At 72.1% G+C, this 50,782-nt stretch carries 47 protein-coding genes, 1 pseudogene and 1 riboswitch (1 of these 49 running past the window's edge); of the genes and pseudogenes, 39 read left to right on the top strand and 9 right to left on the bottom strand.

All coding sequences use genetic code 11. From position 1 onward, the window contains the following. Positions 1-213, bottom strand: the start of a protein-coding gene (locus G569_RS51315; protein ID WP_084285525.1) for a YceI family protein. 462 nt of this gene lie to the left of the window's left edge; the window shows 213 of its 675 coding nt (coding positions 1-213); the start codon lies at positions 211-213; its stop codon lies off the left edge, out of view. 46 nt (positions 214-259) lie between these two features. Beyond that, positions 260-745, bottom strand: coding sequence for a hypothetical protein (locus tag G569_RS51320; protein WP_157592288.1), 486 nt, complete (start codon positions 743-745; stop codon positions 260-262). Between the two features lie 199 nt (positions 746-944). Between G569_RS51320 and G569_RS0124845 the strand changes: the two genes are divergently transcribed. The 9 genes from G569_RS0124845 (at position 945) to G569_RS0124885 (ending at position 18,386) form a co-directional block, all read left to right on the top strand. Beyond that, positions 945-1,853, top strand: a complete 909-nt coding sequence (locus G569_RS0124845; protein WP_028065428.1) for a hypothetical protein — start codon at positions 945-947, stop codon at positions 1,851-1,853. 34 nt (positions 1,854-1,887) lie between these two features. Continuing rightward, entirely contained in the window at positions 1,888-3,357 is a 1,470-nt protein-coding gene (locus G569_RS51325; RefSeq protein WP_037498908.1) for a TIGR02677 family protein, read from the top strand. Further along, a complete protein-coding gene (locus tag G569_RS0124855; protein ID WP_028065429.1) occupies positions 3,354-4,511 on the top strand; it encodes a TIGR02678 family protein in 1,158 nt (385 codons plus the stop codon). Before G569_RS51325 ends, G569_RS0124855 begins: the two co-directional genes overlap by 4 nt. Beyond that, on the top strand, positions 4,508-8,467 hold the full coding sequence (locus G569_RS0124860; protein WP_028065430.1) for a TIGR02680 family protein: 3,960 nt from the start codon (positions 4,508-4,510) through the stop codon (positions 8,465-8,467). Before G569_RS0124855 ends, G569_RS0124860 begins: the two co-directional genes overlap by 4 nt. Before the next feature lie 72 nt (positions 8,468-8,539). After that, positions 8,540-8,863: a YnfA family protein gene (locus tag G569_RS0124865; RefSeq protein ID WP_028065431.1), complete on the top strand. Its 324-nt coding sequence runs from the start codon at positions 8,540-8,542 to the stop codon at positions 8,861-8,863. A gap of 2 nt (positions 8,864-8,865) precedes the next feature. Beyond that, on the top strand, positions 8,866-11,982 hold the full coding sequence (gene recC, locus G569_RS0124870; protein ID WP_028065432.1) for an exodeoxyribonuclease V subunit gamma: 3,117 nt from the start codon (positions 8,866-8,868) through the stop codon (positions 11,980-11,982). Then, a complete protein-coding gene (locus G569_RS0124875; RefSeq protein ID WP_028065433.1) occupies positions 11,979-15,809 on the top strand; it encodes a UvrD-helicase domain-containing protein in 3,831 nt (1,276 codons plus the stop codon). The genes recC and G569_RS0124875 overlap by 4 nt, the downstream gene beginning before the upstream one ends. Next, entirely contained in the window at positions 15,806-17,578 is a 1,773-nt protein-coding gene (recD, locus tag G569_RS0124880) for an exodeoxyribonuclease V subunit alpha (protein WP_053226945.1), read from the top strand. The genes G569_RS0124875 and recD overlap by 4 nt, the downstream gene beginning before the upstream one ends. Positions 17,579-17,582: 4 nt before the next feature. Further along, positions 17,583-18,386 (top strand): NAD(P)H-binding protein, encoded by an 804-nt coding sequence (locus G569_RS0124885; RefSeq protein WP_028065435.1) that lies wholly within the window; start codon positions 17,583-17,585, stop codon positions 18,384-18,386. Positions 18,387-18,705: 319 nt separating this feature from the next. Here the strand turns inward: G569_RS0124885 and G569_RS0124890 are convergent, their stop codons facing one another. Next, on the bottom strand, positions 18,706-18,975 hold the full coding sequence (locus G569_RS0124890) for a DUF2277 domain-containing protein (protein WP_028065436.1): 270 nt from the start codon (positions 18,973-18,975) through the stop codon (positions 18,706-18,708). A 62-nt stretch (positions 18,976-19,037) separates the two neighbouring features. Between G569_RS0124890 and G569_RS66455 the strand changes: the two are divergent. Both G569_RS66455 and G569_RS0124895 read left to right on the top strand, forming a co-directional pair. Continuing rightward, positions 19,038-19,241, top strand: a pseudogene (locus G569_RS66455) (type IV toxin-antitoxin system AbiEi family antitoxin domain-containing protein); the annotation flags it as partial. Positions 19,242-19,256: 15 nt separating this feature from the next. After that, positions 19,257-19,994 carry a DUF559 domain-containing protein gene (locus tag G569_RS0124895; RefSeq protein ID WP_245602553.1) on the top strand — a complete coding sequence of 246 codons (738 nt, stop codon included), beginning with the start codon at positions 19,257-19,259 and terminating at the stop codon, positions 19,992-19,994. Here the strand turns inward: G569_RS0124895 and G569_RS0124900 are convergent. Further along, the gene (locus tag G569_RS0124900; RefSeq protein ID WP_037498913.1) at positions 19,951-20,133 is read right to left on the bottom strand and encodes a hypothetical protein; all 183 of its coding nucleotides are present in this window, start codon (positions 20,131-20,133) and stop codon (positions 19,951-19,953) included. The two genes, G569_RS0124895 and G569_RS0124900, sit on opposite strands and share 44 nt — an antisense overlap. 264 nt (positions 20,134-20,397) lie before the next feature. Between G569_RS0124900 and G569_RS0124905 the strand changes: the two genes are divergently transcribed. The 9 genes from G569_RS0124905 to G569_RS0124945 all read left to right on the top strand — a co-directional run bounded on the left by G569_RS0124905 (position 20,398) and on the right by G569_RS0124945 (position 29,739). Continuing rightward, the gene (locus G569_RS0124905) at positions 20,398-21,051 is read left to right on the top strand and encodes a hypothetical protein (RefSeq protein ID WP_028065439.1); all 654 of its coding nucleotides are present in this window, start codon (positions 20,398-20,400) and stop codon (positions 21,049-21,051) included. Positions 21,052-21,103: 52 nt separating this feature from the next. Further along, positions 21,104-21,616, top strand: a complete 513-nt coding sequence (locus G569_RS0124910; protein ID WP_028065440.1) for an arsinothricin resistance N-acetyltransferase ArsN1 family A — start codon at positions 21,104-21,106, stop codon at positions 21,614-21,616. Between the two features lie 93 nt (positions 21,617-21,709). Further along, on the top strand, positions 21,710-24,385 hold the full coding sequence (locus G569_RS51330) for a SpoIIE family protein phosphatase (RefSeq protein WP_157592290.1): 2,676 nt from the start codon (positions 21,710-21,712) through the stop codon (positions 24,383-24,385). A 15-nt stretch (positions 24,386-24,400) separates the two neighbouring features. Then, positions 24,401-25,075, top strand: a complete 675-nt coding sequence (locus G569_RS0124920; protein WP_157592291.1) for a hypothetical protein — start codon at positions 24,401-24,403, stop codon at positions 25,073-25,075. An 11-nt stretch (positions 25,076-25,086) separates the two neighbouring features. Next, on the top strand, positions 25,087-25,278 hold the full coding sequence (locus G569_RS0124925) for a hypothetical protein (protein ID WP_028065442.1): 192 nt from the start codon (positions 25,087-25,089) through the stop codon (positions 25,276-25,278). A 45-nt stretch (positions 25,279-25,323) separates the two neighbouring features. Next, positions 25,324-25,764, top strand: a complete 441-nt coding sequence (locus G569_RS64700; RefSeq protein WP_053226946.1) for a type IV pilin protein — start codon at positions 25,324-25,326, stop codon at positions 25,762-25,764. A gap of 104 nt (positions 25,765-25,868) precedes the next feature. Further along, positions 25,869-27,254, top strand: coding sequence for a type IV pilus modification PilV family protein (locus G569_RS0124935; protein WP_028065443.1), 1,386 nt, complete (start codon positions 25,869-25,871; stop codon positions 27,252-27,254). A 26-nt stretch (positions 27,255-27,280) separates the two neighbouring features. After that, positions 27,281-28,030 (top strand): PilW family protein, encoded by a 750-nt coding sequence (locus G569_RS0124940; protein ID WP_157592292.1) that lies wholly within the window; start codon positions 27,281-27,283, stop codon positions 28,028-28,030. Then, on the top strand, positions 28,021-29,739 hold the full coding sequence (locus G569_RS0124945; RefSeq protein WP_028065445.1) for a hypothetical protein: 1,719 nt from the start codon (positions 28,021-28,023) through the stop codon (positions 29,737-29,739). The genes G569_RS0124940 and G569_RS0124945 overlap by 10 nt, the downstream gene beginning before the upstream one ends. A gap of 33 nt (positions 29,740-29,772) precedes the next feature. Here G569_RS0124945 and G569_RS0124950 read toward each other — a convergent pair whose 3' ends face one another. Then, positions 29,773-30,183 (bottom strand): hypothetical protein, encoded by a 411-nt coding sequence (locus tag G569_RS0124950; protein WP_157592293.1) that lies wholly within the window; start codon positions 30,181-30,183, stop codon positions 29,773-29,775. A gap of 70 nt (positions 30,184-30,253) precedes the next feature. Continuing rightward, positions 30,254-30,336: riboswitch (cyclic di-GMP riboswitch) on the top strand. Positions 30,337-30,412: 76 nt separating this feature from the next. Here G569_RS0124950 and G569_RS66060 point away from each other — a divergent pair. The 11 genes from G569_RS66060 (at position 30,413) to G569_RS0125005 (ending at position 41,410) form a co-directional block, all read left to right on the top strand. Further along, positions 30,413-30,856: a type IV pilin protein gene (locus tag G569_RS66060; RefSeq protein ID WP_064750446.1), complete on the top strand. Its 444-nt coding sequence runs from the start codon at positions 30,413-30,415 to the stop codon at positions 30,854-30,856. 93 nt (positions 30,857-30,949) lie between these two features. Beyond that, complete coding sequence (gene pilM / locus G569_RS0124960; protein ID WP_028065447.1) at positions 30,950-31,993, top strand: pilus assembly protein PilM; 1,044 nt, start codon at positions 30,950-30,952, stop codon at positions 31,991-31,993. Positions 31,994-32,112: 119 nt separating this feature from the next. After that, complete coding sequence (locus tag G569_RS0124965) at positions 32,113-32,874, top strand: prepilin peptidase (protein WP_028065448.1); 762 nt, start codon at positions 32,113-32,115, stop codon at positions 32,872-32,874. Between the two features lie 70 nt (positions 32,875-32,944). Beyond that, complete coding sequence (locus G569_RS0124970) at positions 32,945-33,766, top strand: PilN domain-containing protein (RefSeq protein ID WP_028065449.1); 822 nt, start codon at positions 32,945-32,947, stop codon at positions 33,764-33,766. Further along, on the top strand, positions 33,763-34,494 hold the full coding sequence (locus G569_RS0124975; RefSeq protein WP_028065450.1) for a type IV pilus inner membrane component PilO: 732 nt from the start codon (positions 33,763-33,765) through the stop codon (positions 34,492-34,494). Before G569_RS0124970 ends, G569_RS0124975 begins: the two co-directional genes overlap by 4 nt. Positions 34,495-34,498: 4 nt before the next feature. Next, positions 34,499-35,419, top strand: a complete 921-nt coding sequence (locus G569_RS0124980) for a hypothetical protein (RefSeq protein WP_028065451.1) — start codon at positions 34,499-34,501, stop codon at positions 35,417-35,419. 247 nt (positions 35,420-35,666) lie between these two features. Beyond that, a complete protein-coding gene (aroC, locus tag G569_RS0124985; RefSeq protein WP_028065452.1) occupies positions 35,667-36,836 on the top strand; it encodes a chorismate synthase in 1,170 nt (389 codons plus the stop codon). Continuing rightward, entirely contained in the window at positions 36,818-38,332 is a 1,515-nt protein-coding gene (locus G569_RS0124990) for a bifunctional shikimate kinase/3-dehydroquinate synthase (protein ID WP_028065453.1), read from the top strand. Before aroC ends, G569_RS0124990 begins: the two co-directional genes overlap by 19 nt. Beyond that, positions 38,329-38,778: a type II 3-dehydroquinate dehydratase gene (locus G569_RS0124995; protein ID WP_028065454.1), complete on the top strand. Its 450-nt coding sequence runs from the start codon at positions 38,329-38,331 to the stop codon at positions 38,776-38,778. The genes G569_RS0124990 and G569_RS0124995 overlap by 4 nt, the downstream gene beginning before the upstream one ends. Continuing rightward, on the top strand, positions 38,765-39,820 hold the full coding sequence (locus G569_RS0125000; RefSeq protein WP_028065455.1) for a M24 family metallopeptidase: 1,056 nt from the start codon (positions 38,765-38,767) through the stop codon (positions 39,818-39,820). Before G569_RS0124995 ends, G569_RS0125000 begins: the two co-directional genes overlap by 14 nt. 60 nt (positions 39,821-39,880) lie before the next feature. Next, positions 39,881-41,410: an IPT/TIG domain-containing protein gene (locus G569_RS0125005; RefSeq protein ID WP_084285529.1), complete on the top strand. Its 1,530-nt coding sequence runs from the start codon at positions 39,881-39,883 to the stop codon at positions 41,408-41,410. A 57-nt stretch (positions 41,411-41,467) separates the two neighbouring features. On the opposite strand, the gene G569_RS0125010 is transcribed toward G569_RS0125005, so the two are convergent. From G569_RS0125010 to G569_RS0125020, 3 genes are read right to left on the bottom strand one after another with little or no spacing between them, the layout of a single operon-like run. Beyond that, entirely contained in the window at positions 41,468-41,989 is a 522-nt protein-coding gene (locus tag G569_RS0125010; protein ID WP_028065457.1) for an OsmC family protein, read from the bottom strand. Next, entirely contained in the window at positions 41,971-42,882 is a 912-nt protein-coding gene (locus G569_RS0125015; RefSeq protein WP_028065458.1) for a bifunctional helix-turn-helix transcriptional regulator/GNAT family N-acetyltransferase, read from the bottom strand. The genes G569_RS0125010 and G569_RS0125015 overlap by 19 nt, the downstream gene beginning before the upstream one ends. A gap of 38 nt (positions 42,883-42,920) precedes the next feature. Then, the gene (locus G569_RS0125020) at positions 42,921-43,574 is read right to left on the bottom strand and encodes a DUF2231 domain-containing protein (protein ID WP_157592294.1); all 654 of its coding nucleotides are present in this window, start codon (positions 43,572-43,574) and stop codon (positions 42,921-42,923) included. Between the two features lie 84 nt (positions 43,575-43,658). Here G569_RS0125020 and G569_RS0125025 point away from each other — a divergent pair, with 84 nt between their 5' ends. Further along, positions 43,659-44,012 (top strand): VOC family protein, encoded by a 354-nt coding sequence (locus G569_RS0125025; RefSeq protein WP_028065460.1) that lies wholly within the window; start codon positions 43,659-43,661, stop codon positions 44,010-44,012. Here the strand turns inward: G569_RS0125025 and G569_RS58865 are convergent. Beyond that, positions 43,995-44,804 carry a M28 family metallopeptidase gene (locus G569_RS58865; RefSeq protein WP_157592295.1) on the bottom strand — a complete coding sequence of 270 codons (810 nt, stop codon included), beginning with the start codon at positions 44,802-44,804 and terminating at the stop codon, positions 43,995-43,997. The two genes, G569_RS0125025 and G569_RS58865, sit on opposite strands and share 18 nt — an antisense overlap. A 124-nt stretch (positions 44,805-44,928) precedes the next feature. On the opposite strand from G569_RS58865, the gene efp reads away from it, so the two are divergent. The 7 genes from efp to G569_RS0125065 form a co-directional block, all read left to right on the top strand. Then, positions 44,929-45,489: an elongation factor P gene (gene efp / locus G569_RS0125035; RefSeq protein ID WP_028065461.1), complete on the top strand. Its 561-nt coding sequence runs from the start codon at positions 44,929-44,931 to the stop codon at positions 45,487-45,489. Positions 45,490-45,520: 31 nt separating this feature from the next. Further along, entirely contained in the window at positions 45,521-46,663 is a 1,143-nt protein-coding gene (locus tag G569_RS0125040) for an MptA/MptB family glycosyltransferase (protein WP_028065462.1), read from the top strand. 84 nt (positions 46,664-46,747) lie between these two features. Next, positions 46,748-47,143: a transcription antitermination factor NusB gene (gene nusB, locus G569_RS0125045; RefSeq protein WP_053226948.1), complete on the top strand. Its 396-nt coding sequence runs from the start codon at positions 46,748-46,750 to the stop codon at positions 47,141-47,143. Between the two features lie 28 nt (positions 47,144-47,171). Beyond that, positions 47,172-47,381: a hypothetical protein gene (locus G569_RS0125050; protein ID WP_028065464.1), complete on the top strand. Its 210-nt coding sequence runs from the start codon at positions 47,172-47,174 to the stop codon at positions 47,379-47,381. Between the two features lie 4 nt (positions 47,382-47,385). Continuing rightward, the gene (locus G569_RS0125055; RefSeq protein ID WP_028065465.1) at positions 47,386-48,264 is read left to right on the top strand and encodes a polyprenyl synthetase family protein; all 879 of its coding nucleotides are present in this window, start codon (positions 47,386-47,388) and stop codon (positions 48,262-48,264) included. Beyond that, entirely contained in the window at positions 48,261-50,183 is a 1,923-nt protein-coding gene (dxs, locus tag G569_RS51350; RefSeq protein WP_037498925.1) for a 1-deoxy-D-xylulose-5-phosphate synthase, read from the top strand. Before G569_RS0125055 ends, dxs begins: the two co-directional genes overlap by 4 nt. A gap of 213 nt (positions 50,184-50,396) precedes the next feature. After that, on the top strand, positions 50,397-50,782 hold a 386-nt coding region (locus tag G569_RS0125065; RefSeq protein ID WP_028065466.1), incomplete at its 3' end, for a cupredoxin domain-containing protein.

Raw genomic sequence — 50,782 nt, forward strand, 5'->3', positions numbered from 1 at the left:
GTAGCCGGCCTCCGATCCGTCGGCGACCGTCCACTGCGACGCGCCGGGAACAGCGGTGGCGGTGGCGGTCGCCGTCGGTGTCGCGTCGCTCAGCGTGAACTTGTCCGGCGAGTCCGTCGGGAACAACACGAAGTACGCGAGCGCGAAGGCACCCACCGCGACGACGACGACTCCTGTGGCCGCGTAAAGCAGCGGGCGCCTTCTCTTCTGCATGAGCGGAAGATGACGCTCGTTCCTCAGAGTTTCCTGGGAGCCAGGCCTACACGCCCGTGGCGGCGATGTAGACGCCGGCGTTGACCGTGCCGTTGGGCGCGGGGTTGAGCAGGACGGCCGGGACGAGGCAAGGCGCCGGGAGCGGCTTCGCCAGGCGAGCCTCGAACTCCGCGTCGCCGTCGGGGCTGAACGGGTACGCCTTCGTGGTGCCGACGGCGGCGCCGTTGCAGAAGACGGTGGCGGCGATCCCGTTGAGCGGGTTCGTGCCGGTCGTGGGGATGATCAGGCCCTCGACCTCGACCTTGACGCGGCCGTCGCGGCGGGCCTCGGCCTCGCCCTTGGAGATCACCCACGGCGCTCCGCCGGGCTTGACGCCGAACAGCACCGGCCCGTCGGGCATGCTGCCGAACACGTCGGCCTTCAGGACCTTGGCGTTGTCGTCTCCGTGGTGACCGTCGTCGGCGAGCGCCGTCCCGGCGCCTCCGGCGATCAGGGCGAGCGCGGCGAGGGTGCCGATCACGCGGTGGGACATCGTTTCCTCCTTGCGGTGGATGTGCGGACACCTCGGCGACACGGTCGACGGCGGCTGGGTGACGGTCGGCTGCCTGACGATCTGAGCCGCGGGTGAGCGCCCCTCGACCATCGGACAGGGTGGTCGAGGTTCCCTCACCTACGGTGGCCCCAGGCCCCGCGGATGGTGGGCCGCGACCGACAGGGAAAGGGAGTTCTGGATGGGTTCGATGCGTCGCGTGCTGGCGGCGGGCTGTGCCGTGCTCGCGTTGCTCGCGTTGCCGGCGGGGGCGTCCGCCGCGGTCTCGAAGGGCAAGGCGGTCGATCCGCAGGGCGATGGCACGGGCGTGGCGTCGCAGGACATCGTCCAAGCCGCGTTCTACTACGACTCCGAGGGCGAGCTGTACGTGTCGGCGACGATGGGCGGGACCGTCGGCGCGACGCCGCGCACGCTGTTGAAGTTCAACGTCGCGTCGGCCCCCCAGTGCGACGGGCCCGGTGTCGAGCTGAAGGCGTTCTCGGACGCGAACTGGACGACGACGTCGCTCGGCATCGGCGACGGCATCTACCGCTCCGGGCCGGTCATCGAGCTCGGGACCTACGGCATGGCGCTGCGCAATCGCTCGTACTCCTGCTTCACGCTGACGGTGTCCGACCCGACCGGCGCGGTCCTCGACACGCTCGACGTGCCGCTGTTCGTCGACGGGTTCGGCCCGGACGGGGACGCGGACGGGGTCGCCGACAACGTCGACCAATGCGCCGCCGTGGTCGGCGTCGCTCCGACGGGGTGCCCGCGCGACTCCGACGGCGACACGATCGCCGACGCGGCCGATCAGTGCCCCGGGATCTTCGGCGTCGCCCCGACGGGTTGCCCGGCGCTCGCGCCGCTGCCCGGCCCGGCCGACATCGTCACCACGCAGCCCGCGGAGCCGAAGCCCGCGAAGGGCTGCGTGCGCGTCTCGGTCAAGGGCAAGTCGCTGGCCGCCGCGCGCAAGTCGATCGCCAAGGCCGGCTGCAGGCTCGGCAAGGTCACCAAGCCCCGCAAGGTGCGCAAGGGCGTCAAGCTCGTCGTGATCGAGCAATCGGGGAAGAACCCGGTCGCGATCACGCTCGCTGCGGCAAAACGGTAGGGAGCCGTCCGCCGCGCCTCGTACGTTCGGGGGCGTGGAAGTCAGGGCGGTCGCCTATGCGAACTATCCGAACGTGGCGCTGCACCGCGCGGTCATGCGAGCGCTGCTCGACAACCGCGCGCGCGGCGCGCGGTTGCGGCTGAGCCTGACCGAGATCGTCGCCGCCGTCGAGCGGCTGGGCGTTCCCGCGACCCCGGAGCAGGTCTCGGGTTCGCTGCGTGAGCTGGAGGAGCTCAAGGTCGTCGACTCGATGCAGAGCTTCGAGCGCGTCCGCACGGCCGCCGAGCTGCGGCTGAACCACTTCTCCTACGACGTCACGGGTCTCGGTGAGCGGATCGAGCAGTTCTTCGACGAGCTCGCCGGACTCGTCGAGGCGGTGGGCTCGCTGGACGCGAACCGCCTGGCGCGGATCCGGGCGCTGCTGGGACGTTTGACCGAGCACGCGTCGCTGGACCCGCGCGAGCTGCAGAGCACGTTCACGGAGCTTCACGCCCAGTTCGAGGACCTGCGAGCGGGGGCGGCGCAGTTCATGCGCGAGCTGTCGGCCACGATGGCCTCCACCGAGGCGATCGACGAGGCCACGTTCGCCGACTACAAGCGCAAGGTCGCGGACTACCTGAGTGGGTTCTGGCGCGAGCTCGGGCAGCACGCCGACGCGATCACCGCCCACGTCACGGCGCTGGACGCGTCGCGCGAGCCGATGCTGCGCGCGGTCGCGTCCTTGTCGGTCGCGCCGCATCCGGCGTTGAGCTCGGAGGAGGTGCTGGAGCGCCAGGTGGCGATCCTGCGCCGCCAGTGGGCGGAGATCTCGGCCTGGTTCGGCGCCGGGGACTCCCAGTTGCGTTCGCTGGACACGCATCTGCACGCCGCGATCGACTGGATCCTGCGCGGCGTGCGCCGGCTGCGCGAGCGGCGGGTGCAGCGCGTCAACCGCTCGTCCGAGTACCGGGCGCTGGCGGCGCTGTTCGCGTCGTCCGCGGAGGAGGACTGCCACGCGGTGTTCGCCGCCGCGTTCGGTCTGTATGGGGCGCGGCACATGGCCGTGCCCGAGCTCGACCCGGACGTCGTGTCGCCGGGCGAGTCGTGGTGGGACGCGCCGTTCGCGCCCGTCCAGGGGTTCCTGCGGCGGCCGGGACGGGGCGAGGTGACCGCGGGCCGGCCGGCTCCGATCGTCGATGCCACCGAGGCGCACGCGTTGGCGTTGGAGGAGGAGCTGCGGCGGCGCGCTGTGGTCAGCGAGCTGCTGGACCGGCTGCCCGAGGTTCCCGCGCGGCTGTCCGAGCTGCCCGCGCTCGACGAGGAGTCCTTCGACGTCCTGCTCGACGCGCTCGGCATGGCGGTCGCGACGGGCAAGGTCGGCTACTCCGACGACGGCACGCTGGCGCTGGAGGTGCTCGACATGGGCGACTCGCTGCCGGTGGCGGCCGTGCGGGTGGGGGACGGCGGGGTGCTCGAGAGCCCCGATCTGCTCGTGCAGGTCTCGCGGGCAGGGGTGCGGGGATGAGCGACGAGCGGCTGATCGAGGCACGGCGCGCGCTGCTCGCGCGGCCGCTGCTGCCGGCGGGCGATCCGGCGTTCGGCACCGTGCGCGCGCACGCCGAGCGGCTGCGGTCGGAGTTCGCGCGCGAGCTCGGCTATGAGCTGGTCGTGCGGGCGACGCACGCGCGGCTGCGCAAGCGCTCGCACGCGCCGGTCACCGATCGCCCCGCCCGGATTCCGCGATCCGGCCATCCAGACACCTGGCAGCCGTTCACCCGCCGCCACTACGTGCTCTTCGCGCTCGCGCTGGCGGCGTGCGAGCGGGCGCGGGCGCAGACGACGATCGGACTGCTCGCGGAGGAGGTGCGCTCGCTCGCGGGCGAGGACGGCATCGAGGTCGATCTCGACCGGCTCGACGATCGTCGCTGCCTGGCGGACGTGTTCCTGTATCTGTGCGGGCTCGGCGTGCTGATGCCGATCGCGGGGCACTCCGAGGGCTGGGTCCGCTCGCGCTCGGAGGACGACGAGACCCTGTATGACGTCATGCACTCGCCGCTCGACGACCTGATCGTCGCGCCGCGGGTGATCGGCGCGCGCGACGTGCGCGGTCTGCTCTTCGGCGGGGTCTACCCGTCGAGCGAGGAAGGCGTGCTGATGAAGCGCTCACATCGCGTCGCGCGGCGACTCGTCGAGGACCCGGTCCTGTACCTCTCCGAGCTCTCGGAGGCCGAGCGCGCGTCGTACTTGAAGGTGCGCGGGTCGCGCGACCACTTCCTGGCGGCGTGGCTCGGGCTCGAGGCGGAGTGCCGGCGCGAGGGGACGGCGTTGATCGACGGCGAGGCCGAGCCGCTCACCGACCTCCGATTCCCGGCGGCGCGGCCATGGACGCGGCAGGTGGCGCTCCTGCTCGCCGAGGCGCTGTGCGGGCGGGTGCGCGGAGGGCAGTCGCGGTTCGAGGTCTCCGAGATCGTGGGGTTGTGCGAGTCCCTGCGCGATGTCTGGGGCGACGCCCTGTGCGCCGAGGAGCCGTCCGAGATGGCGGCGCGCGGGCTGGAGGTCCTGGCGGGGATGCGGCTCGTTCGCGTCGCCGACGGCGATGTCATCCCCTTGCCCGCGATCGCCCGCCTGAGCCACATCGACATGACCGACGCGCAGCAGCGCCTGGAGGACCTCCTGTGACCGAACGCTTCGTGCTGCGGCGGTGCGGGCTGATCAGCCTGTTCCACTACGCCAACCAGGTGTTCGAGGCCGAGGACGGTCACCTGCTGCTGCGCGGCTCCAACGGGTCGGGCAAGTCGACCGCGATGGAGCTGATCGTCCCGCTGCTGTTCGACGGCAACCTCAACGCGTCGAACCTCTCGACGTCGGACGGTCAGCGGTCGATCGCCTACCACCTGTTGCTCGACGGGCTCTACCCGCGCCGGCTCGGCTACTCGTGGGCGCAGTTCTCGTTCGAGGATCGGTGGGTGACACTGGCGCTCGGCGTGCGGATGTCGCAGGACACGCGGCACGATCCGTGGTTCCTGGTCTGGGAGACCCCGGTGATGATCGACCCGCACGTCATGCTCGAGCACGACGGCGCGCCGATCGGGCGGCGCGACGCGGCGAAGCTGCCCGACGTCGAGCTCTACGACTCCGCCGAGGAGTACCGCGCGCGGGTGAACGGGCTGCTGTTCGGGTTCTCCGAGCGGCGTTACCTGGCGATGCTCAAGCTGATGCGGCGCTTGCGCTCCGCCCAGCTGGGCAAGTCGATCGACGTCGCGCAGACGACGCTGCTGCTCGAGCTGGCGCTGCCTGAGATCGATGCCGATCTCTTGAGCGGCGTCGGTGGGAAGCTGGACGAGCTGGAGTCGTTGCGGGTCGAGTTGGCGGCGCTGCGCGAGGGGGACGCCGCAGCGGGCGTGTTCGTGGGTCGGTATCGCGACTTCGCGCGTGGCGTGCTGGCGCGGGAGCTTGCTTCTGCCGACGACGCCGTGCGAGCGGCGCGGCGGGCGGCGAAGAAGGAGCTCGAGCTCGATGGGCTCCGGCACGTCGCCGAGGACGCGGTCACCCGCGCCGAGCGGGACCTGATCGCGATCGGCGAGGAGACCGCGCGCACGCAGGGCGAGCTCGACGCACTGCGCGCCTCCGAGCGCTGGCAGGCGGTCGAGCAGGTCGACGCGGCGCGCAAGCAGGCATCCGACCAGCGCTCGCGTGCGGGGCGGGCGGAGGGACGTGCCGAGGAGCGACTCGCCGAGGTCGCGGAGGTGACATCGGAGCTCAAGGCCGCCGCCGAGGAACTGGCGCGCGCCGACGCGGCCGTGACATCGGTGGGGGAGACGCTGGCGGACGCGTGCGCCCGCTCGGGGATGGGTGACCTGCTCGAGCTGCCGGTGACGGCCGGCACGGTCGAGGTGCTCGACGGCGCCCGGCGGGTGCGGCGCGGCGCGCTCCGCGAGCTTGCTTCGCTGTCGGGTGCGGTGTCGCGCGCGGATGAGGCGGTCGCACGCTCGCATAGCGCCCTGGACGGGCTGGAGGGCGGCGAGCGCGAGCTGCGCGCCCGCCGTGATGAGCTCGAACTGGGGCGTGAGGCCGCCCAGGCCGCGCTGGTCGAAGCGGTCGAGTCGTGGGCGGACGGCGTGTCGGCGCTGACGCTGGAGGCGGGTGAGCGCGCGGCGCTGATCCGCCGCGCCGAGGACCTGACCGACCGCCGCCGCGACCTCGCGTCCGTCCTGGACGGCCCGACCCTGCGCGCGACCCGCGCGCTGGCGATCGAGGAGGAGCAGGCTCGCGCGTCACGTTCTGAGGTCGAGTCGCAGGTCCGGCGGTTGACGGCCGAGCGCCGCGACCTCGCCGCGGCCAAGGACACGCCGCCGCAGGCCTCGTTGTGGCGCGACCCGTCGCAGCCCGGCAAGCCGCTCTGGCAGGTCTGTGACTTCGAGCCGTCGCTCGACGAGGCCGCGCGATCCGGACTGGAGCGCGCGCTGGAGGCCGCGGGCCTGCTCGACGCGCGCATCGACGAGAAGGGCACCCTCCGCGCGGCGGTGGGCCACGTGCTCCTCTCCGCGCCCGACGCCGCTGCAGGCGGCTCCGCCGCTGCGCCCTCGCCGGCCGCCGCCGCCCGAACGCTCGCGGACGCGCTCTCCGGGCCCGCCAAGCTCGCGCCAGTTCTCTCCGCCATCGCGGTCGTCGATGCAGACGCGTGCGGCTCGCTCGCCGTCGGCCTCGACGGGTCGTTCTCGTTCGGCCCGCTGCGTGGGCGCGGCGCGGACGGTCCCGCGCGGTTCATCGGCGCGGCCGCCCGCCAGGCCGCCCGCGAGCGGCGCATGCGCGACATCGACGCCGAGACCGCGGCGCTGCAGAGCGACATCGCGGCGATCGATGCCACCCTCGCCGAGCTCACCCGCCGCACGTCATCGCTCGAGGCCGAGCGCGCGACGCTCCCGACCAAAGAAGTCGAGGCGGCCGTCGAGGCGTGGGCGAGCTGGCGCGAGGCGGGCCGCGAGCTCGAGGCCTCCAAGGCTCGGCTCGCCACAGCGCGCGACGCCGCGAAGCAGGCGGCTGCCCAGCTCGCCGAAACCGAAGCCGCTCTTGCGCGGCACGCCGCCGACAACGGGTTGCCGAACTCGCCCCAGGGGCTCGACGACGCGCTGGAGAAGCTCGGCGACGCGCTGCCCGAGGCTCGCGCGCGGCTCCAGCAGCGCGAGCGCTGGGCCGCCACCCACGCCGAGCGCGAGGAACGCCATCGGCGCGTCGTCGCCCAGCACGAGGCCGCCGAGGAGGAGGCGGCCGCCGAGCGCCGTCAGGCCGAGCAGCTCGCCGCGTTCTCCGAGCGCCTGATCAGCGCGGCCGGCGCCGAGCGCGACGACGTCCTCGAGGACGCGAAGGCGCTCGATGCCGCGCTCGCCCAGCTCGCCCACCGCCGCGCGGAGCTCGACAAGGAGGCCCGCGCGGAGACCGGCAAGATGGAGCGGCTGCGCGCCGAGCGCGAGGCCGCGCAGGCGGACCTCGAACGCCGCCTGCGCCGGCAGGACCAGCACGTCGCCAAGCTCGCCGAGCTCGACCGGGCGGGGCTCGTCGCGCTCGCCCTCGACGTCGAGACCGCGCCGTGGGACGCGAAGCGCATCCAGGCCGTGTGGCGCGGATGCCAGCACGAGCTCGGCGCCGCCCCCGATGTCACCGCGAACGCGATCTACCGCGAGTTCGACGCGCTGCGGGCGACGCTCGACGCCTCACTCGGCGTCGAGGCCGTGCTCGAACCGGTGGGTGAGGTCCCGCTCGTCACCGCGGCCTACGGCGGCGAGCACGTCCCGATGGCGCAGGCCGCGGCGTCGTTGCACGAGGAGCTCGAGCGCCACGAGCACACGCTCGCCGGCCGCGAGCAGGACCTGTTCGAGGAGTTCCTGTTCGGGGACGTCGCCAACGAGCTGCGGGCGCGGATCGCCGACGCGGGGGAGATCGCCAAGGCCGCGTCGCAGAAGATCGCGGGCGTGCGCACCAGCTCCGGGATCGGCGTCGACCTGCAGTGGGAGCTGCGGCCGGACCTCGACGCCTCGGTGCGCGAGGTGATCGGCCTGCTGCGCAAGTCCGACCCGCGGGCGCTCCCATCGCATCACCGCGAGACGCTGATGGACTTCTTCCGCGACCGCCTGGCCGAGGCCCGCGCGGGCGAGCAGCAGGCGACGCTCGTCGAGCACCTGCAGCAGACGCTCGACTACCGCCAGTGGTTCCGGTTCCGGATCTTCCAGCTCCGCGACGGTGAGCGCTCCGAGCTCACCCGCCGCACCCACAGCCGCGACAGCGGCGGCGAGAAGTCGGTCACGCTGCACCTGCCGCTGCTGGCGGCCTACCACGCGCTGCTGACCGGCGCCCAGCCCCACGCGCCGCGCCTGGTAGCGCTCGACGAGGCGTTCGCCGGCATCGACCGCTCCGGCCAGCAACAGCTCCTCGAGGTCCTCGACGACAAGTTCGACATGGACTTCATGCTCACCTCGGAGAAGCTCTGGTGCTTCGAGCCGCAGGTCCACCGGCTCGGCGTCTACCAGCTGCGCCGCTTCGAGGGCGCGCCCGTCGCCGCGGTCCACTGGCGCTGGTGGGGTGACGAGCGGCGCAAGGAGATGGTCGGCGCCGACGCGGCGCGGAGCACAGCGGACTAGGGGGGAGCGAGAACGCGCGGCCGTGCCCTACAAGGAGGTGTGCGACCGATCGCCACAGTACCTTCGGAGGCCGTGACCGCGCGCTCGATCGCCCTGTTCATCGCTGCCGCGTTCGCGGAGATCGGCGGCGCCTACCTCGTCTGGCGCGGGATCAAGGACGACAAGGGGCTCGTGTTCGTGGCGCTGGGCGCGATGGCGCTGACGCTCTACGGCGTCATCGCCGCGCTGCAGCCCTCGCACGAGTTCGGGCGGGTACTAGCCGCCTACGGGGGCGTGTTCATCGTCGGCTCGCTGCTGTGGGGCGTCGTATTCGACGACTTCCACCCCGACCGCGCGGACATCGTCGGCGCCCTCGTCTGCCTGACCGGCGTCGGCATCATCATGTACGCGCGCTGACGGTGCTGCACGTTCATCGATCCGACCGCGCCGACGGCCTCGTCGAGGCCCTGAGCGCCCTGCTCGCCGAGCCCCCCGCGGACCCGTTCGCGCCCGAGCTCATCTCCGTCCCCACCCGCGGGATGGAGCGCTGGCTCACGCAGCGCCTGTCAGTCGGGCTGGGGATCTGCGCCAACGTCGAGTTCCCGTTCCCGCGCCGGCTGACCGGGGACGCGGTGGCGGCCGCGTCGGGAATCGACCCGGAGACCGATCCGTGGTTGCCGGAGCGGCTCGTCTGGCCGCTGCTGGAGATCGTCGACGCCGCGCGCGAGGAGGAGTGGCTCGCGCCGCACCTGCCGGACGACCAGACGCGGCGCTTCGCGGCCGTGCGCCACCTCGCGCAGCTCTTCGACCGCTACGCGCTGCACCGGCCGGAGGTCTTCGCGGGCTGGCAGGGCGAGCTCTGGAACCGGCTCGTCGAGCGGATCGACGTCCCGGACCCGGCGACGCGGGCGGAGGCGGCGTGCGCGCGGCTGCTCGTCTCTCCAGAGCTCACCGACTTGCCGGAACGCTTCTCGCTGTTCGGCCTCACGCGCCTCCCGGCCGGTCAGCTGCGGGTGCTGCGCGCGCTGGCCGAGCACCGCGCCGTGCATCTCTTCCTCCTGCACCCGTCGCCGGCGCTATGGGAGAAGCTCGTCGGCTTCACCGCCACGGTCCGCGCTCAGGATCCGACCGCGCGGATGCCCGTCAACCGCCTGCTCGCGTCGTGGGGGCAGGACTCGCGGGAGCTGCAGCTCGTGCTCGGGCCGGACGTCGTCGCGCACGAGCACCCGGTCGCACACCCGTCCGGCACGATGCTCGCCCGCGTCCAGGCCTCGGTGCGCGAGGATCTCCCGCCGGAGCCGGGAGAGGCCGACGGCAGCATCGCGGTCCACGCGTGCCACGGCCGCGCGCGCCAGGTCGAGGTCATCCGCGACGCGATCCTGCACCTGCTCGCTCAGGACCCCACGCTCGAGCCGCGCGACGTGATCGTGATGTGCCCGGACATCGAGACGTTCGCGCCGCTGATCCAGGCGGCGTTCGGGGCGGGTGACGAGGAGGAGGGGACGGATCGGCTGCCCGACGTGCGCGTGCGGCTCGCCGACCGCTCGCTGCGCCAGACCAACCCGGTGCTCGGCGTCGTCTCGCGGCTGCTCGAGCTCGCCTCGCAACGGCTGACCGCGTCGCAGGTGATCGCGCTGGCCGACACCGAGCCCGTGCGCCGCCGGTTCCGCCTCGACGACGACGCGCTCGCCCGCCTCGAGGAGTGGGTGAGCGAGAGCGGGATCCGGTGGGGGTTGGACGCCTCGCATCGAGCGCCGTTCAAGCTCTCGTCCCTGGGCGCGGGCACGTGGCGGGCAGGTCTCGATCGCCTCCTGGTCGGCGTGACGATGAACGAGGACGAGCGGCGGCTGTTCGAAGGGGTCCTGCCGCTGGACGATGTCGAGAGCGGCGCGATCGACCTCGCCGGGCGGCTCGCGGAGCTGATCGACCGGCTCGACGGCGTCGTGGACTCGCTGCGCGGGCCGTTGTCGGTGCCGCAGTGGGCTCTCGCCCTGGCCGCGGCCGCCGACGCGCTGACCGTGGGCGACGAGCCGTGGCAGCGCGCGGAGCTCCAGCGCCTGCTCAACGACGTCGTCGACGAGGCGTCCGGGCACGAGGCGATCCTGGAGCTGGACGAGATCCGGGCGCTGCTGGCCGAGCGCTTAATGGGCCGCCCGACGCGGGCGAACTTCCGCACCGGCCACCTGACGATCTGCACGCTCGTGCCGATGCGCTCGGTCCCGCATCGCGTCGTCTGCCTGCTCGGCCTCGACGACGGCACGTTCCCGCGGCGCGCTCCGCGCGACGGGGACGATCTGTTGTTGAGGGAACCGCACGTAGGTGAGCGCGACGCCCGCACCGAGGACCGTCAGCTGCTCCTCGACGCGCTGATGGCGGCCACCGACCGGCTGATCATCACCTACACCGGCAATGACGAGCGGACCAACGTCGCGCGCCCCCCGGCCGTCCCGGTCGGGGAGTTGCTCGACATCGTCGGCCGGGAGGTGGTGAAGCAGCATCCGCTGCAGCCGTTCGACCCGCGCAACTTCACCGGCTGGAGCTTCGACCGCGTGATGCTCGAAGGCGCGCGTGCGCTCGCGGGGGTGCGGGTGGCACCGCGTGCGTTCCTGCCGGCGCCGCTCCCCGCTCGCCCGCTGGCACCGTTGGAGCTCGCCGACCTGGTGCGGTTCGTCGAGCACCCGGTGCGCGCGTTCCTGCGCCAGCGGCTGGGGATCAGCGTCGGCGACTTCTCCGACGAGGTCGCCGACGCACTGCCGGTCGAGCTCGACGCGCTGGAGAAGTGGGGCGTCGGGCAGCGGTTGTTGGATGCGCTGATCGCCGGCACGGACGGTCGCGCCGCGATCCGCGCCGAGATCGCGGCCGGCAAGCTCCCCCCGGGACAGCTCGGGTATCCGGTCGTGCAGGCGATCTGGCAGAGCGTGGACGAGATCGCCGCGCAGGCGCGCTCGCTGGTCCCGGGAGAGGCGGGGTCGGCGGACGTCAAGGTCGACGTCGCGGGGCGGCGGCTCACCGGTACGGTGCCCGGCGTCCGCGGGGAGCTGTTGACGACGATCACGTACTCGAAGGTGAACCCCCGGCACCGGCTGGCGGCTTGGGTGCGGTTGCTGGCGCTGTGCGCCGGCGGCGGGTCCTACTCGGCGGTGACGATCGGGCGGGCGAGCGGGGCGCACGGGCGCGTGACGGTCGCGCGGGTGCCGGGCGTGTCGCGCGCCGATGCCGTTGCCGCGTTGTCGGTGCTGATCGACCTCTACGACCGCGGGATGCGCGAGCCGCTCCCGCTGTACTGCCGCACGTCCGCCGCGTTCGCCGCGGGTGGCAACGCGCGCGGGGAGTGGGAGTCCGACCGGTTCCCGAAGGAGGACCGCGACGCCGAGCACGAGCTGGTGCTGGGCCCGGGGGTCTCGTACGCGTCGTTGCTGGAGCCGGAGCCGCGTGGCGATGAGCGGTGGGACCCCGTCGAGCGGACCCGGTTCGGGCAGTTCGCTCTGCGCTTGTGGAGCGGGCTGCTGGCGGTCGAGGTGCTGGGCGAGGCATGAGTCGCGCGTTCGACATCTGCGGCCCGCTGCCGACCGGCATCACCGTGCTCGAGGCGAGCGCGGGGACGGGCAAGACGTACACGATCGCCGGGCTCGCGGCGCGCTACGTCGCCGAGGGGACGCCGCTCGATCAGCTGTTGCTGGTCACGTTCACGCGGATGGCGACCGGCGAGCTGCGCGACCGCGTGCGCGAGCGGCTCGTCACTGCCGAGCGGGAGCTGGGGCTGGGTGTCGCGTCCGACGATGTCGTTTCGTTCTTGCTGGACGCTCCGTCGGATGTCGTCGCGGAGCGGCGCGCCCGGCTCCTGCGGGCGTTGGCGGACTTCGACTCGGCAACGATCGCCACCACCCACGGGTTCTGCCAGGAGGTGTTGAGTGGCATCGGCGTCGCGGGTGACATGGAGCCCGACGCCGAGGTGGTCGAGGACGTCGGCGATCTGCTGGGCGAGGTCGTCGACGACCTCTACGTGCGCAAGTACATGGACGCCGGAGACCCGCAGATCACTCGCGCCGAGGCGATGCAGATCGCGCGCGAGGTCGTCGAGAACCCAGGCTCGCCGATCGAGCCGCGGGACGCGGGCGGGGACAGCCTGCCCGCGTTGCGCGCGCGGCTGGCGGGGAGCGTGCGGGTCGAGCTCGACCGCCGCAAGCGCGCCCTGTCGGTGATCACCTATGACGACCTGCTGACGCGCCTCCGGGACGAGCTCGCCGGCCGCCGCGGGTCCCTGTCCGTCGCGCGCCTACAGGACCGCTACCGCGTCGTGCTGGTCGACGAGTTCCAGGACACCGACCCGATCCAGTGGGAGATCCTCCAGCGCGCCTTCGGCGGCGGAGGAGTGACATTGGTGCTGATCGGCGACCCGAAACAGGCGATCTACGCCTTCCGCGGCGCCGACGTCTACTCCTACCTCGAGGCCAAGCAGGCCTCCGGCGAGACCGCGACCCTCGAACTCAACCGCCGCTCCGACCAGGCCCTGATCGACGCCTACGACGCCATGTTCGGCGGCGCCAAGCTCGGCCACCCGGACATCGTCTACGGCCACGTCCGCGCCGCCGGCGCGCGCGACCCGTTCCCCATACCCGGCGCCCCGCTGCGCGTGCGTGTCGTCGACCGCGCCGACCCCGCGATCGAGAAGACCCGCCAGGGCTACGCGGGCCTGAACTCCGCCCGCCAGTTCGTGGCCAAGGACCTCGCCGCCGACCTCGTCCGCGTCCTCTCCGGCGTCGCCGCCGCCCCTGACGGATCCGCTTCGCCCGGCGGGCCCGTCTCGCCCGGCGGGTCCGTCTCGCCCGGCGGCCCCGCTTCGTCCGGCGGCCCCACCGCGCCCGCTGCGCCATCCATCAAGCCCGGCGATATCGCGGTCCTCGTCCGCTACAACCGCCACGCCGTCGCGGTCCGCGACGCGCTCGACGACGTCGGCATCCCGTCGGTCATCAACGGCGCGGGGAGCGTCTTCGCCACCCCCGCCGCGCGCGAGTGGCTGCGGCTGCTCGAGGCGCTCGAGCGTCCCGCCTCGCCCGTCCGCGCCCGCGCGGCGACGATGACGTCGTTCCTCGGCTGGACCGCCGAGCAGATCGCTTCGGCCGACGACGCGGCGTGGGAGGAGGTCCACCGCCGCCTCCACGCGTGGGCGGCGGTGCTGCGCCGCCGCGGCCTCGCGTCCCTGATCGAGACGATCACCCTCGTCGAGCGCCTCCCGGGCCGCGTGCTCGGCGTCGTCGACGGCGAGCGTCGCCTGACCGACCTACGCCACGTCGGCCAGCTGCTGCACGGCGCGTCGGCGGCCGAGAAGCTCGGAGTCGCCGCACTGGCCGTGTGGCTGCGCCAGCGGATCGCGACCGCCGAGACCGAAGGCGACGAGGAACGCTCCCGCCGCCTGGAGTCCGACGCCGCCGCCGTTCAGGTGCTGACGATCCACCGCTCGAAGGGCCTCGAGTTCCCGGTCGTCTACGTCCCCTACCTCTGGGAACCGACCTGGGTCGACGACAAGCCCGTCCCGATCGTCTACCACGATCGCGCGGCCGGCTTCCGCCGAACGATCGACGTCGGCCTCGCCGGCAGCGACTACAAGCGCCACAAGGACTGGTACATCGAGGAGCAGCGCGGGGAGGACCTCCGTCTCGCCTACGTCGCCCTGACCCGCGCCCGTCACCAGGCCGTCCTCTGGTGGGCCGCCTCCTGGAACTCCAAGGACTCCGCGCTGTCGCGACTGCTGTTCGCCCGCGACGGCGAGGGGAACGTCGCGCCCAGCGGCCCGCGCCCCCCGTCCGACGAGGCCGCGATCGCCCGCTTCCGCGAGCTCGCAGGCGCGGCCCCGGGCTGCGTCAGCGTCGAACCCACCACCCGCCTCGGCCTCCCGGTCGCCTGGTCCGGCCCACCTCGCGACGCCACGACCCTCACCGCCGCCGTCTTCGACCGCACCCTCGACCGCGACTGGCGCCGCACCTCCTACAGCGACATCACCGCCGCCGCCCACGAGGCCCGCGTCTCCAGCGAACCGGAAGAGGCGACCGTCACCGACGAGCCCGACGACGACGACCGCCCGTCAACCCTCCCGCCCTTCGCCGCCCCACCCGCGACGTCGCCCGCCGCGGCCGACGGTCCACCCGCGCCGGCGGCTTCGCAGCCCGCCGCCGCGGCGCGCCCGCCCGCTTCTTCGCCGCCCGACGGCGACGCTCCGCCCGCGTCTTCGCCGCCCGCCGGCGACGCTCCACCCGCGTCTTCGCCGCCCGACGGCGACGCTCCGCCCGCGTCTTCACCGCCCGCCGACGGCGACGCTCCGCCCGCGTCTTCGCCGCCCGCCGACGGCGACGCTCCGCCCGCGTCTTCGCTGCCCGCCGGCGACGCTCCGCCCGCGTCTTCGCCGCCCGCCGACGACGGCGCGCTCTCCCTCTTCTCCCTCGACGACCCGCCCTCGCCGCCCGCGCGCGACGACCCGTCTCGCGCCCGCGACGACTCGCCGATCCCCGCCGTCCCGCCCGCCCCGCGCGACGATGCCGCCCTCGCCGCGGTCCCCGCGATCCTCGCGGCCGGCCCGGGCGGGACCGAGTTCGGCACGTTCGTGCATACGGTCTTCGAGTCGACGGACTTCGCCGCGCCCGACCTCGACGCCGAGCTCGTACGCACCGTCGCGGCGGCGCTCGCGCGTGGTCCGGTCGAGATCGGCGATCGGGCGACGGTCGTCGCGGGCCTCAGGGCAGCGATCGAGACGCCGCTCGGGCCGCTCGTCGGCAACTTGCGCCTGCGTGACATCGCCCGCGTCGACCGCCTCGACGAGCTGACGTTCGAGTTGCCGCTGGTCGGCGGCGACGAGCCCACGGGCGAGCTCACCCCCGGTGCGATCGCAAAGGTCCTCCGCGAGCATCTCCCGCCCGGCGATCCGCTCGCCGGCTACGCGAACCGCCTCGAGGACCCGGCGATCCGTGCGAGCGTGCGCGGGTACCTGACCGGCAGCATCGACCTCGTGGTCCGGATCGGCGAGGGGTTCGCGATCGCGGACTACAAGACGAACTGGCTGGCGGCGCCGGGGGAGGAGCTCTCCGCGTGGCATCACCGCCCGGAGGCGCTGACCGCCGAGATGGAGCACGCGCACTATGGCCTCCAGGCGCTCTTGTACACGGCGGCGCTCCACCGCTACCTGCGCTGGCGCCTCCGCGGGTACGACCCCGCGCGCCACCTCGCGGGCGTCCTCTACCTGTTCGTGCGCGGGATGACCGGCCCGGGCACGCCCACCGTCGCCGGCCAGCCCTGCGGCGTGTTCGCCTGGCGCCCACCGGCGCCGCTCGTCGTCGCGCTCAGCGACGTCCTCGACCGGGGGACCGCATGACCGCGCTCGCGCCCGACGACCCGCACGACGTCCGCCGCGCCCGCACCGCTCCCGGCCTCCTGCGCGCGTTCAACGACATCGGGGTGCTCGCGGCGGCGGACGTCCACGTCGCCGTCCGTCTCACCGCGATCACCGGCGAGACCGACGAATCGATCGCGCTCGCCGCGGCGCTGGCGGTCCGCGCTCCGCGCCTCGGCCACGTGTTCGTCGACCTGGCGACGATCCGCGAGACCGCGACCGTGGAGTCCGAGGAGCCGGTCGACCTCAGCATTCTCCCTTGGCCTGAGGTCGAGGGTTGGCTCGCCGCCCTGCAGGCCAGCACGCTCGTCGCGATGGGGGAGGATGCGCGGGAGTCGCGGCCGTTGCGGCTCGTCGGCAGCTGGCTCTATTTGGACCGCTACTGGCGGGAGGAGCGCCAGGTCGCCGCCGACCTTCGCGCCCTCGGTGGTGAGCAGCCGGTCGACGAATCCGCGCTCGCGTCCGGTCTCTCGCGGCTCTTCGACACCGGCAACCTCCAGCGCGTGGCCGCAGAGGCCGCCGTACGCAGGCGTTTCGCGGTCGTCGCCGGCGGCCCAGGCACGGGCAAGACGACGACCGTGGCGCGGATCGTCGCGCTCCTGGCCGAGCAGACAGAGAGCCCGCCGCTCGTCGCGCTCGCCGCACCGACGGGCAAGGCGGCGGCCCGGCTCGAGGAAGCCGTGCACGCGGAGGCCGCGAACCTCGATGTCACGTCGAGCGTTCGGGAGACGCTCCTCTCGCTCAACGCGTCGACGCTCCATCGCCTGCTCGGTTGGCGCCCCGACAGCCACAGCCGCTTCCGTCACAACCGCGCCAACCGGCTCCCGCACGACGTCGTGATCGTCGACGAGACCTCGATGGTCTCCCTGTCGCTGATGGCTCGGCTGGTGGAGGCGGTCCGGCCGGACGCCCGTCTCGTCCTGGTCGGCGACCCCGGCCAGCTGACATCGATCGAGGCCGGCGCCGTCCTGGGCGACATCGTCCGCGCCGGGGGAGACGGCGTCGTCGTGCTCTCGCACGTGTATCGCTACGGGGCGGGGATCGACGCCCTCGCCGAGGCGATCCGCACCGGTAACGGCGACGCCGCCATCTCCACCCTGACCGCCGGGTATGAGGACGTGCTCTGGCTCGGCGTCGATGTCGGCGATCCGGGGGCGTCCGAGGCACTCGCGCCGGTCCGCGAGGGAGCGGTCGCCGCCGCGCAGGCGGTCATCGCCGCCGCCCGCGAGGGCGACGGCGCCGCTGCGTTGGAGGCGCTCGCGACCTTCCGCGTCCTCTGCGCACACCGCCGCGGTGGGTACGGCGTGAGCGTGTGGACCGCGCGGATCGAGGGCTGGCTGGGACTCGAGCGGGCGCGCTGGTACCCGGGCCGCCCGCTGCTGGTCACCGAGAACGACTACGGGCTGCGGCTCTACAACGGCGACACCGGCGTCATCGTCGCCACGCCGGACGGCCGTCCGAGCGCCGCCTTCGAGCGCCAGGGCGAGGTCGTGCTCTTCCCGCCCGCCCGGCTCGGCGCGATCGACACCGTCTACGCGATGACCGTCCACAAGAGCCAGGGCTCCCAGTTCGGCACCGCCGCGGTCCTTCTGCCGCCGCCGACCTCGCCGGTGTTGACCCGCGAGCTGCTCTACACGGCGGTGACGCGCGCGCGTGCGCGGCTGATCCTGGTGGGCACCGAGGAGACGATTCGCGCGGCCGTCGCCCGCCCCGTCGCTCGCGCGTCGGGACTCGGCGGTCGCCTAAGGTGACTGCATGATCGCGGTGACGGGAGCGACGGGCGAGGTCGGCCGGCGGGTCGTCTCGCTCTTGTCCGTGCCACACCGGTCGATCGTCCGCGACGCCTCGCGTGCCGTCGGCGAGTACCGCGTCGCGTCCGACTACGGCGCGCTCGGAGAGATGACCGCCGCCTTCGAGGGCGCCGACACCGTCTTCCTCGTCCCCGCCGCCGAGAACGCCGACCGCGTCGCGCAGCACGTCACGGCGGTGGACGCCGCGGTCGCCGCCGGCGTCTCGCGCCTCGTCTACCTGTCATTCCTCGGCGCGTCCGCCGATGCCACCTTCACCCTCGCCCGCGACCACTGGGCGACGGAGCAGCACATCCGCTCGACCGCGCTGCGGTGGACCTTCCTGCGCATGAACCTCTACATGGACTTCATCCCGAGCATGGTCGGCGCGGACGGCGTGATCCGCGGCCCGGCGGGCGACGGCCGCGTGTCGGCGATCCTGCGCTCCGACGTCGCCGCGACCGCTGCGGCAGTGCTTCTCGGCGACGGCGACGGCGACGGCCACGACGGAGCGACGTACGACCTCACCGGCCCGTCGAGCTTCTCGTTGTCCGAGGCCGCCGCGCTGATGGGCGCCCGCTTCGAGGACGAGACCGACGACGAGGCCTACGCCTCCCGCGCCGGCTACGGCGCACCGGACTGGGAGGTGCGCGGGTGGGTGACGTCCTACCAGGCCATCCGCGACGGCAGCCTCGCCGCCGTCAGCCCGGCCGTGCGCGAGCTGACGGGCCGAGACCCGCTCTCGCTGGCCGAGCACCTCCGGGCGCGCTGAGCAGTCCCGGCGCGCCGCCTCGGGCCGGCGTGCCGGTGGGGCCCGCCGCGCCGCGTCGGGCCGGCGTGCCGGTGGGGCCGGTCGCGCCGCGTCGGGCCGGCGTGCCGGTGGGGCCCGTCGCGCCGCGTCGGGCCGGCGTGCCGGTGGGGCCGCTCGCACCGCGTCGGGCCGGCGTGCCGGTGGGGCCCATCGCGCCGCGTCGGGCCACCGTGCCGGTCAGGCCCGTCGCGTCGGGCTGGCGAGGCCCGGCGCGCCGCGTCGGTCCGGCGTGCCGGTCAGGCCCGTCGCGCCATTCGCGCTCGCCGGCGTCCTGCGCGCCTCAGGCCGCGTAGCGCTGCGCCGCGCGCGCCCGCGCCTTCGCGGCCTCTTCCTCGCGGTTCTTCGGCGGGGCGTGGGTGACGAGGGCGTCGAGCAGGCGCGTCGTCGCCGCGACGACCTCCTCGACCGCGAGGTCGAACGCCGCCTGATTGGCCTGCGACGGCTTCGTCGACCCACTGATCTTGCGCACGTACTGCAACGCGGACGCGTGGATCTCGTCGTGGGTGGCGGGCGGCTCGAAGTTGTGGAGCTGACGGATGTTGCGGCACATATTTCACAGGCTAGTCGCAGAAAAGTCGCGATTGCGCGTTGTTCCGTTCAGGCGCGGGAGCAATGGTCCGGGGGGTGCACTTCTCCACCGTCCTCACAGGACGGCGCAGCATCACACCCCTCTCTGTGGACGGTGCGATCGCGGCGCTGACCGGCGAACAACACGGAGTGATCACCGCCGCACAACTCCACGCGGTGGGCCTGCGAGACAGCGCGATCAGCAAGCGCGTGGCTCGTGATGCTCTCCATCGGGTCCACCGGGGCGTCTACGCCGTCGTCCCCATGAGGGCCCTTTCGCGGGAGGGACGCTGGCTGGCCGCGGTGTTCGGCGCAGGTCCGGGCTCGGCACTCAGTCACTTCTCGGCGGTCGAGATCCAGGGTTTGGCGCGCGCGTTCGGCGCGCTGATCTCGGTCGTGTCGACCACGCAACGCCGTCCGCAAGGCGTGACCGTTCACCGCTGCCGTTCGATCGACCCGCGCGACATCACCACCCACAAAGGCATCCCCGTCACGACGGTCCATCGCACGATCGTCGATCTCGCGGACGTCGTCCAGATCCCGCACGAGCTGACCGCGGTCATCCGCGAGGCGGACTTCAAGGGTCGGTTCGTCGAGCCGGCGGTCCGGGACGCGATGGCTCGAGCCAACGGGCGGCGCAATCTCGGGGTCGTCGACCGGGCGATCGAGCTCTATCGCGCCGGCAGCGCGGGAATCCGGAGCCGGAACGAGCTGGCGTTCTTCCTGCTGGTCACGAAGGCCGGGTTTCCGGAGCCGCTCGTGAACGTGCACGCCCATGGGTTCGAACGCGACTTCCACTGGCCGGGCCTCCGGCTCGCGGTGGAGGTCGACGGGCCTGGTCACACGCGGGAGCCGACGCGCGCCGCTGACTCGAGCCGCGACGGGTCGCTCCTCGCCGCGGGCTACACGGTGCTGCGGTTCACCGACGACGACATCAAGTTCCGGCCCGCCGACGTCGTCACACGTCTCCGAACACAGGCACCTCATGTCCCAACTCGGTGAGCGCGTAGACGGGGCCGTTCGGGGTCGGTACCTCCTCGACGAGGCCGAGCGCGACCAGCGTCACGAGGTCGTCGAGCAGCAGGTATTCGTCGCCGTTCGGCGAAGCTTCGTCGAAGAGCGTGGCGGCGTTGTCGGACATGGCGACGGGCTCCTTCCGGGTGCTACGCGGTTCCACGTAGGGCCGCGTAGGGTCCTCCGACCGTCGGACGGAATCGTGCGTATGGAGATACGCACCGATGCGTATCTGGCCGGTTCTGCCGCACTTTGCGGGAAATTCGCCGCTTACCAACAGACCTGTGCACAGATTCGCGGCGCAATCGCGCTCCCGTGCACGGCATATCAACAAGCTACGCACAGGTGCGTATCCCGCCCGATCCGCGGTGGCGTGTAGAAACGAGGCCCGATGGACGCACCGCAACCCTCCGCCCGCCTTGTCCGAGCCGTCGCCGCCGAGCGCGCCGAGCTCGAGCGCCATCGCGTCCGCCTGGCGTCCGAGGCCGACGAGCTGCGCGCGGCGCTCGCCCGGATCGAGCACGGTCTCGCCGAGATCGACGAGCGCCGCGGCCTCCTCGACCGGCTCGCGCCCACGCCGCCCGACGAGATCGAGTCGCCCGACGAGCAGGACGACGAGGGCGACGACGGCGCGCTGCGCGGACCGGAGATCCGCGAGGTCGCGGTCAGGCTGCTGGTCGACAACGGCCGCGAGTCGATGCACTACCGCGAGTGGTTCGAACTGCTCCAGCGTGCCGGCCACGAGATCGCGGGCAAGGACCCGCACGCCGTGTTCCTCACGCAGATCCGGCGCTCACCCGCGGTCCGACGGGGCACGCGGGCGGGGTTCTACGAGTTGGACCGCGGCGCGTTCCACCGACTCCGTCTCCATATCGACGGGCTCCAACGCGAGCTCGCCGCCATCCCGCCCACCGCGACCCACGACGGCGCCGTGATCCGCGCCCGCCGCAGTCGCCTCAACACCGAGATCGGCCGCGCCGAGCGCGCGATCGAGGAAGTCGCCCGCGTCCTCGGCCCGCGCACCCGCCTCGCAGCAACAGGCTGACGCGGGCCCGCGCGGGCGTGTCGACGGGCCGCTGAGGGATGATTGCGGCCTCATGGCGCCCGTTTCGATCGATGTTCGTCCCGCCGAGCCCCGCGACGCGGAGGCCGTGGCCGTCATCTACAACCACGGGATCGAGGAGCGCCAGGCCACGTTCGAGACGCGACCGCGGCGGGCGAACGAGATCCTCGGGTGGCTGGAGGAAGGGCGGCCGTTCATCGTCGCCGTGGACGGTGAGACCGGCGAGATCCTCGGGTTTGCGCGCGTGTCGCCGTACTCCGTGCGGCGCGCGTACGCGGGGGTGGGGGAGCATGCGGTGTACGTCGCGCCGGAGTCGCGTGGGAGGGGCGTCGGGGTGAAGCTGCTCGAAGCGCTCGCCGAATCCGCGGAGATCGCCGGGTACTACAAGCTGACGAGCCGGGTGTTCACGACCAACGAAGCGAGCTTGAGGCTGCACCGGGCGGCGGGGTTCACCGAGGTGGGCATCCAGAAGCACCACGGGCGGCTGGAGAACGAGTGGAAGGACACCGTCCTGGTCGAACGTCTACTCGGCGAGGCCGCGCACTGACCTAGGATCGGCCGAACGGTGGCTGGAGAGGGTCAGGCGCGCATCACTGCTCGGGCGCGCACGCGTCGTCGGCCGGGGGCAGCGCGGTGGATCGTGCCCGCGCTGGTGCTGCAGGCCGGGCTCGCGGCGATCGACATCGTCTCGGGCGACCAGGTGGTGTTCACGACCACGTTCGTGCTGGCGCCGTTCGCGCTGGCGGTGTCGGGTCGCACGCGCGCGACGGGCGCGCTCGCAGTGCTCGCGGTCGCGCTGGCGGTGGCGAGCGGGTACTGGAACCACTACGAGGGCAGCACCGATCACCTGTTGCGGATCGCGATCGTCGCGGCGGGCGGCGGGCTCGCCACGCTGTCCGCGGCGGCGCTCGAGCGGGCGGCCGAGCAGCGGCGGCGGATGGCGATCCTCGCGTCGCTCGGCCGACTGTCCGGCGCGCAGACCCTCAACGACGCGATCAAAGGACTCGCGGAGGCGCTGGTGCCCGCGGTGGGCGAGGGGTGCTGGGTCGACCTCCAGGACCCGGACGGCGAGAGCCGGCGCCTGTTCGAGCACGGCGTCGACGCCCCCGGGCTGCCGCAGACCGGTCCGAAACGCCTGCTCGAAGGCAACACCCGCGCGCTCGTACCGCTGGTCGCGGGCGATCGCACGACCGGCCTCCTCGGCCTGACCGCGCCGCCGAAGCACCCCTACGACGCCGACGAGCTGGAGTTCTTCACGGTCCTCGCGGGGCGGGTGGCGCTGGTGCTCGCGAACGCCCGTCTGGTGACCGACCTCAAGTCCACGCAGGCGCGCCTGGACGGCATCCTCAAGAGCCTCGCCGAGGCCGTGACGGTCAACGACGACCAGGGCCGCACGGTCTATGCCAACCCCGCGGCCGTGAAGCTGCTCGGGCTGGGATCGGCGAGCGAGGCGACCCGCGCCCGGCCGGGCGAGCTCGCCGCCCGCTTCGCGATCACCGACGAGCACGGCAAACCGATCGTCACGGACGATCTGCCCGGGCGCAGGCTCGTGCGCGGGGAGCCCGCGCCGGAGCTGCTGACCCGCACGATCGACAAGCCGACGGGCCGCGCGTTCTGGCTGCTGACGAAGGCGACACTCCTGACCGACCAGGGGCGCGACTTCGCGGTCAACATCATCGAGGACGTCACCGAGGCGAAGGAGGCCGAGCAGCGTCAACGCTTCCTCGCGCAGGCCGGTCAGCTGTTGGCTTCGAGCCTCGACTACGAGCAGACGCTCCAGCGGGTGGCGCAGCTCGCGGTCCCGTGGCTGGCGGACTGGTGCGCGGTCGATCTGCCGGCAGCGGACGGGACGATCGAGCAGGTGGCGCTCGCCCACGCCGACCCGGACAAGCTCGCCGAGGCGCGGGAGCTCCGCCGCCGCTACCCGCCCCGCGCGACCGACGAGACCGGCGTGCCCGCGATCCTCAACGGCGGTCCACCCGAGCTCGTCACGGAGATCCCGGACACGCTGCTGGACGCCGCGATCGAGGATCCCGAGCAGCGCCGGGCGCTCAAAGCGCTGGGCATGCGGTCGGCGATGATCGTGCCGATGCGCCTGGGCGAGGAGACGCTCGGCGCGCTGACGTTCGTGACCTCCGACAGCGGCCGCCGCTTCGACGAGACCGACTTCGCGTTCGCCCAGGACCTCGCGCTCCGCGCCGCCGCCGCGGTCCAGAACGCGCGCCTCTACGCGGCACAACGACGAGTCGCGTACACGCTCCAGGCGAGCCTTCTGCCCGACACGCTCCCGCCGATCCCCGGATACACGCTCGCTGCCGCCTACCAGGCGGGGGAGCTCGGCGCGGACGTCGGCGGCGACTTCTACGACGTCGTCCCGACCGCCAATCCCGCCGCCCACCTCGTCTTCCTCGGCGATGTCACAGGCAAGGGGATCGACGCCGCCGCTCTCACTTCGCGGGTCCGCCACTCGATCCGCACCGCCGCCCGCTTCAACCCCAACCCGAGCGCGATCCTCCAACTCGTCAACGAGATCCTGGTGGAAGATCAGCGGCTCGCTCCGGTGTCGCTCGTGGCGCTGCTCGTCGAGGGGGACGACGTGACGATCGCGGCCGCCGGCCACCCGCCGCCGCTGCTGCGCCGCCGAGGCGCGGCCGGGCGCGGCGCGGGCGCGGCGGGCGTAGGCGTGGCGGGCGGCGGCGAGGGCGTGGGCGCGGCGGGCGCTGGCGAGGGCGTGGGCGCGGCGGGCGGCGGCGAGGGCGTGGGCGCGGCGGGCGGCGGCGAGGGCGTGGGCGCGGCGGGCGGCGGCGAGGGCGTGGCCGCGGCGGGCGGCGGCGAGAGCGTGGCTACGGCGGGCGGCGGCGAGGGCATGGCCGCGGCGAGCGGCGGCGAGGGCATGGCCGCGGCGAGTGGCGGCGAGGGTGTGGCCACGGCGGGCGGCGGCGAGAGCGTGGCCACGGCGGGCGGCGACGAGGGCGTGGCGACGGCGGGGCGCGGCGAGGGCGCAGACGCCGCGGGGCGTGGCGAGGTCGTCCCGGTGGGCCCCGGCGGCATCCTGCTCGGCGTCGCGCCCACGCGGGCGTTCGAGCAGGAGACCATCAGCCTCGCGCCCGGCGACGCCATCCTGCTCTACACCGACGGCGTGACCGACACGCCCGGGGCCCGCGACCGGTTCGGCGGCGAGCGGCTCAAGGAGGCGTTCGCCGCGGCGCCTGACGACGCCACCCAGATCCTCAGGAGGATCGAGGCGACGATCAATGCGTTCCAGGCCGACACGGCGACGGATGACCGCGCGCTGCTCGTCCTGCGTCGCGGCTGACTACGATCCACCGCGATGTCATCCGCACCACCCCCGCCAGGAGCCGGAGGCGGCGTACCCGCCGGCCGGTCGATCTCGGTTGCGTTCGAGTCCGGCCGGCGCATGGCGCCCGACGCGCTGCGGCTGAGCCCGAACGGCGCGACGCTCGAGGTCGACTCGATCTTGAGGGTGCCGCTCAAACTCACGCTGGGTCAGTTGCACCTCGCGCAGGTCGATCGCGGGCCGGCGAAGGTTCGCGGGCAGGCGGGCCGGTTCGCCGTGCTGCGACGGCTCTCCGCGACGGCGGTGGTCCCGCGCGAGCAGGGGATCGAGGGATGGCTGTGGACGAGCATCGGCGGATCGGCGCTGACGCTCGTGGGGGATGAGGACGCGGCGCCGACGGGCGCGCTGCTGTTCACCAAGCCGCTCGGGCCGAACGACCTCAAGGACGCGATGAAGCCCGAGGCGTTCGACGCGCTCGTGGCGCGATCGCCGCTCGGAATCCCGGCGGTACCAGGGTTTTTGTTCCGGGTGCAGGAGCCGGCGAACGCCGAGACCGCGTTCCGGGCGTACGGGCTGCTCAGGCCGCTGACGGACCGTGAGGTCCCGCCGACGATGCGTCGTTCCCTGCCGACCGACAAATCGGCAGATCCGACGATCCAAGGGCCGTCGCAGGGCCCCAAGGGCTCGGTCGCGCCGCCGGGCTTCTAGCCTGTCGGCCCGTGAGCGCCACGACCGAGCACGATCCCAGCACCTGTACGGCCTGCCGCGGCAGCGGCGAACTGATCTCCGGCCTCGGTGGGGAGTCCCACCGCGTCCGCTGCCCGTGGTGCGACGGCACCGGGCGGTTCGACCCGGCGCGCGACGCGCAGGCCCCGGCCCGCGAGGGCCATCCGGCCGACCAGCCCGCGTAAGCGGGGACTAAAGCCCGAGCGCCCCCGGTCGAACACCCGGGGGACATGGTTCGCTCACGCCTCCGCGCCGACGACGGCTTCACGCTTGTCGAGATGCTCGTCGTCACCCTCATCATCGGCGTTCTCGCCGCGGTCGCACTCGCCACCTTCCTCAACCAGCGCGCCAAGGCGCAGGACGCTGAGGCCAAGACGTCGACGGTCACCGCCGCGAAGGCGATCGAGGCCTACAGCACCGACTACGACGGCGCCTACGACGGCGCCACGGTGGACGAGCTGACGAAGATCGAGCCGGCGCTGGGCAAGGCCCGCGGGCTGGCGATCGACGTGAACGGCCACACGTTCACGGTCAGCGTCGTGTCGGCGGCGTCGGAGGGCACCGTGTTCAGCATCTCGCGGGCCGCGGACGGCCTCTCGACGCGCGATTGCACCAACCCCGGGACGGGCGGCTGCCACGCCGACCTGGACGCCGGCGGCAACCGCTGGTGAGCGGCCGTACGGTCGTCACCCCATCCGGCTCAACCCGCGGCTGACAACCGCCGATGAACCTCCCGATGGCCAAATCGCGCTCTTCTTCAGAAGCCGGCTTCGCGATGATCGAAGTCATCGTCAGCGCGGTGGTGCTCGCCATCGTCGCGCTGGCGGTTCTGTCCGGAATCGACGGCGCCCAGGGTTCGTCGGCGCGTGAGAAGGCCCGCGCGGTCGCCGGCGCACTGGCCGAGCAGGATCAGGAGCGGATGCGCTCGATGTCGGTCGAGACCCTGCGCGCCGTGCCGCAGATGGCGCCGCAGACGATCGACGGCGCGACCTACACGATCAAGTCCGAGGCCCAGTGGGTCACCGACGACACGGGCGGCACCCCGGCCTGCGGCAACTCGAGCAACAACGCCGAGTACTTCCACATCACCACGACGGTGACGTCGGCGATCACCGGGACGAGGATCCCGCCGGTCAAGATCGACTCGCTGGTCAGCCCGAGCGTCGCCTACTCCCAGTCCCACGGCACGATCGGCGCCAAGATCGTCGACCGCAACGGCAACGGCCTGGCGGGCATCGCGGTCAGCGGCACCGGCCCATCGGCGCTGGGCACGCAGGTCACCGACCAGAACGGCTGCGTCCTCTGGCGCTCGGTCGACGTCGGCGCCTACACGATCACGCTCAGCCAGTCGGGCTTCTGCGACGAACTGGGCAACACGAACGTCAGCCGCGACCAGACGGTCAGCGCCAACACGGTCAGCTTCGTCACGGTCCGCTACGACCGCTGCTCCTCCTCGATCGTCAACGTCCGCACGTACCAGCCGGGTACGGCGCTTAGCACGTCTTCGACGCTGGCCTCGAAGGCACGCGAGATCACGGACATCAGCTCCAATGGCTCGCTGAAGACCTGGACGCCTGCGTCAGGCACCAGCGCGAGCACATTCACGCTCACCAACCTCTTCCCGTACCCGTCCTCTCCGTACGGCTTCTTCACCGGCGAGTGCCAGTACCAGAGCCCGGCCAAGCTCGGCGCCACCGACTACTTCACCACGACGAACCCCGGCGCCTCGATCACCGCAGACCCCAGCAGGCCGAACCAGCCGGCGTACGTCTACCAACCGCCGTTGAACATGCGCGTCACGCGCAACTCGGCGGGAACGAGCTTCGCCGTCGGATCGATCGACGTGGTCTTCACGCTCGTCAAGCCGGCCGCGTTCGCCTCGGACACCTGCACCGACGAGGTCTTCAAGTACACGGTCATGGACTACCCGCCGACGGGGTGGGGAACGCGCCCGTCCTCGCCGAACTACTACGGCTACGTCTCGCAGGACTCGACGACGTACGACCCGGGGTTGCCGTACGGGAACTACACGATCTGCCTGCGGGACAAGACGAACAACAAGGGCGTCGCAGCAGGGAGCTTCGACAACACGAAGTCGACTGCGCAGGGCTTGACGACGATCGCCGTGTCGAGCGGCTGGCAGGGGACGACGACGTGCTGATCAGCCGCCTTCGCGACGAGCGCGGCATGACGCTCACCGAGGCCCTCGCGGCCATCTCGATCGCGATGATCGTCTCGCTCGCGGCGTTCTCCCTGGTCGAGGCCGTGATGAAGCGGTCCGGCGAGACGAGCTCGCGCGTGGAGACCACGCAGCGCGCCCGCCAGGCGATGGACAACATCACCCGCGACCTGCGCTCCCAGGTCTGCGTGTTGCGCACGGACGGCACGGCGATGACGACCGCCCGCTCGGTCTATGCGGCGGGTCCCAACTCGATCACGTTCTTCGGCGACACGGCCGACGAGAGCTGGAGGACCGGCGTCACGGCGATGCCGATCCCGACGCTGCGCACGATCGCGCTGAGCGGCGGGGCCGTCAATCCGACCACCGGGCTGCTCCTCGGCGCCACCATCAACGAGACGATCCGCCCCGGTGCCAGCGACGTCAACGGCGTCACCTACGCGAGCGCGACCGGTCAGACGACGCGCACCGAGCTCTCGGAGGCGATGCCGGTCAAGGACGCGGGCGGGAACGACCTGCCGATCTTCACCTACTGGGCGTATGACACCGCGACCCCGCCGGCGACCACGGTGCAGCTCGGCGCGAACGGCGCCACGCTGACCGACGCCGAGGCGGCGCAGGTCGCCCGCATCCGGATCAACTTCCGCGTGCTCCCGGCGGGGAAGAACACCGTCCGCGGCTCGACGGTGATCCAGGACGAGATCACCGTCCGCACCGTCGATCCCGACTCCGCCAACCCGAGGCCGACATGCATCTGAACCAGCGCCCCGCGATCCGCTCCGAGCGCGGCTTCTCGATGTTCATCGTGCTGATGGCGCTGACCGTCACGGCGATGTTCGTGGCCGCGTCGTTCGCCGCGGTCAACGGCGACCTGCCGCAGTCGGCGACCGCCAAGAACCGCAAGTCGACCTACGCGGCTGCGGAGGCCGGTCTCGCCTTCTATCTCAACCACCTGCAGCAGGACCCGGACTACTGGACCCTGTGCGACAAGGCGCCCGACCCCAACGCGTCGGAGCGGAGCCCGATCAACCTGCAGTGGGACGGGGCCGGCAACGACCCCCGCACCTGGCGCACGGTGCCCGGCACCACGGCGCAGTACACGATCGAGCTGCTCGAGACCAAGAACTACCCGAACGGCTGCGTCACGACCGACCAGAAGTCGATCATCGACGAGTCCACGGGCACGTTCAAGGTCCGCTTCACCGGCCGGCCGTCGCCGAGCTCGTCGATGCACCGCAGCATCGTGGCGACGTTCCGCCGCGACTCGTTCCTGAACTTCGTGTACTTCACCGAGTTCGAGGACATCGACCCGAACGCGCTGTCGGACTCGACGGCTCGCGCGACGGCACTGTCCAAGTGCGCGGAGAAGTACCGCACGGCGCGCGCGTCGACGACCGCGAACGGCTGCCCGTACGGGAACGAGATCACCTTCCCGGACGGCGACAAGGTCAACGGCCCGCTGCACACCAACGACGAGAGCCTGATGACCTGCGGCACGCCGACGTTCGGTCGCGACAAGACGATCGGCGGCGCGACGATGAGCCCGAAGACGGACACGATCGAGGTCCGCGGCCCGCTGCCGGGCTACGCCGGGCGCCAGTCGGTGACGCAGGGCAGCCGTAGCTACACCGGCTGCTCCACCAACCCGACGATCAACACGCCGACCGGCAAGTTCACGCCGAACGCCAAGTACCTGCAGATGCCGCAGTCCAACCAGAAGCTCGCGGAGGTCGCGCAGTCCAACGGCACGTATTACACGGGCAAGACGATCATCCGGCTCAACAACACGACGATGGACGTCACCAACTACGCGGCCAACGGCACCTCGACGACCAGGACGGGCGTGGCCTGGCCGAACAACGGCGTGCTCTATGTCGACAACGCCGGCACGTGCTCGGGCGAGTACCCGACCGACGCCAACTACGACGAGGCGGCGGCCTGCGGCAACGTCTACGTGAGCGGCACCTACGCCAAGTCGCTGACGATCGCGTCGCGCAACGACATCATCGTCAAGCCGACGATCGGCGCCAAGCTCAACAACAACTCGACCGACTCGGACCTCAAGGGCGCGTCGGACGCCACGCTCGGCCTGATCGCCGACAACTTCATCCGCGTCGGCCACCGCGTCGCGACCGACTCCAGCGGCGACTGCGACAACTACGCGCCGACCAACGAGCCGACGGTCCTGAACGTGCGCATCGAGGCGGCGATCCTGTCGCTCAAGCACTCGTTCATCGCCGACAACTACAACTGCGGCAAGCTCGGCACGCTGACCATCGTCGGCGCCATCGCCCAGCGCTACCGCGGCACGGTGTCGACGTTCAGCGGCACGACGATCGTCACCGGCTTCACCAAGAACTACTGGTACGACGACCGCTTCCGGTACCGGTCACCCCCGTACTTCCTGAGCCCGCTCGACTCCGCATGGGATGTCGTCAGGGTCCACGAACAGGTCCCGGCCCGCTAGTCCACTCGGCCCGCCCCCGGCGGGCCGAGCCCGTTAATGGACCTCGAGCGTCCCCAGCGTCCGGTTGTCGCTGAGCAGCACGAGCGGGTACGTGCCCGGCGTGTCGGCCAGCCACTCGAACTCCGCCGGCGTGTCCGTCTCGACGTCCTCGACGGAGACATCGCCGAACGCCACGCTGTCCGGCTCGTCGCCGTCCACGATGATCTGGACCCGATCGCCGATCTCGGCGTCCACCGTCTTGCCGGCAGGACCTGGCGCAGTCGAGAGCTTCATCGTGACGTCGAAGGCGTCGGGGTCGGTCAGCGAGTCCGCGGAGGCGGTCGCAGTGGGCGCAACCGACGCTGTAGAGCCGTTTTTCGAGCCCTGGTCCGGGGGTGAGATGGTGACGACGAGGACCATCAGGCCCAAGAGCGCCAGCACGATCACGGTTGTCCGTCGGGTCATCACCCCATGTCAGCTTAGTTGGGGGTAAAGGACGCCACGCGAAGTGCCGATACCGGGAGTAGCCAGACCGAGGTGTCAAAGGCAAATCGTCCGCGAGGACGAGGCGCAAAGCCACGGGGCTCCGTCGGATGCGGAGTTGGCCGGGCTGCCACTTCCGGCAGAACGGGACCAAGGACCTGGCAAGGCAAACACCACAGGCCCAACGATCCCTTCAGGAGGGTTCACCCACATGCTCCACAAGCTTCGCCAGCGCGCTCAGGACGAGAAGGGCTTCACGCTCATCGAGCTCCTGGTCGTCATCCTGATCATCGGCATCCTCGCCGCGATCGCCCTGCCCGCGTTCCTCAACCAGCGCGCCAAGGCTCAGGATTCCGGCGCGAAGAGCGACGTCCGTACGGCCCAGACCGCCATGGAGACGTGGTACACGGACAACCAGACCTACGCCGGCGTCACGGCGACGGGTGCCACCAACTCGCTCGTCTCGATCGAGCCGGCCCTGGCCAACGCTTCGTCCCTCGCCATCACGGCGCAGGGCCCGAGCAACTACACGATCTCGGTCACCTCGAAGAGCTCGTCCGGCACGAAGTTCTCGATCACGAACACGGGCGGCACCGTCACGCGTTCCTGCGACAAGCCGAGCACGGGCGGCTGCAACGCCTCCGGCTCCTGGTAGTCCCCACTACCTGATTTGAACCCTCCGCGAAGCGGGCCCTCGGGCCCGCTTCGTGCGTTTAAGCCGCCTCAAGATTCTGCCGATAACAGCCTCGTGCTCCGTAAGAAGAAGAAGTCCCAGCAGGCCAGCGTCGTCGGGCTCGAGCTCGACGCGGGCCACGTCGCTGCCGCCGAGGTCTCGGTCGACGGCTCCCTCACCCTGACCCGCGGCGCGGTCGCCGAGCTCCGGCCCGGCATCATGCGCGACGGCGAGGTCGCCGATCCCGTCGCCCTGGCCGAGGCCGTCAAGGCGCTCTTCGCCGAGCACGAGCTCCCCAAGACCGTGCGGCTGGGCATCGCCCACCAGCGCATCGTCGTGCGCACGCTCGACCTCGAGGCGACGCTCGACGACCCGAAGGCGCTGGCCGCCGCGGTCAAGGCCGCTGCGCCGGACCACATCCCGATGCCGATGGACGAGGCGGTCCTGGACTTCCAGCCGCTCGGCGTCGTCAACACGCCGCTCGGCCTGCGCTCGCGCGTCGTCGTCGTCGCGGTCCGCCGCGAGATGGTCGAGCGCGCCGCCGCCGCCCTCGAGGGCGCGGGGCTCAAGCTCGAGGGCATCGACCTCTCCGCGTTCGGCATGGTCCGCGCGCTCGCCTCAGAGCACGAGGGCGCCGTCCTCTACATCAACGTCGCCGGCCTGGTCAACGTGGCCGTCGCCAACGCGAGCGGCTGCCTGTTCACGCGCGCCTCGGCGGGCGGCGTCGAGACGATCGCCTCCAACCTGGCCGAGCGCCGCGGGCTCACGCTCGAGCACGCCCGGGCCTGGATGACCCACGTCGGCCTCGCCGCGCCGCTGGACGGCATCGAGGGCGACGCGGACCTGATCGCGGGCACGCGCACCGCGCTCGAGGACGGCGTGCGCGAGCTCGCCGACAGCATCCGCACCTCGCTGAACTTCTACCGCACCCAGGACGCCGCCGAGACGGTCGAGCTGGGCGTCGTCACCGGCGCCGCGGTCACGATCCCCGGCTTTGTGGAGCGTCTGAGTGAGCAGCTGCGCCTGCCGCTGGAGGCGCGCGTCATCGCCGCCCCCGAGGACGTCGACGCGGGCCGCCTGACGGTCGCCGCCGGCCTCGCGATCGCCGAACGCGCGTAGAGGCGCGGCGCATCATCCCCTTCCGTCCGCCACACTGCACGCCGCGATGACGACCCTGGCGAGCGTGTGCGGAGGCACCGACCCGGGGGTCCAGGGACCCCCGGGGAGGTCGAGGTGAAATGAGCGTCGGTGTGGCGGCCGTGATTGCCGCGATCCTCGGAGCGATCGTCGGCTCCTTCCTCAACGTGGTGGCCTACCGGCTGCCGCGCGGCGAGTCCCTGGTCCACCCGCCTTCGGCCTGCCCGAGCTGCGGCACCCGGATCAAGGCCTACGACAACGTCCCGGTCCTCGGCTGGCTGTGGCTGCGCGGCAAGTGCCGCGCCTGCGGGGCGCCGATCTCGCCCAAGTACCCGATCGTCGAAGCGGTCACGGGCCTGCTGTGCGCCGCGTGCGTGCTCGAGTTCGGCGCCGACCGCGACGTGTGGCTGCCGATCGTCTTCGTACTGCTGCTCGTCCCGATCACGCTGATCGACCTCGAGCACCACATCATCCCGAACGTCCTGTCCGCGATCGGCGCGGTCGCTGCGCTCGCGCTGGTGATCGCCTTCCAGCGCGACGACCTCACGGAGCACATCATCGCCGCGCTCGGGGCGGGCGGGTTCTTCCTCGTCGCCGCGATCGTCTATCCCGCCGGCATGGGCATGGGGGACGTCAAGCTCGCGGCCGTGATGGGCCTCTTCCTCGGCCGCGCGGTCGTGCCGGCGATCTTCGCCGCGCTGATCGCGGGAACCGTCGTCGGCGCGGTCGTGATCGCGCGCCTGGGCGCCAAGGAGGGCCGCAAGAAGGGCATCCCGTTCGGTCCCTGGCTCGCCTTCGGCAGCCTGATCGGCCTCTTCTGGGGCAACGATCTCGTGGACTGGTACCTCGACACCTTCACGTAGACGCGCCCACCCTAGGGGGAAGGCCCCACCTCGCTCAAGGCGCTGAAAGGCAGTGCCGATACCAGGAGCGATGAGAGCCGTCAACCTCCTTCCCCCCGACACGCGCGGCGCCTCGAAGGTCTCCGCCGATCTCGGCGCCGGCCCGGAGGCCAAGGGCGGCGCGGGCCCCTTCGTCGTCCTCGGTGTCCTCGCCGCGTGCGTCGCGGGCGCGGCAGGCTACGTCCTGACCGACAACACCGTCAAGCAACGCCAGACCGACCTCGCTCAGGCCCAGGCGCGCCAGACCGCACTGCAGAACCAGGCGGCCAAGCTCAAGCCGTACGCCGACTTCGACGCGTCCGCCCGCGCCCGGGTGCAGACGGTCAAGGACCTGGCCGGCTCGCGTTTCGACTGGGAGCAGACGCTGCGCGACCTCTCGCGGGCGATCCCCCAGGACGTGACGCTGAAGTCCCTCGAGGGCGACATCAGCTCCTCCGGTGGCGGCGGCAGCGCACTGCGCGGCGCGATCTCCTCGCCCGCGATCACCGTCCAGGGCTGCGCGCCCGGTCAGACCCAGGTCGCGCGGCTGATGGCCCGCCTGGGTGACATCGACGGCGTCACCCGCGTCTCGCTCGCCAACTCGACCTCCGCGCTGGTCGAGGAGCCCCAGCAGCCGGGCCGCACCGCGAAGGAGCGGCTGGCCCAGCGCAACTCGCTCCCGTGCGGCGCCGGCAAGCGCCCGGCGTTCCAGATCGTCATGTTCTTCGAGAAGGCGACCGCCGCCGTCTCCACCACCCCGACCACGTCCACCGGGCAGGTCGGCCCCACGCCGACCCCGTCCCCGACGGCCACGCCTTCGGCGACGCCGGCGGGCACGACCGCCCAGCAGCCCGCGGAAGGGGCGACCAAGTGAGCCGTTCGATCCGCCTCCTCCTGCTCGTCGTCGTGGCCGGTGCCGCGGTCGGCGGGTACTGGAAGCTCGCCCTCGCGCCCAAGCGCGCCGAGGCCGCCAAGCTCGACCAGGACGTCGCCGTCGCCGAGGCCCAGCTCGTGCAGACGCAGAGCCTGATCGCGACCTACGAGGGCGCACAGAAGGAGTACAAGACCAACTACGCGACGATGGTGCGGCTCGGCAAGGCCGTGCCCACCGACGACGACATGCGCTCGCTGATGGTGCAGCTCGACACGTCCGCCAAGCGCAGCGGCATCGACTTCGACACGGTCAACCTCAACGCCTCCGGTGGCGGCGGTGCGGCGACGACCGGCGTCGCGGCGCCCAAGACGCCCGGCGCGATCAGCACCGGCGCCTTCTCGGCGATGCCGTTCCAGTTCACCTTCACGGGGACGTTCGGGTCGCTCGGCAACTTCTTCACGCGGCTGGAGAGCTTCGTGACGCTCCAGGGCGACAAGATCGACGTCCGCGGCCGGCTGCTGCGCGTCGAGAGCCTGAAGATCCAGCCGGCCCAGGACGGCTGGCCCGGCCTGCAGGCGGATGTCGGCGCGAGCGCCTACATCGTCCCGGAGACCACCGAGGTCGCCGACCCCGGCACCACCAGCACCCCTTCGACCACCACGGCCGCCACGCCGTCCGCCGGGACCACCGGCGCGGCGCCGAGCGGTACGACCGCGACCGCAGGCTGACCCGATGAACGTGATCACCGACACCCTGCGCCAGATCGTCCGGCGCAAGCTCTGGCCCGTCGCCCTGGTGCTGCTGGGCGCCCTCGTGGCCGTGCCGCTGCTGCTGGCCAAGGAGCCGGAGTCCACCGCGCTCGCCGAGGCGGCGAACGCCAAGAAGGTGGAGCCGCTGCCGGCGACGTTCGTCTCCGCGCCCCAGCCGGCCGAGAACGGCAAGCGCCGCCGCGTGCTCGGCGCGCTCAAGGACCCGTTCGAGCCCGAGGAGCTGCCGAAGGTCAAGAAGGTCAAGGCGAAGGCCGCCAAGGACGACGCGCAGTCCACGCCGACCACGGACACCCCCTCGTCCGACGGCTCGGGCGGTGCCCTGCCGCCGGTCAGCGCCGCGCCGACCGCGACGCCCGCGCCGACGGTCACGATCCCCGCCTACTCGGTCAAGGTCCGCTTCGGCACCACCGACAGCGACGAGCTGCCGGTGAGCACGATCGAGCGCCTGTCCGTCCTGCCGGACGAGAAGAACCCGGTGATCGTCTACCGCGGGGTCGTCGACAACGGCAAGGCCGCGATCTTCGAGCTCACGGGCGAGGTCGAGGCCGAGGGCGACGCGAAGTGCTCGCCGACGCCGGAGGACTGCCAGTACATCAAGCTGCGGGCCGGCGAGACCGAGTTCCTCACGATCGCCGACACGAACGACGAGGCCACGAACGCCCAGTTCCAGCTGGACCTCGTGAAGGTCTACAAGAAGCAGACCAAGGAGAAGGTCAGCGACCCGAACGCCACCGCGACGCAGTCGCTGGCCAAGGCGTCCTCGTCGTCGCTGACGAGCAAGCGGTTCCCGCTGCGGCGCCGCAACCGGTACGTCTTCGACGCCACGACGGGGCTGCTGCATCTGGCTCCGAAGGGCGCCAAGACGCCGCTCTCCTCTCTGTAACCCACTCGCGGCGGGAGCCGATGAAGCGCACGGCGGGCCCCTCGGGCCCGCCGTTGCCGGTTGAGCCCGGATCCACCGGTCCCCGCGGCGCCTCGCGGCCGTGGACAGCGCTCCTCGCCGATCGGCCGGGACCCGAAGGGAACCACCCTGAGGGAACCCGGCCGATCGACGATCAGCGGTGCCCACGACCACGAGTCATCCACGGATCACCGGTCGATCCGGGCTGGGCCCTCGTAGGATGCTGGCCGTGCCATTGCATGTCGTCACCGCGGGGGAGTCGCACGGGCCGGGCCTGACCACGATCGTGGAGGGGCTTCCCGCGGGCCTCGAGCTCGATCAGGAGGCCATCGACGGCGACATGGCCCGCCGCCAGCTCGGTCACGGGCGCGGCGGCCGCATGAAGATCGAGAAGGACTCGGCGCAGGTCACCGCCGGGGTCCGTCACGGCCGCACGCTGGGCGGGCCGGTCGCGCTGCAGGTGACCAACCGCGACTTCAAGAACTGGGAAGAGCGGATGAACCCGTGGCCGGTCGAGGCCGACGTGCCCGAGGTGCACCTGCCGCGCCCGGGCCACGCCGACCTCGCCGGCGTGCAGAAGTTCGGGTTCACCGACGTGCGCAACGTGCTCGAGCGGGCGAGTGCCCGCGAGACCGCGGCGCGGGTCGCGGGAGGCGCGCTGGCCAAGGCGTTCCTGGCCGCGCTCGGCGTGACCGTCGTCTCCCACGTGACCCAGATCGGGTCGATCCAGGCGCCGGACCCGCACTCGCTGGCGCTGGATGACTTCGCCGACGTCGACGCCTCGCCCGTCCGCTGCCTGGACGCCGCCGCGAGCAAGGAGATGGTCGGCGAGATCAACGTCCTGCGCAAGCGCAACGAGTCGATCGGCGGGATCTTCGAGCTGCGGGCGTTCGGCCTGGTTCCCGGGCTGGGCTCGCACGTCAGCTGGGAGCAGCGGCTCGACGGGCTGATCGGAATGGCGCTTTTGAGCATCCAGGCCGCCAAGGGCGTCGGCCTCGGCGACGGCTTCGACCTCGCCGGCCGCCCGGGCTCCGAGGCGCACGACGAGATCTTCTACTCCTCCGAGCGCGGCTACTACCGCGAGACCAACCGGTCCGGCGGGCTGGAAGGCGGCATGACGACCGGCGAGCCGCTGATCGCCCGCGTCGCGATGAAGCCGATCCCGACGCTGACCAAGCCGCTGCGCTCGGTCGACATCGCCACCCGCGAGCCCGCCCAGGCACTGCGCGAGCGCACCGACTCCTGCGTCGTCCCGGCCGCGGGCGTCGTGGGGGAGGCGATGCTGGCGATCGTGCTGGCCGGCGCCTACCGTGACAAGTTCGGCGGCGACCACATCGACGACGTCAAGACCGCCGTAGGCGCCTATTGCGAGCGCATCGGATGGAAACCCCGGCCCTAGTCTTCATCGGGTTCATGGGCGCCGGCAAGACGACCGGCGCCCGGGCCGCCGCCGCCGCGCTCGGCGTGCGGGCGATCGACACCGACCGCGAGCTCGAGCAGCGCCTCGGCACCTCGATCGAGGACTACTTCGCCTCCCACGGCGAGCGCGCGTTCCGCGAGATCGAGGAGGACGTCGTCGCCGAGGTGCTGGAGACGCCGCCCGCGCCGGTGATCTCGATCGGCGGCGGCGCGATCGGCTCCGCGCGGGTGCGCGAGCTGCTGGCCAAGCACACCGTCGTGATGCTCGACGTCGACGAGCCGACCGCCTGGCGCCGCGCCGGCGGCAAGCGCCGGCCGCTGGCGCGCGACCGCGAGCGCTTCGCCGCGCTGCACGCCGAGCGTGCGCCGGTCTACGAGGCGCTGGCCGACGCGGTCCTGCTCGACGGCGGCGCCGAGACCGTCCGCCGCGCCGCGGGCGCGCTGCGCAAGATCCCGCCGGGCGTGAAGGTCGTGTGGGCGATCGCGGGCACAGCGAACTACCCGGTCTACGTGGGCGACGTGCTCGACGGCGACTTCTGGCCGGTGCGCGGCCGCCGCTTCCTCTTGACCGACGAGACCGTCGGCGCCGTCCACGGCGACCGCGTCCCCGGCGCGACGGCGACGTTCGCCATGCCGGCGGGCGAGGCGGCCAAGACGCTCGCCAACGCCGAGATCCTGCTGCGCGGGCTCGCTTCGGCGGGGATGGACCACGACGACCACGTCGCCGCCCTGGGCGGCGGCGTCGTGGGTGACGTGGCGGGCTTCTGCGCCGCGGTCTACCAGCGCGGCGTCGGCGTCGTGCAGGTGCCGACGACGCTCGTCGCCCAGGTCGACTCCGCGTACGGCGGAAAGACCGGTGTGGACCTCCCGGAGGGCAAGAACTACGTCGGCGCCTATCACCAGCCGCGCGCGGTGCTCTCCGATCCGCGCACGCTGGCCACCCTGCCCGCGGCGGAGCTCGCCGCCGGCTGGGCCGAGGTGGTCAAGACGGCGCTGATCGCCGGCGGGCCGCTGTGGTCGCGCGTACGGCGCGGCGAGGGGATCGTCGACCGCGACCTGGTCCTCGCGTGCGCCCGCACCAAGCTGGCCGTGGTGGCGCGCGACGAGCGCGACGCCGGCCGCCGCCAGGTGCTGAACCTGGGCCACACGGTCGGCCATGCGATCGAGACCGCGACCGGCTACGCCCGCTACCGCCACGGCGAGGCGGTCGGGCTCGGCCTGCTGGCGGCGCTCACGCTCTCCGGCCAGCCCGACCTGCGCTCCGAGGTGAGCGACCTGCTGGAAGGGCTCGGGCTGCCGATCACCGTCGACCCCGCGATCGACGTCGAGGCCGTGCTGGCCGCCGTCCAGCGCGACAAGAAGAAGCGCGGCGGCAAGGTCGGGTTCGTGCTCGTGGAGGCGCCGGGTGACGTGCGCACCGGCGCCCCGGTGTCCGAGCGCGACGTCCGCGCCGCGATCGGGGGCCTGCTGCCGTGAGGAACCGGGTCGCCGTCCTGCACGGGATCAACCTCGACGCGCTCGACCGACGCCCCGTGCACCACTACGGCGATCTGACGTTCACGCAGCTCGAGCAGCGGATCGGCCGCTTCGCGCGTGAGTTGGACCTGCAGACGAGCTTCTTCCACACCAACCACGAGGCCGAGTTCGTGGAGGAGTTGCACAAGTCGTCCGACTACGCCGACGGCCTTATCCTCAACCCCGGCGCGTGGACGCACTACGCGTGGTCGCTGCGCGACGCCGTCGAGATCGCGGGGCTGCCGGCGATCGAGGTGCATCTCTCCGACGTCGACGCGCGCGAGGCGTGGCGCCACGTCTCGGTGCTCGAGGACGTGCGGGCGGGCAAGGTGTCGGGCAAGGGCCCGGACGGCTATCGGGAGGCGTTGGTCATGATCAAGAGGATTTTCGAGAATGAGCAGGGCTGATCGCGTCGCGGGGCGGCTCTCCGAGGTCGACGCGCTGTTGATCACCGACCCGGCGAACCTGCGCTACGTCACCGGGTTCACCGGCTCGAACGGGTTCGCGGTCGTGGGCCGCGACGTCCGCCGCTTCGTGACGGACTTCCGCTACGTCGAGCAGGCCAAGGTCGAGGTCCCGGACTTCGACCGCGAGCAAGGTCCGCAGGAGCTCTACGCGGCGCTGACGGGCCTCGAGGGCGTCGGACGGCTCGGATTCGACGACGCGCACCTGTCCGTCAAGGCGCATCGGCGTCTGGGAGAGCTGATCCCGGAGGTCGAGCTCGTGGCCGCCTCGGGCGTCGTGGAGGAGGTCCGGGCGGTCAAGGAGCCGGGGGAGATCCTGCGCATCGGCGCCGCCGCCGCGCTGGTCGACGAGATCTACGGCTGGCTGCTCGAGCTCGGGATCGTGGGCAGGACCGAGCGTGACGTCGCGATCGCGCTCGAGCACGAGATGCGGCTGCGCGGCGCGTCCGGGCCGTCGTTCGACTCGATCGTCGCCTCGGCCGAGCACGGCGCGCTCCCGCACGCGACCCCGCGCGACGTCGCGATCGCGCCGGACACGCTGGTCACGATCGACATCGGCGCGGTCCTGGACGGCTACTGCTCGGACTGCACGCGCACGTGGGCGACCGGGCCGAACGTCTCCGACGAGCTGCGCGAGATCTACGCGCTGACGCTGCGCGCGCAGGTCACGGCGCTGGACGCGGTGCGGCCCGGCCCGCTCGGGCGCGAGGTGGACGCGGTCGCGCGCGACATCATCGACGCCGCCGGCCACGCCGAGCACTTCGGGCACGGCCTCGGGCACGGCGTCGGGATCGTCACCCACGAGGGCCCGCGGCTGGCCCGTTCCGGCACCACGGCGCTCGAGGCGGGCAACGTCGTGACCGTCGAGCCGGGGGTCTACGTGCCCGGCGTGGGCGGCGTGCGCATCGAGGATCTCGTCGTCGTGACGGAGGGCGGACGCGATGTCCTCTCGAAGACGACGAAGGAACTCCTGACCGTCGAATAGGGTCAGTCCCCCAGGCGCGGCGGCTCAAGTGGCCCGCCGCGATGGCCGATATCGAGGTCGATGGTACTTCGACCTCGCACCCGCCCCCTGCTGCGTCGCGCTGTCGCCGCGGCCGCCCTCGGCGCGCTTCTCGTGCCCGCCACGGCGGGCGCGAAGGCAAAAGCGCCCGTCATCACCAAGGTCACGCCCAAGACCGCCGCTGTCGGCACCAAGCTCACGATCCAGGGCAAGAACTTCACGCGCGGGAAGGGCAAGAACAGCGTGCTGTTCCGGCGCGACAAGGGCAAGGCCCTGTTCGTCAAGGCCGACGTCTCGACGACCAAGCAGCTCGTCGTGGTCGTGCCCAAGACGCTCGAGAAGTACATGAACGCCCAGGGGAACCTGCCGATCCCGACGCGGTTCCGCCTGCGGGTCCTGTCCGCGAAGCTCTCGAAGGCCTACACCCGCGAGGGCATCTCGCCGGTGATCGGGCCGGAGAAGGCCAACGGCGGCGGCGACAACTCCGGCGGCGCCGGGGTCCCGACCGCGCCGGACGGCGACTGCGACTCCGACGGCGTCAAGAACAGCGTCGACCTCGACGACGACAACGACCTGCTCAGCGACGCGCTCGAGCTCTCACTCCTGCTCGACCCGTGCGTGGGCGACACCGACGGCGACGGCGTCGAGGACGGCTTCGAGTACCAGTCGGCGATCGACCTCAACAACGACGACTACCAGCACCCGAACTACTCGATCCCCTACCCGACCAAGACCGCCTACCCGAACCCGCTCTTCAAGGACGCGGACAAGGACTACGACGGCGACGGCCTGGACCTGGGCGAGGAGTACAAGCTCTGGAAGTACACGTACGAGGTCAACCACACGGCGGCGCGCACGCTGACCCCGCTGTCCTACTCGGACGGCCTGCAGTACTCGCTCTCGGTCCTCGCGGGCGGCAACGGCCGGCACACGCCGACCATGAACGTCACCGACTACCAGCCCCCGCAGGCGTTCCGCAGCTGGGCCGACAGCACCGGGTACGGCCAGGTCTTCCTGCGGCCCTACGGCGCCACGCGCGACCTCTACGACATGGACGGCGGCGGCTCGGTCACGACCGTGCCGACCGGCAACCAGGAGCGCGCCGAGCTGACCTACTGGGACCTCGACTTCGACGGCAAGGTCTCCGACGACGAGCGTGACGAGGACGCCGACGGCCTCACGAACTACGACGAGGTCAACGGCCCGATGACCGCCGGCTGGTGGAAGGCCTGCTACCCGGAGGACGGCGAGTACCCGATCCCGTACGTCGGCACCAAGGCCTACGACGCCGACAGCGATGGCGACGGCATCCTCGACGGCGCCGACGACCAGGACTTCGACGACATCCCGAACATCATGGAGCTCAGCCGCAACATGGCGGGCAACTGGCCCCGCAACGGCAACTGCGGCGGCAGGGCCGTCTCCGACCCGGCCGCGCCGTTCAAGACCTACGTGAACCCGTTCAACCCCTGCCTGCCGGACATCTACTCGCGGACGTGCCAGCGGCACCCGTCGATGTCGGCCGCGTACGCACCGTTCATCGACCAGTGGGAGCCGAAGATCCGCAACTAGCGCTTCTGCTGCGAGGTTGAGTTTCGAGGGCCCGCCTGGTGCGGGCCCTCGTCGTTTCTAGGCCGCCGTGGCGGTGGCGCGTCCCATCGTCACGTCGAGCTGCGGGCCGCGCGCGAGCGTCTGCAGCACCACGCAGTAGCGCTCGGTCAGCTTCAGCAGGGTGGCGAGCTGCTCGTCGTCGGCGTCCGTGTCGAGCTCGAAGCTGAGGCGGATGTCGCGGAAGCCGACCGGCGCCTCGCGGTCGACGCCCAAGGTCCCGCGGAAGTCAAGGTCGCCCTCGGCCTTGATGCGGCCGTCGGCGATCGGGATGCCGAGGCTCGTGCTCACCGCGCCGAGCGTGACGCCCGCGCAGGCCACGAGCGCCTCCAGCAGCATGTCGCCCGAGCACAGCTGCGTGCCGTCGCCGCCGGTGGCGGGATGCAGGCCCGCCTCGGCGATCGCGCGCCCGGTCTCGACGGAGCAGGTGACCCCCTCACCGAGCCTGCCGGAGGCCTTGAGCGTGATCAGCGCCTTCTCCGGGTCGGTCTTGTACGACTCCTTCAGCGGCGCCTGCAGCGCCCTCAACGCGTCTCGGTCCATGCCTGGAGGGTAAGGGACCAGGTCTGCTCGGTCAGATCGTGGCCGAACGCGTGGTGCGGCGCCTCGTGCTGGAGGGTGAAGCCGGCCCGCTCGTAGATGCGGCGGGCGGCGTGGAGGATGTCGTTGGTCCACAGCGTGAGGGTCTTGTACCCACGTCTGCGCGCGTGCTCGACCACTTGGTCGACGAGCTGCGTGCCCAGGCCCAGCCCGCGGGCCGCCGGCTCGACCAGCAGCGTGCGCAGCTTGGCCGTGTCGGGCGTGTCGTGCACGCACAGGACCGCGCCGGCGCGCTCGCCGTTGACCTCGGCGACCCAGGCCCGGTCGGTGGTCGGATCGAACTCCGCGGCGATCTTCGCGACAAGGCGCTCGAAGGACGCGTCCCAGCCGTACTCGCGCGCATAGAGGACGCCGTGGCGCTCGACCAGCCAGCCGAGGTCGCCGATCTGCAGGTCGCGGATGGTCACGTGGGTGGAGGGCTCGATCGCGGCTCGCAGGTGGCGCATGGCGCGCAGCGCGGCGTCCGGGTCGGGGAGGCCGTCGAGCAGCGCGCCGACCTCCTCGCGCGAGCCCTGGTCGAGGCGGGCGAAGGCCTCGTCGCCTTTCGCGGTGAGCCGCACCTGCCGGCGGCGCGCGTCCGTGGGGGAGGGGACCCGCTCCAGCAGGCCCTGCTGTTGGAGGCGCTTGACCAGCCGGCTGAGCTGGCCCGCGTCGATCGCCAGCGCCTCCTTGAGCGCGCTCGTCTCCTGCGTCCCGTTCGCGCCGAGCTCGTACAGCACGCGCGCCTCCGCGAGTGGGTGCGTCGTGCTGTGGAGCCCGTGGCGGGTCATGCCCAGGCGGGTGGTGTAGAAGCGGTTGAACTCCCTCAGCGCCGCGATCTGTGCGGGGTCGGCCATGTCGTTGACAGTGTCAACGACATGATTGACTTTGTCAACTACCCGCCGCCACCGTCGGGCGCGGTGCCGGCCGGCGGCTGGCCGTTCTGGCCGGGGAAGCCCCCGCCCTGGAAGCCGGCGGGCGGGCCGCCCTCTCGTTCGCCCCACGCGAGCTTCGCGCCGAGATGCCCGGTGCGGATGACCATCACGATCGCGCCGAGCGCGAACAGCACCGCCAGAACGCGCAGGACCAGCACGGCGGCGTTCGGGAGGCGGCGCGCCCACAGCAGGCCGACGAGCAGCGCCGTCAGGATCACCATGATCAGGCGCAGCGTGATCCCGGCGTCCTCGTGGTCGTGCAGCGTCGGGTTCTCGATCCCGCCGCCGGGGAAGCCCTGCTCGCGGTCCTCCTGGAACGCCTGCCCCGCGCCGACCGCCAGCAGCGTCCCGGCCAGCGCCGCGACGCTGAAGGCCGCGACGAGCACGCCGTAGCGCTCGAACCAGCGGAAGTTGAACATCACGGCGAGGACGGTGAGCCCCAGGATCGGGACGAAGATCACCGGTACGTGGATGATCAGCGGGTGGGCGGGGAGCCCGAACGCGCGATGGATCTCGAGGGGCCAGAGGGCGAGCGAGACGACCGCCGCCACCGCGACGATCGTCTCCCAAGGTGGGCGCGAGGTCGCGCGAGCAGGAACGGACGCTGAAGCCATTTCGTGAACCCCATCGCGAAACCTAACGGAGTCCTAAAGCAGCGCTGGGAATCGACTGAGCGTTGAGGCGTAGTGTGCCCCGGTATGCACGGCCAACTCGCGCACTTCGCCTTCAACGCCGACGACGTCGACGCCAGCCGATCGTTCTACGAGAGCGTGTTCGGCTGGACGTTCGAGAATCCCTACCCAGCGTTCTTCCGTACGTCAAGTGCTGGTGGGGCGATCGGTGTCGTGCAGGGGCGGCGAGCCCTGCTGGACGCGCCGACCAACGGGCCCGAGGTGACGTTCTCGGTCGACGATCTCGGGGTCGCGCTGGCAGCGGTCCAGGCAGGCGGCGGGCGGGTGCTGATGCCCGCCACGACCATCGACGGGGTCGGCGACTTGGCCTTCGTCGCCGACCCGGGCGGGAACGTTCTGGGCCTAATGCGCTTCGCGTAGAACCGGCCAGACGATCTCCAGTACACGCGCGAAGGCCTTGCGCTGGAGGCGGTCCGGGGTGTCGCAGGCCGTGTGACGGCACGGCTCGTCGACCACGCCGAGCTTGGCGGCGGGCGCGCCGGCGCGCGCGAGCTCGCGGTGGTCGGAGTTCCCTTCGCCCTTCGGGTCCTGGACCCAGCGCACGCCGGGTTTGAGGAAGAGCTTCTCCACGTCCTCGCGCGGGCTCGCGGCGGTCGAGTGCAGGTCGAAGCGCGTGCCGCGGCCGATCTCGTCGAGCGAGAGCGCGAGCCTGACGTCCTTCAGCCGGCCGGTCCGCCTCAGGCGGGCGACGAGCGCGCTCGCCCCGAGGTGGTCCGGCTGCCCGGTGTACGGCCGTTCCTCGGCGCCGGTCGCGACCAGCCAGACGTCGCAGGCGGGCGCGGGGCCGGTGCTCAGCGCCCGGGCGAGCGCGACGAGCGTCCCGACGCCCGACGCGTTGTCGTCGGCCCCGGGCGCGGGCGGGACGCTGTCGGTGTGCGCCATCGCGATCACCAGGCAGTCGGTGGCGGCGTCCCGGATCCCGATCACGTCGCGCGAGCGTCCCTTGCCGGGGACGTCGAAGCGCTCGTACCCCACACGCAGCCCGACCGCCCGGAAACGCTTGGCGACGCGCTGATGCGCCCTGCGCTCGGACGCTGACGCGGCCGGCCGCGGCCCGCGCCGGGCGAGCGACACCGCGAAGTTGTGCGCCTCCGCCGCCGACGGCCCCGGGGCCGCCGCCAGCGCGCAACAGGCTCCAAGCGCAGCCAGCACGCCGCGAGCGTACAAGGCGACAACCTGCCTTCGATCTCGGGCCGGGCACGACGCTCGCACGTCGTGTGGCCTCCCAGCGCTTGCGCGTCACGGTCCACAAACGGGGTAGCCTGAACCCCCGCACATGATCTCCACGAACCAGTTCAAGAACGGCAATCACATCGAGGTCGAAGGCGTCGTCTTCAAGATCATCGAGTTCCAGCACGTCAAGCCCGGCAAGGGTGGGGCGTTCGTGCGCACCAAGCTGCGCCGCGCGTCCGACGGGGCTGTGATCGATCGCACGTTCCGGGCCGGCGAGAAGTTCCGGCCGATCCACACCGAGGCCCGCAAGATGCAGTTCCTCTACGCCGACGGGACCGACGCGCACTTCATGGACGAGGAGTCCTACGAGCAGATCGCGCTGCCCGAGCCGAGCGTGGCCGAGCCGTTGAAGTGGGTCAAGCCCAACGAGAGCGTCGACATGCTCTACATCGACGGCGAGCCGGCGGACATCCAGCTCGGCGCGTCGGTGGAGCTCGAGGTCACCCACACGGAGCCGGGCGTCCGCGGCGACACGGCCTCCGGCGGCGGCAACAAGCCCGCGACGCTCGAGACGGGCGCGACCGTCAACGTCCCGCTGTTCGTGAACATCGGCGACAAGATCAAGGTCGACACCCGCTCCGGCTCGTACATGTCGCGCGCTTAAGCGCCCACGCGGCGCAGCCGATACGGATCCCGTGAGGATCCGCCATCCGTTCGCGCTCGGCTGCGCCGCTCTCCTGCTCTTCATCGGGTCCCGCAACGTCTTCTGGGCCGACTACTTCGTCGAGGCCTGGCCGGCGTACTTCCACCTGCGCGTCGACGGCGCCGGCGAGTTCCTGCGGCTGATGCCGGCCTATAGCGGCTTCGCGACGCTGATCGGCGCGCCGACGGCGTTCCTCGGACTCGGGATGGACTGGACGTTCCGCCTCAACGCGCTCCCGGGGCTACTGATGCTCGTGGGGCTCGCGACGGCGCTGCACGTCCGCGAGCGCGCCCACGTGGTCCTGGCGGTGCTGCTCGTCGCCGCCTCGCCCGCCGCATTCCTCGCGCTCGACGCCGGCCATCCCGAAGACGTCCTCGCCGCCGCTGCAGCGACCGCCGGCGTCCTCGCCGCCGTCCGCCAGAAGGCGACGCTCTCCGCGGTCCTGCTGACGATCGGCGTGCTGTCCAAGCAGACCGCCGTGCTCGCGCTGCTGCCCGCCGCGCTCGCGCTCCCCAAGCCGAAGCTGCGCGTCCTGGCCGCGCCCGTCGCCGCCGCGCTGCTCGTCTACGGCGGCGTCCTGCTCGCCCGCCCGGCGGCGAGCGTCAGCGCCCACTCGGGCATCGCCGCGGGCTCGTTCTTCCACCCCTGGCAGGTCTGGTGGCCGCTGGGCGTCCCGTCGACCCCCGAGTGGATCGCGGCCGGCCACGGCGACGTCACCTCGCCCGCCTGGCTGGCGCCGATCCCGCACCCGCTGATCGTGTTCCTCGCGCTGCCGCTGAGCGTCGCCTGGTGGTGGCGCGCGGGGCATGACCGCCCGCGCGAGGACGCGCTCGCCCTGTTCGCGCTGCTCGCCCTTGAGCGCTGCCTGCTGGACCCGTGGAACATGGGCTACTACCACCTGCCGCTGATCCTCGCGCTCGTCGCGTGGGAGACCGAGAAGCGGCGCCCACCCGTCATCGCCCTCGCGGTCACGGCCGCGCTGTGGCTGACGTTCAAATCGTTCGAGCTGCGCACGGGGATGGCGCCGATGCTCATGTACCTCGCGTGGACGCTCCCCCTCGGCGCGTTCCTCGTCCGCGAGCTGTTTGCGAACCCCGCCCGGGCGCGGAAGCTCGCTCCGGCGTACGCGCGCTAGCCGGCCGCGGCACAACCAGAATGCCTGAAACCTGGGCGTGGGCCCTCGCAGCCGTGGGCCAGGCTCCGCTAGCCTCACCCGCCGATGCGCAGGTCTGAACAGCGGCGCGCTGCGGTGTTCGCGCTCTACCAGCACGATCTCACCCGCCGCCCCCTCGACGACGTCTTCGAGTCCGACGCCGGCCACTTCACCCGCGCGCTCGCCCACGCGACGGCGGACAACGCGGAGGAGCTCGACGTCTACATCGAGCGCCACGCGAAGAACTGGACGATCGACCGCATCGCCCCGCTCGAACGCGCCATCCTGCGCACGGCGCTGCTGGAGATGCTGCACCCCGACCTGATCGAGGGCGACAAGCCGATTCCGCCTGAGGGCGCGATCGACGAGGCGGTCGAGACCGCCAAGGCCTTCTGCGGCGCCGAGGCCCCCGGGTTCGTGAACGGGATCCTCGCCGCGGTGCTGCGCGCGCAAGCCGTATAGCCGACGCGGGTGCCAGAATGCGCGGCCGATGCCGCCGGAATCCCTTGAGCGCCTGATCGAGCGCCTCGAGCGCGCCGCCGTCACGCTGCGGGCGGGCGAGCTGCCGTCCGATCGCGCCGCGGCGCTCGTGGAGGAGTGCGCCCGCCTGGCGATCGAGGCCGGCGCCGAGCTCGACCGGCAGGTCCGGGCCGCGGACGCGGAGCCCGTCGCCGCCGGACAGATGGCGCTCGGGTCCTGAGAAGTTGGGCTACCCGGACCACCTGCGCACCGACATCGAGGTCTACCTCGAGGGTCTGCGCTTCAGCGCCGAGCCGGCGACGGACGGGCTGGAGGAGGCGATGCGCTACTCGCTGCTGGCGGGCGGGAAGCGGATCCGGCCGGTCCTGGCGCTCGCGACGGCCCACGCGATCGGGATGCCGACCGAGGCGGTGCTCCCGCTGGCGGGCGCCCTCGAACTCATCCACACCTACTCGCTGATCCACGACGATCTGCCGGCGATGGACGACGATTCGCTGCGCCGCGGCCGGCCGACGTGTCACGTTCGTTACGGCGAGGCGATCGCGATCCTCGCGGGTGACGCGCTGTACGCGGAGGCGATCCGCCTGGTGCTGCGCGACCTGCACGCCGAGCCCGCGCGGGTGATCGCGTGTCTCGCCGAATTGACCGCCGCGTCGGGGGTTCAGGGCATGGTCGGCGGGCAGTTCATCGACGTGTCGGGCGTCGACGAGTCCGACGACGCCCAGCTGCGCCGGTTGCACGAGCTCAAGACCGGGCGGCTGATCGGGGCCGCGATCGACTGCGTGTTGCTGCTAACAGACGATCACACGCGCTCGACTACACTTCCGGACTTCCGTGCGTTCGCTTCTGAGCTCGGGGTCCTGTTCCAGATCGTCGACGACATCCTCGACGTCACGGGTACGGATGTCGCGCTCGGGAAGCCTCAGGGAAGCGACGAGCGGCACGGCAAGGTGACCTACGTGAGCCGTTATGGACTCGACGGGGCCCGCGCCATGGCCGCGGAATCGCACCGCAACGCGCGCGCCGCGCTCGACCGTGCGGCCTCGGGGCGCGCGGAGGAACTGGCCCAGATCACCGACTTCATCGCCACCAGGACTTCATGACCTCACTGCTCTCCCGGATCGACCGCCCCCAGGACCTGCATTCGCTCTCCGAGGATGAGCTGCAGGCCGTTGCGCAGGAGGTCCGCGAGCTGCTGATCGACACGGTCGGGGAGATCGGCGGCCACTTCGGCGCCAACCTGGGGACGTGCGAGATCGCGGTCGCGGTGCACTCGCTGATCGACTCGCCGCGTGACAAGGTCCTGTGGGACGTCGGTCACCAGGCGTACCCGCACAAGGTCCTGACGGGGCGGCGTGACGCTTTGAGCACCATCCGCCAGTACGGCGGCCTCGCCCCGTTCTGCTCGATCCCCGAGTCCGAGCACGACATCATGGGCGCCGGCCACGCCTCGACCTCGATCGGCTACGCGGTCGGGATCAAGGAAGCCATGCAGCGCGGCGGTGCCGAGGACGGCAAGGTCGTCGCGGTCATCGGCGACGGCGCGATGACCGGTGGCGTGGCGTTTGAGGCCGTGTCGCAGGCCGGTGGGCTCGGCACGCCGATCGTCGTGATTTTGAACGACAACGGGATGTCGATCGCCCCGAACGTCGGCGCGCTCTCGCGGTACATGAACCGCGTCCGGCTCGATCCGGGCCTGTGGGAGGCGCGCGAGGGCGTCGAGGAGAAGCTCACGAAGCTGCCGGCGGGGATCGGCGCGGCGTTCGAGCGCCTCGGCCCGCGCTTCAAGGAGTCCGTGAAGGCGTTCTGGGCGCCCGGTCTCTGGTGGGAGGAGCTCGACTGGGCCTACCTCGGCGTGATCGACGGTCACGACGTGCGCGCGATGCGCCGCGCGCTGCGGACCGCGTTCGAGGCCGAGCGCCCCGTCGTCATCCACTGCGCCACGGTCAAGGGCAAGGGCTTCGCGCCGGCCGAGAACGGCGGCCTGGAGGGCATGGAGAAGTGGCATGCCGCCAAGCCGAAGTCGATCGCGTCGCGGATGCCGGCGCCGTCGCGACCCTCCACGCCCGCGCCGCCGCAGTACACCCAGGTGTTCGGCGAGGCGATGGTGCGCGAGTGCGAGCGCGACCCGCGGGTGATCGGCATCACCGCGGCGATGAACTCCGGCACCGGCCTGTCGATCCTCCAGAAGGCGCTGCCCGAGCGCTACTTCGACGTCGGCATCGCCGAGCAGCAGGCCGTGCTGTTCGCGGCGGGCGCCGCGCTGACCGGCATGCGCCCGGTCGCGGCGATCTACTCGACCTTCCTGCAGCGCGCGTTCGACCAGATCGTCCACGACGTCTGCCTGCAGCAGCTGCCGGTGACGTTCGCGATGGACCGCGCCGGCCTGGTCGGTGACGACGGCCCGACGCATCACGGCGTCTTCGACATCGCGTACCTGCGGGCGCTCCCGCACATCACGCTGATGGCGCCGCGCGACGAGGCGATGCTCGTGCACATGCTGCACACCGCCCTGCACGTGGACGGGCCGGCCGCGCTGCGCTACCCGCGCGGGGCGGGTGTGGGCGTGGAGCTGCCGGTTGCGCCTTCGTTGATCCCGGTCGGCACGGGCGAGATCCTGCGCGAGGGCGAGCGCGTGGCGCTGGTCGGTTACGGGACCGGCGTCGGGAAGGCTCTGGCGGCCGCGGATCTGCTCGCGGAGCGCGGCCTCGATGTCACAGTCGCCGACGCTCGCTTCGTCAAGCCGCTTGACGTCCCGCTGTTGACCGCCCTTGCCGCCGAGCACGAGCTGCTGGTCACGATCGAGGAAGGCGTGCTCGCGGGCGGCTTCGGCTCTGCCGTGTGGGAGTCATTCTCCGAGGAGGGAGCGCTGGCACCGCGCATCCTCCGCGTCGGGCTCCCGGACCGCTACGTGACCCACGGCGCTCCCGCGCTGCTGCACGAAGAGGTCGGCTTCACGGCCGAGCGCATCGCCGAGCGCGTCGAGACCGCGGTGCTCGATCCGCGCGGCTCCTTCGCTTAATTGTTGAGATAGATCAACGCGTCGAACGGTCTTCGCAGGCCGTGCGTAATGGCCCTTGGTTAAACATTCCCAAGGGGGTCGGCGTTGGGTCTCAGGAAGAGGTACATGCCATGGCTGGCATGCGTCGCCGTGGGTGCAATCGGTATACCCGCAATCGCCTCGGCGGCCGGGTCGCCTGGATCGGGCGCTGCAGCGGCGCCCGGAAACATCACCGTGGTCGATTTCGGGTTCGAGAATCCCGCGACCGGGGACAGCACGGTCACGATCAACGCGGGCGAGACCGTCACGTTCAGCTATCCGAACGGCGGCAGCTTCCACAACGTCGACTTCGCGACCGCGCCGACGTCATGCACCCAGACCGCGGGCGCCGTGGTCGGGGCCGTGCCGCCGCTCCCGAGCTTCCCCTCGCCCGCCGGCTGGGCGGGCAATTGCCGGTTCAACACGCCGGGGACGTACGACTTCTTCTGTGACGCGCACAACTTCATGACGGGAACGGTCGTCGTCGTGGGGGCGACGCCGACGCCTACTCCGACGCCGACGCCGACTCCGACTCCGACTCCGACGCCGACTCCCACGCCGACGCCGACTCCCACTGCGAC

This window comes from Solirubrobacter soli DSM 22325, assembly GCF_000423665.1.
In the GTDB taxonomy this organism is placed as follows: domain Bacteria; phylum Actinomycetota; class Thermoleophilia; order Solirubrobacterales; family Solirubrobacteraceae; genus Solirubrobacter; species Solirubrobacter soli.

Coding starts and splice junctions, on each gene's coding strand:
- G569_RS0124910 (WP_028065440.1), top strand. CDS start 21,104: ATGGCGCCCGTTTCGATCGATGTTCGTCCCGCCGAGCCCCGCGACGCG.
- G569_RS0124965 (WP_028065448.1), top strand. CDS start 32,113: ATGAGCGTCGGTGTGGCGGCCGTGATTGCCGCGATCCTCGGAGCGATC.
- G569_RS0124855 (WP_028065429.1), top strand. CDS start 3,354: ATGAGCGACGAGCGGCTGATCGAGGCACGGCGCGCGCTGCTCGCGCGG.
- G569_RS0125020 (WP_157592294.1), bottom strand. CDS start 43,574: ATGGCTTCAGCGTCCGTTCCTGCTCGCGCGACCTCGCGCCCACCTTGG.
- G569_RS0124920 (WP_157592291.1), top strand. CDS start 24,401: ATGTCATCCGCACCACCCCCGCCAGGAGCCGGAGGCGGCGTACCCGCC.
- G569_RS66060 (WP_064750446.1), top strand. CDS start 30,413: ATGCTCCACAAGCTTCGCCAGCGCGCTCAGGACGAGAAGGGCTTCACG.
- G569_RS0124845 (WP_028065428.1), top strand. CDS start 945: ATGGGTTCGATGCGTCGCGTGCTGGCGGCGGGCTGTGCCGTGCTCGCG.
- G569_RS0124935 (WP_028065443.1), top strand. CDS start 25,869: ATGATCGAAGTCATCGTCAGCGCGGTGGTGCTCGCCATCGTCGCGCTG.
- G569_RS0124950 (WP_157592293.1), bottom strand. CDS start 30,183: ATGACCCGACGGACAACCGTGATCGTGCTGGCGCTCTTGGGCCTGATG.
- G569_RS64700 (WP_053226946.1), top strand. CDS start 25,324: ATGGTTCGCTCACGCCTCCGCGCCGACGACGGCTTCACGCTTGTCGAG.
- nusB (WP_053226948.1), top strand. CDS start 46,748: ATGCGCAGGTCTGAACAGCGGCGCGCTGCGGTGTTCGCGCTCTACCAG.
- G569_RS0124875 (WP_028065433.1), top strand. CDS start 11,979: ATGAGTCGCGCGTTCGACATCTGCGGCCCGCTGCCGACCGGCATCACC.
- G569_RS0124905 (WP_028065439.1), top strand. CDS start 20,398: ATGGACGCACCGCAACCCTCCGCCCGCCTTGTCCGAGCCGTCGCCGCC.
- G569_RS0124890 (WP_028065436.1), bottom strand. CDS start 18,975: ATGTGCCGCAACATCCGTCAGCTCCACAACTTCGAGCCGCCCGCCACC.
- G569_RS0124895 (WP_245602553.1), top strand. CDS start 19,257: ATGAGGGCCCTTTCGCGGGAGGGACGCTGGCTGGCCGCGGTGTTCGGC.
- G569_RS0124940 (WP_157592292.1), top strand. CDS start 27,281: ATGACGCTCACCGAGGCCCTCGCGGCCATCTCGATCGCGATGATCGTC.
- G569_RS0125005 (WP_084285529.1), top strand. CDS start 39,881: ATGGTACTTCGACCTCGCACCCGCCCCCTGCTGCGTCGCGCTGTCGCC.
- G569_RS0124900 (WP_037498913.1), bottom strand. CDS start 20,133: ATGTCCGACAACGCCGCCACGCTCTTCGACGAAGCTTCGCCGAACGGC.
- G569_RS0125000 (WP_028065455.1), top strand. CDS start 38,765: ATGAGCAGGGCTGATCGCGTCGCGGGGCGGCTCTCCGAGGTCGACGCG.
- G569_RS0125025 (WP_028065460.1), top strand. CDS start 43,659: ATGCACGGCCAACTCGCGCACTTCGCCTTCAACGCCGACGACGTCGAC.
- recD (WP_053226945.1), top strand. CDS start 15,806: ATGACCGCGCTCGCGCCCGACGACCCGCACGACGTCCGCCGCGCCCGC.
- efp (WP_028065461.1), top strand. CDS start 44,929: ATGATCTCCACGAACCAGTTCAAGAACGGCAATCACATCGAGGTCGAA.
- G569_RS0125010 (WP_028065457.1), bottom strand. CDS start 41,989: ATGGACCGAGACGCGTTGAGGGCGCTGCAGGCGCCGCTGAAGGAGTCG.
- G569_RS0124945 (WP_028065445.1), top strand. CDS start 28,021: ATGCATCTGAACCAGCGCCCCGCGATCCGCTCCGAGCGCGGCTTCTCG.
- G569_RS0124990 (WP_028065453.1), top strand. CDS start 36,818: ATGGAAACCCCGGCCCTAGTCTTCATCGGGTTCATGGGCGCCGGCAAG.
- G569_RS0124885 (WP_028065435.1), top strand. CDS start 17,583: ATGATCGCGGTGACGGGAGCGACGGGCGAGGTCGGCCGGCGGGTCGTC.
- G569_RS0124970 (WP_028065449.1), top strand. CDS start 32,945: ATGAGAGCCGTCAACCTCCTTCCCCCCGACACGCGCGGCGCCTCGAAG.
- G569_RS0124980 (WP_028065451.1), top strand. CDS start 34,499: ATGAACGTGATCACCGACACCCTGCGCCAGATCGTCCGGCGCAAGCTC.
- dxs (WP_037498925.1), top strand. CDS start 48,261: ATGACCTCACTGCTCTCCCGGATCGACCGCCCCCAGGACCTGCATTCG.
- G569_RS0125050 (WP_028065464.1), top strand. CDS start 47,172: ATGCCGCCGGAATCCCTTGAGCGCCTGATCGAGCGCCTCGAGCGCGCC.
- G569_RS51320 (WP_157592288.1), bottom strand. CDS start 745: ATGTCCCACCGCGTGATCGGCACCCTCGCCGCGCTCGCCCTGATCGCC.
- G569_RS0125015 (WP_028065458.1), bottom strand. CDS start 42,882: ATGGCCGACCCCGCACAGATCGCGGCGCTGAGGGAGTTCAACCGCTTC.